The sequence below is a fragment of the Ulvibacter sp. 2305UL32-6 genome (assembly GCF_058148545.1).
The window spans coordinates 346,029-403,699 of sequence record NZ_JBYVKA010000004.1 but is presented as its reverse complement, the minus strand read 5'-3'; the positions used below and the strand labels follow the sequence as shown (position 1 = coordinate 403,699).

General features: G+C 37.5%; 49 protein-coding genes (2 of these 49 cut by a window edge). 24 read left to right on the top strand and 25 right to left on the bottom strand.

What is annotated here, in order from left to right; genetic code table 11:
• The 4 genes in view from uvrA to ACY2RU_RS14515 are tightly spaced (at most 59 nt apart) and all read left to right on the top strand, a layout consistent with a single transcriptional unit that may run on beyond the window.
• Nucleotides 1–2,306: the 3' portion of an excinuclease ABC subunit UvrA gene (gene uvrA, locus ACY2RU_RS14530; RefSeq protein ID WP_490139203.1), read on the top strand. 526 nt of this gene lie to the left of the window's left edge; 2,306 of the gene's 2,832 nt are visible here — the last part of the coding sequence; its start codon lies off the left edge, out of view; the stop codon is at nucleotides 2,304–2,306.
• A 59-nt stretch (nucleotides 2,307–2,365) separates the two neighbouring features.
• Nucleotides 2,366–3,055 (top strand): LOG family protein, encoded by a 690-nt coding sequence (locus ACY2RU_RS14525; protein WP_490139202.1) that lies wholly within the window; start codon nucleotides 2,366–2,368, stop codon nucleotides 3,053–3,055.
• A gap of 20 nt (nucleotides 3,056–3,075) precedes the next feature.
• Complete coding sequence (locus ACY2RU_RS14520) at nucleotides 3,076–4,323, top strand: T9SS type A sorting domain-containing protein (RefSeq protein WP_490139201.1); 1,248 nt, start codon at nucleotides 3,076–3,078, stop codon at nucleotides 4,321–4,323.
• Nucleotides 4,324–4,370: 47 nt separating this feature from the next.
• A complete protein-coding gene (locus ACY2RU_RS14515) occupies nucleotides 4,371–7,136 on the top strand; it encodes a gluzincin family metallopeptidase (protein WP_490139200.1) in 2,766 nt (921 codons plus the stop codon).
• A gap of 9 nt (nucleotides 7,137–7,145) precedes the next feature.
• Here the strand turns inward: ACY2RU_RS14515 and ACY2RU_RS14510 are convergent, their stop codons facing one another.
• Nucleotides 7,146–8,066 (bottom strand): AraC family transcriptional regulator, encoded by a 921-nt coding sequence (locus ACY2RU_RS14510; RefSeq protein WP_490139199.1) that lies wholly within the window; start codon nucleotides 8,064–8,066, stop codon nucleotides 7,146–7,148.
• Nucleotides 8,067–8,279: 213 nt separating this feature from the next.
• Here ACY2RU_RS14510 and ACY2RU_RS14505 point away from each other — a divergent pair, with 213 nt between their 5' ends.
• The 7 genes from ACY2RU_RS14505 (at nucleotide 8,280) to ACY2RU_RS14475 (ending at nucleotide 16,870) form a co-directional block, all read left to right on the top strand.
• Nucleotides 8,280–9,779: an aldehyde dehydrogenase family protein gene (locus ACY2RU_RS14505; RefSeq protein ID WP_490139198.1), complete on the top strand. Its 1,500-nt coding sequence runs from the start codon at nucleotides 8,280–8,282 to the stop codon at nucleotides 9,777–9,779.
• A gap of 65 nt (nucleotides 9,780–9,844) precedes the next feature.
• Nucleotides 9,845–10,198, top strand: coding sequence for a DUF779 domain-containing protein (locus tag ACY2RU_RS14500; RefSeq protein ID WP_490139197.1), 354 nt, complete (start codon nucleotides 9,845–9,847; stop codon nucleotides 10,196–10,198).
• 12 nt (nucleotides 10,199–10,210) lie between these two features.
• Nucleotides 10,211–10,444 carry a hypothetical protein gene (locus ACY2RU_RS14495; RefSeq protein WP_490139196.1) on the top strand — a complete coding sequence of 78 codons (234 nt, stop codon included), beginning with the start codon at nucleotides 10,211–10,213 and terminating at the stop codon, nucleotides 10,442–10,444.
• A gap of 86 nt (nucleotides 10,445–10,530) precedes the next feature.
• Complete coding sequence (locus ACY2RU_RS14490; protein ID WP_490139195.1) at nucleotides 10,531–12,945, top strand: alpha-ketoacid dehydrogenase subunit alpha/beta; 2,415 nt, start codon at nucleotides 10,531–10,533, stop codon at nucleotides 12,943–12,945.
• Between the two features lie 320 nt (nucleotides 12,946–13,265).
• On the top strand, nucleotides 13,266–14,960 hold the full coding sequence (gene asnB, locus ACY2RU_RS14485; RefSeq protein ID WP_490139194.1) for an asparagine synthase B: 1,695 nt from the start codon (nucleotides 13,266–13,268) through the stop codon (nucleotides 14,958–14,960).
• Between the two features lie 232 nt (nucleotides 14,961–15,192).
• Nucleotides 15,193–16,104: a sterol desaturase family protein gene (locus ACY2RU_RS14480; RefSeq protein WP_490139193.1), complete on the top strand. Its 912-nt coding sequence runs from the start codon at nucleotides 15,193–15,195 to the stop codon at nucleotides 16,102–16,104.
• A gap of 133 nt (nucleotides 16,105–16,237) precedes the next feature.
• Entirely contained in the window at nucleotides 16,238–16,870 is a 633-nt protein-coding gene (locus ACY2RU_RS14475) for an SDR family oxidoreductase (RefSeq protein WP_490139192.1), read from the top strand.
• 131 nt (nucleotides 16,871–17,001) lie between these two features.
• Here ACY2RU_RS14475 and ACY2RU_RS14470 read toward each other — a convergent pair whose 3' ends face one another.
• The 8 genes from ACY2RU_RS14470 to ACY2RU_RS14435 all read right to left on the bottom strand — a co-directional run bounded on the left by ACY2RU_RS14470 (nucleotide 17,002) and on the right by ACY2RU_RS14435 (nucleotide 26,111).
• Entirely contained in the window at nucleotides 17,002–18,279 is a 1,278-nt protein-coding gene (locus tag ACY2RU_RS14470) for an ammonium transporter (RefSeq protein WP_490139191.1), read from the bottom strand.
• Nucleotides 18,280–18,427: 148 nt separating this feature from the next.
• Nucleotides 18,428–20,008 carry a T9SS type A sorting domain-containing protein gene (locus ACY2RU_RS14465; protein WP_490139190.1) on the bottom strand — a complete coding sequence of 527 codons (1,581 nt, stop codon included), beginning with the start codon at nucleotides 20,006–20,008 and terminating at the stop codon, nucleotides 18,428–18,430.
• 136 nt (nucleotides 20,009–20,144) lie between these two features.
• Nucleotides 20,145–20,966, bottom strand: coding sequence for an SDR family oxidoreductase (locus ACY2RU_RS14460; protein WP_490139189.1), 822 nt, complete (start codon nucleotides 20,964–20,966; stop codon nucleotides 20,145–20,147).
• A 40-nt stretch (nucleotides 20,967–21,006) separates the two neighbouring features.
• On the bottom strand, nucleotides 21,007–21,978 hold the full coding sequence (locus tag ACY2RU_RS14455; RefSeq protein WP_490139188.1) for a 3-oxoacyl-ACP synthase III family protein: 972 nt from the start codon (nucleotides 21,976–21,978) through the stop codon (nucleotides 21,007–21,009).
• Nucleotides 21,979–22,307: 329 nt separating this feature from the next.
• A complete protein-coding gene (locus ACY2RU_RS14450) occupies nucleotides 22,308–23,054 on the bottom strand; it encodes an acyl-CoA desaturase (protein WP_490139187.1) in 747 nt (248 codons plus the stop codon).
• A gap of 52 nt (nucleotides 23,055–23,106) precedes the next feature.
• On the bottom strand, nucleotides 23,107–23,688 hold the full coding sequence (locus ACY2RU_RS14445) for a Crp/Fnr family transcriptional regulator (protein ID WP_490139186.1): 582 nt from the start codon (nucleotides 23,686–23,688) through the stop codon (nucleotides 23,107–23,109).
• A gap of 195 nt (nucleotides 23,689–23,883) precedes the next feature.
• A complete protein-coding gene (locus tag ACY2RU_RS14440) occupies nucleotides 23,884–25,230 on the bottom strand; it encodes a Kelch repeat-containing protein (RefSeq protein ID WP_490139185.1) in 1,347 nt (448 codons plus the stop codon).
• A 41-nt stretch (nucleotides 25,231–25,271) separates the two neighbouring features.
• On the bottom strand, nucleotides 25,272–26,111 hold the full coding sequence (locus ACY2RU_RS14435; protein WP_490139184.1) for a 1,4-dihydroxy-2-naphthoyl-CoA synthase: 840 nt from the start codon (nucleotides 26,109–26,111) through the stop codon (nucleotides 25,272–25,274).
• A 35-nt stretch (nucleotides 26,112–26,146) separates the two neighbouring features.
• Here ACY2RU_RS14435 and ACY2RU_RS14430 point away from each other — a divergent pair, with 35 nt between their 5' ends.
• Both ACY2RU_RS14430 and ACY2RU_RS14425 read left to right on the top strand, forming a co-directional pair.
• Nucleotides 26,147–27,268, top strand: a complete 1,122-nt coding sequence (locus tag ACY2RU_RS14430) for a C1 family peptidase (RefSeq protein ID WP_490139183.1) — start codon at nucleotides 26,147–26,149, stop codon at nucleotides 27,266–27,268.
• A 28-nt stretch (nucleotides 27,269–27,296) separates the two neighbouring features.
• Nucleotides 27,297–27,767 carry a hypothetical protein gene (locus tag ACY2RU_RS14425; RefSeq protein ID WP_490139182.1) on the top strand — a complete coding sequence of 157 codons (471 nt, stop codon included), beginning with the start codon at nucleotides 27,297–27,299 and terminating at the stop codon, nucleotides 27,765–27,767.
• On the opposite strand, the gene ACY2RU_RS14420 is transcribed toward ACY2RU_RS14425, so the two are convergent.
• Nucleotides 27,764–28,594 (bottom strand): CvfB family protein, encoded by an 831-nt coding sequence (locus ACY2RU_RS14420; RefSeq protein WP_490139181.1) that lies wholly within the window; start codon nucleotides 28,592–28,594, stop codon nucleotides 27,764–27,766. The two genes, ACY2RU_RS14425 and ACY2RU_RS14420, sit on opposite strands and share 4 nt — an antisense overlap.
• A 228-nt stretch (nucleotides 28,595–28,822) precedes the next feature.
• On the opposite strand from ACY2RU_RS14420, the gene ACY2RU_RS14415 reads away from it, so the two are divergent.
• Nucleotides 28,823–29,236: a hypothetical protein gene (locus tag ACY2RU_RS14415; protein ID WP_490139180.1), complete on the top strand. Its 414-nt coding sequence runs from the start codon at nucleotides 28,823–28,825 to the stop codon at nucleotides 29,234–29,236.
• On the opposite strand, the gene menD is transcribed toward ACY2RU_RS14415, so the two are convergent.
• From menD to ACY2RU_RS14400, 3 genes are read right to left on the bottom strand one after another with little or no spacing between them, the layout of a single operon-like run.
• Nucleotides 29,237–30,910, bottom strand: coding sequence for a 2-succinyl-5-enolpyruvyl-6-hydroxy-3-cyclohexene-1-carboxylic-acid synthase (gene menD / locus ACY2RU_RS14410; protein ID WP_490139179.1), 1,674 nt, complete (start codon nucleotides 30,908–30,910; stop codon nucleotides 29,237–29,239). It lies immediately after the preceding gene.
• 32 nt (nucleotides 30,911–30,942) lie between these two features.
• Nucleotides 30,943–32,010 carry an isochorismate synthase gene (locus tag ACY2RU_RS14405; RefSeq protein ID WP_490139178.1) on the bottom strand — a complete coding sequence of 356 codons (1,068 nt, stop codon included), beginning with the start codon at nucleotides 32,008–32,010 and terminating at the stop codon, nucleotides 30,943–30,945.
• 4 nt (nucleotides 32,011–32,014) lie between these two features.
• On the bottom strand, nucleotides 32,015–32,434 hold the full coding sequence (locus ACY2RU_RS14400; protein ID WP_490139177.1) for a PaaI family thioesterase: 420 nt from the start codon (nucleotides 32,432–32,434) through the stop codon (nucleotides 32,015–32,017).
• A gap of 41 nt (nucleotides 32,435–32,475) precedes the next feature.
• On the opposite strand from ACY2RU_RS14400, the gene ACY2RU_RS14395 reads away from it, so the two are divergent.
• Both ACY2RU_RS14395 and ACY2RU_RS14390 read left to right on the top strand, forming a co-directional pair.
• Nucleotides 32,476–33,120, top strand: coding sequence for an alpha/beta hydrolase (locus ACY2RU_RS14395; protein ID WP_490139176.1), 645 nt, complete (start codon nucleotides 32,476–32,478; stop codon nucleotides 33,118–33,120).
• Between the two features lie 94 nt (nucleotides 33,121–33,214).
• Entirely contained in the window at nucleotides 33,215–33,925 is a 711-nt protein-coding gene (locus tag ACY2RU_RS14390) for a Two component regulator three Y domain protein (protein ID WP_490139175.1), read from the top strand.
• Between the two features lie 357 nt (nucleotides 33,926–34,282).
• Here ACY2RU_RS14390 and ACY2RU_RS14385 read toward each other — a convergent pair whose 3' ends face one another.
• On the bottom strand, nucleotides 34,283–35,131 hold the full coding sequence (locus ACY2RU_RS14385) for a bile acid:sodium symporter family protein (RefSeq protein ID WP_490139174.1): 849 nt from the start codon (nucleotides 35,129–35,131) through the stop codon (nucleotides 34,283–34,285).
• A 203-nt stretch (nucleotides 35,132–35,334) separates the two neighbouring features.
• On the opposite strand from ACY2RU_RS14385, the gene ACY2RU_RS14380 reads away from it, so the two are divergent.
• Nucleotides 35,335–35,808 carry a hypothetical protein gene (locus tag ACY2RU_RS14380; protein WP_490139173.1) on the top strand — a complete coding sequence of 158 codons (474 nt, stop codon included), beginning with the start codon at nucleotides 35,335–35,337 and terminating at the stop codon, nucleotides 35,806–35,808.
• A gap of 93 nt (nucleotides 35,809–35,901) precedes the next feature.
• Here ACY2RU_RS14380 and dnaK read toward each other — a convergent pair whose 3' ends face one another.
• From dnaK to ACY2RU_RS14330, 10 genes are all read right to left on the bottom strand, one after another.
• The gene (gene dnaK, locus ACY2RU_RS14375) at nucleotides 35,902–37,809 is read right to left on the bottom strand and encodes a molecular chaperone DnaK (RefSeq protein WP_490139172.1); all 1,908 of its coding nucleotides are present in this window, start codon (nucleotides 37,807–37,809) and stop codon (nucleotides 35,902–35,904) included.
• Between the two features lie 196 nt (nucleotides 37,810–38,005).
• Complete coding sequence (locus ACY2RU_RS14370; protein WP_490139171.1) at nucleotides 38,006–38,638, bottom strand: response regulator; 633 nt, start codon at nucleotides 38,636–38,638, stop codon at nucleotides 38,006–38,008.
• 64 nt (nucleotides 38,639–38,702) lie between these two features.
• On the bottom strand, nucleotides 38,703–40,127 hold the full coding sequence (locus ACY2RU_RS14365; protein ID WP_490139170.1) for an amidohydrolase family protein: 1,425 nt from the start codon (nucleotides 40,125–40,127) through the stop codon (nucleotides 38,703–38,705).
• 82 nt (nucleotides 40,128–40,209) lie between these two features.
• Nucleotides 40,210–43,149, bottom strand: a complete 2,940-nt coding sequence (locus ACY2RU_RS14360; RefSeq protein ID WP_490139169.1) for a ligand-binding sensor domain-containing protein — start codon at nucleotides 43,147–43,149, stop codon at nucleotides 40,210–40,212.
• A gap of 200 nt (nucleotides 43,150–43,349) precedes the next feature.
• Nucleotides 43,350–44,027 (bottom strand): YiiX/YebB-like N1pC/P60 family cysteine hydrolase, encoded by a 678-nt coding sequence (locus ACY2RU_RS14355; protein ID WP_490139168.1) that lies wholly within the window; start codon nucleotides 44,025–44,027, stop codon nucleotides 43,350–43,352.
• Between the two features lie 79 nt (nucleotides 44,028–44,106).
• The gene (locus ACY2RU_RS14350; protein WP_490139167.1) at nucleotides 44,107–44,805 is read right to left on the bottom strand and encodes a hypothetical protein; all 699 of its coding nucleotides are present in this window, start codon (nucleotides 44,803–44,805) and stop codon (nucleotides 44,107–44,109) included.
• 152 nt (nucleotides 44,806–44,957) lie between these two features.
• Nucleotides 44,958–45,647 carry a hypothetical protein gene (locus tag ACY2RU_RS14345; protein WP_490139166.1) on the bottom strand — a complete coding sequence of 230 codons (690 nt, stop codon included), beginning with the start codon at nucleotides 45,645–45,647 and terminating at the stop codon, nucleotides 44,958–44,960.
• A 160-nt stretch (nucleotides 45,648–45,807) separates the two neighbouring features.
• Nucleotides 45,808–46,482, bottom strand: a complete 675-nt coding sequence (locus tag ACY2RU_RS14340; protein WP_490139165.1) for a hypothetical protein — start codon at nucleotides 46,480–46,482, stop codon at nucleotides 45,808–45,810.
• Between the two features lie 401 nt (nucleotides 46,483–46,883).
• Nucleotides 46,884–49,598, bottom strand: a complete 2,715-nt coding sequence (locus ACY2RU_RS14335; protein WP_490139164.1) for a CHAT domain-containing protein — start codon at nucleotides 49,596–49,598, stop codon at nucleotides 46,884–46,886.
• Complete coding sequence (locus ACY2RU_RS14330) at nucleotides 49,580–49,954, bottom strand: hypothetical protein (RefSeq protein WP_490139163.1); 375 nt, start codon at nucleotides 49,952–49,954, stop codon at nucleotides 49,580–49,582. Before ACY2RU_RS14330 ends, ACY2RU_RS14335 begins: the two co-directional genes overlap by 19 nt.
• Before the next feature lie 110 nt (nucleotides 49,955–50,064).
• On the opposite strand from ACY2RU_RS14330, the gene ACY2RU_RS14325 reads away from it, so the two are divergent.
• Nucleotides 50,065–50,628, top strand: coding sequence for an RNA polymerase sigma factor (locus ACY2RU_RS14325; RefSeq protein ID WP_490139162.1), 564 nt, complete (start codon nucleotides 50,065–50,067; stop codon nucleotides 50,626–50,628).
• Nucleotides 50,629–50,630: 2 nt separating this feature from the next.
• Nucleotides 50,631–51,425, top strand: coding sequence for a tetratricopeptide repeat protein (locus ACY2RU_RS14320; RefSeq protein WP_490139161.1), 795 nt, complete (start codon nucleotides 50,631–50,633; stop codon nucleotides 51,423–51,425).
• A gap of 33 nt (nucleotides 51,426–51,458) precedes the next feature.
• Here ACY2RU_RS14320 and ACY2RU_RS14315 read toward each other — a convergent pair whose 3' ends face one another.
• On the bottom strand, nucleotides 51,459–51,608 hold the full coding sequence (locus ACY2RU_RS14315; RefSeq protein WP_490139160.1) for a hypothetical protein: 150 nt from the start codon (nucleotides 51,606–51,608) through the stop codon (nucleotides 51,459–51,461).
• A gap of 5 nt (nucleotides 51,609–51,613) precedes the next feature.
• Between ACY2RU_RS14315 and ACY2RU_RS14310 the strand changes: the two genes are divergently transcribed.
• The 5 genes from ACY2RU_RS14310 to ACY2RU_RS14290 all read left to right on the top strand — a co-directional run.
• Entirely contained in the window at nucleotides 51,614–54,646 is a 3,033-nt protein-coding gene (locus ACY2RU_RS14310; RefSeq protein ID WP_490139159.1) for a DNA polymerase III subunit alpha, read from the top strand.
• A gap of 20 nt (nucleotides 54,647–54,666) precedes the next feature.
• On the top strand, nucleotides 54,667–54,939 hold the full coding sequence (locus ACY2RU_RS14305) for a GIY-YIG nuclease family protein (RefSeq protein WP_490139158.1): 273 nt from the start codon (nucleotides 54,667–54,669) through the stop codon (nucleotides 54,937–54,939).
• 192 nt (nucleotides 54,940–55,131) lie between these two features.
• Nucleotides 55,132–56,349, top strand: a complete 1,218-nt coding sequence (gene dinB, locus ACY2RU_RS14300; RefSeq protein ID WP_490139275.1) for a DNA polymerase IV — start codon at nucleotides 55,132–55,134, stop codon at nucleotides 56,347–56,349.
• 154 nt (nucleotides 56,350–56,503) lie between these two features.
• Nucleotides 56,504–56,956 carry a hypothetical protein gene (locus ACY2RU_RS14295; RefSeq protein ID WP_490139157.1) on the top strand — a complete coding sequence of 151 codons (453 nt, stop codon included), beginning with the start codon at nucleotides 56,504–56,506 and terminating at the stop codon, nucleotides 56,954–56,956.
• A 153-nt stretch (nucleotides 56,957–57,109) separates the two neighbouring features.
• Nucleotides 57,110–57,671, top strand: the 5' end (the start) of a protein-coding gene (locus ACY2RU_RS14290; RefSeq protein ID WP_490139156.1) for a hypothetical protein. The gene runs 749 nt beyond the window's last position; the window shows 562 of its 1,311 coding nt (coding positions 1–562); its start codon is at nucleotides 57,110–57,112; its stop codon lies beyond the right edge, outside the window.

Below are 57,671 nucleotides of genomic sequence, written 5' to 3'. Positions count from 1 at the left end.
AAGGCTTCCTAAAAGTACGTGTCGACGGGGAAGTTAAGGATATTGTTAAAGGGATGCGAATCGACAGATACAAAACTCACGATATTGAGACGGTTATCGATCGATTAAAGATCTCCAAGGAAACCGACAATGAAAAACGTTTATCCGAATCCATTGTAACTGCTATGTATCACGGTGATGATGTGATGATGGTTCTTGATAACGAAACCAACGAAGCAAGATATTTTAGTCGGTCATTAATGTGCCCGTCTAGCGGAATCTCATACCCAAATCCAGAACCTAACAATTTTTCTTTTAACTCTCCTAAAGGTATGTGCCCTAGGTGTAAAGGACTTGGGGAGTTATATGAAGTCAACCTTGACAAGATCATTCCAGATGGTAAACTTTCAATAAAACAAGGTGCTTTGGCGCCACACGGACCGCAAAAAAGCAATTGGGTATTTAAACAACTCGAGTTGATTGCCGAACGCTTTAATTTTAAATTGAGTGATCCGTTTAAAGATATTCCGAAGGAAGCAAAAGAAATGATCTTCCACGGAGGTCACGATAAATTTGATGTGGAGTCAAAAACATTAGGGATCACGAGAAAGTATAAAATTGAGTTTGAAGGTGTTGCGACTTTTATTCAAAACACTTTTGAAGCCAATGAATCTAAGTCGTTACAACGCTGGGCGAAAGACTATATGGACAAGATTGCTTGCCCTGAATGCGGCGGAAGCAGACTTCGGAAAGAATCGCTTTACTTTAAAGTGAATGGGAAAAACATCTCAGAACTCGCAAACATGGATGTGGTCGAGTTAGCACATTGGTTTAAACATCTCGAAAGAGAACTGAGCGAAACACAACAGAAAATTGCTGGAGAGATCATTAAAGAGGTACGATCCCGACTTCAATTCTTGTTAGATGTTGGACTCACCTACTTAGCGCTTGACCGAAGCTCAAAATCATTATCTGGGGGCGAAGCACAAAGAATTAGACTGGCCACTCAAATAGGCTCACAATTGGTTGGTGTGCTTTATATCCTTGATGAACCAAGTATTGGCTTACATCAACGTGATAATGAAAAGTTGATCAAGTCACTCATTGCCTTAAAGGAACTGGGGAATTCTGTGATCGTTGTCGAACACGATAAAGAAATGATCGAGCACGCCGATTATGTGATCGATATTGGCCCTGCGGCTGGAAAATATGGTGGAGAGATTGTTTCTATGGGTACTCCTTCGGAAATCTTAAAACACCATACGCTTACGGCCGACTATCTCAATGGGACCAAATCTATTGAACTTCCGAAGAAAAGACGTGAAGGCAACGGAAAGACACTTACATTAACCGGTGCTACAGGAAATAATTTAAAAAATGTTTCCATAGATATTCCGTTAGGAAAAATGATCGGAGTAACAGGCGTTTCGGGAAGTGGTAAATCAACACTCATCAATGAGACCCTCTACCCTATTTTGAATGCGCACTTCTTTAATGGTGTTAAAAAACCAATGCCTTATAAAAAGATCAAAGGATTGGAACATTTAGACAAGGTGATTGACATCAACCAATCGCCTATTGGGAGAACACCTCGGAGCAATCCAGCTACTTATACGGGTGTTTTTTCTGAAATACGAAGTCTTTTTGCTAAAGTTCCTGAAGCTTTGATCCGTGGATATAAACCTGGGCGTTTTAGTTTTAATGTATCTGGAGGACGTTGTGAAACCTGTAAAGGTGGTGGTTTACGAGTGATCGAAATGAATTTTCTACCCGACGTTTATGTAGAATGCGAAACTTGTCAAGGGAAACGTTTTAATAGAGAAACACTTGAAATACGCTATAAAGGAAAATCGATTTACGATGTTTTGGAAATGACCATAGACGAAGCATGTGATTTCTTTGAAGCGATACCAAAAATATATAGAAAACTTAAGACCATTCAAGATGTTGGTCTTGGTTATATTACGCTCGGTCAACAGTCTACTACGCTCTCAGGAGGTGAAGCCCAACGTATCAAATTGGCAACTGAATTATCAAAACGCGATACAGGAAACACCTTTTATATTCTTGATGAACCAACAACCGGTTTACATTTTGAAGATATACGGGTGCTGATGTTAGTTTTAAATAAATTAGTTCAGAAGGGTAACACAGTCTTAATTATTGAACATAATCTTGATGTGATCAAGACCGTTGATTATATTATAGATATAGGCCCGGAAGGTGGAAAAAAAGGCGGAAAAGTTATAGCCTTGGGAACACCTGAAGAAGTTGCCAACAATAAAAAAAGTCATACCGCCCGCTTCCTTAAAAAAGAACTACTTTAGACGGCATGCGGTCTGATAACAGATGATGATATTAATACTATTAAAAATTACTCAATAATATGAGAAATGAACAAACCCCAAAAAATTGGAATGAAGTAAAAACCAATGATTCTTGGGCCATATTTAAAATTATGGGTGAATTCGTGAATGGCTATGAAAAAATGAGTCGCATTGGTCCATGTGTTTCTATTTTTGGTTCAGCACGAACGAAACCAGACAACAAATACTACCAACTCGCCGAATGCATCGCTAAAAAGATCACCGAACATGGCTATGGCGTCATTACTGGTGGAGGTCCTGGTATTATGGAAGCTGGTAACAAAGGTGCGCATCTTGCAGGAGGAACTTCTGTAGGACTTAATATAACCCTCCCCTTTGAGCAACACGATAATCCTTATATAGATAGTGATAAAAGCATTGATTTTGACTACTTTTTTGTTCGGAAGGTAATGTTTGTCAAATATTCACAAGGTTTTGTTGTAATGCCTGGCGGTTTTGGAACTTTAGATGAATTCTTTGAAGCCTTTACACTTATTCAAACCCATAAAATTGACAAATTCCCGCTTATCTTGGTGGGAACTCACTTTTGGGGCGGATTAATGGACTGGATTAAAGGCACACTTCTTGAAGCCAATAATAATATTAGCGCACATGATCTAGACTTGGTTCATTTGGTCGATACTGAAGATGAAGTTCTAGAAATCTTAGACACCTTCTATCAGAAAGGTAATTTAAGTCCGAATTTTTAATAATACCCGCTCCCAGCGACATGAAGAACTTTCAACTTATAGGTTTATTATTGATGCTCAGTGCCTCCGTTTCGGCACAAGAGACCATTAAAACTATGTTTTATAATGTGCTCATGTTTCCTTCGGCATCTCCTGGTGGACGTACCGAAACCTTAAAAAATATCGTTGACAGCTACGATCCCGATATTTTTATGATTTGCGAATTGGAAAGTGAAGCTGGTGGACTCATCATCTTAAATGAATCACTAAATGCGGAAGGTATTGAATATGTTATGGCGCCCTTTCAAGACAATACCAGTAGCGGAGCAGACCTTCAGCAATTGGTCTACTTCAAAAAAGGGATGTTTGCTTTAGAAATCGTTGACATCATTCAAACCGATGTACGTGACATTAATCGCTACCGACTTTTACTAGAAACCGCAGATCAGGTAATAGATCCTATCTTTATAGATCTTTATGTTACTCATTTAAAATCAAGTCAAGGAAGTTCGAATGTGCAGGAACGTCTCGATATGGTGGCCGAATTTACCAATAGCTTGTCTAATCTGGATCCGAATGCTTTTATTCTCTTTGCTGGTGATCTTAATCTTTATACTAGTAGCGAGCCCGCCTATCAAGAACTACTCGATGTTACTAATCCTATTGTGCTGATCGACCCCATTGACACGCCGGGCAGTTGGAACAACAATTCAAGTTTTCAGGCAGTACATACGCAAAGTACGCGAATTAACTCAGGCCCATTTGGCGCTGGTGCTGGTGGGGGTATGGACGATCGTTTTGATTTTATTCTGATATCAGAGAATATGCAAACCGACCCAAAATTGAGATATATCCCAGACACGTACAAAAGCTACGGAAACAATGGAAACTGTTTCAATAATGATGTAAGTAGTACTGATTGTACAGGAGAGTTCTCACAGGAACTACGCAACTATATTTTTAGTATGAGCGACCATCTTCCCGTGGTTATGGAGCTTGAAACCAACAAGGAGATTGTTTTAAGTGTTTCTGAAACTACTGAGGCGTCTCCCTGGCTGCTCTTAGAACAGACACTTGTTTCCGATATATTATCAATTCATATCTCTGAAGCCTTACTACAACCAACCGAACTAAGTATTTATGATGTATTTGGTCAACGTGTGATGAATTTTAATATCAATCCGGCATCTAATATGCAAATCTCTGTCTCTCATCTTGCAGAAGGCATCTACTATTTAAAAAGTAATTCGCCCAATAGCAATCCGATTAAATTTTTAAAAGTTTCTTGAGGTTTTTTAGCATCATATTTGGGTTGTTTATACTGCTTGCTGCTCCCTTGAGTGCACAGCACGACATTCGTATTGAGGCAAAATTAAAAGAAGCCGACAGGTCCTTGGATATTGTTCAGACCATAGTATTTAAAAATACTACGGAAACGGTTCTTAACGAGCTCTATTTAAACGATTGGGCCAATAGTTTTTCTTCAAAGACGACTCCGCTCGCCAAACGGTTTGCCGAAAATTACAGTCCGGCATTTCATTTTGAAAAAGACGATGAACGCGGACGAACAAAGATTTATAGTATCAGCGACGAAAGATCTCTCCCACTTACTTGGGAGCGAACAGCTGTTGATATTATAAAAATTGAGTTAGATACACCCTTGCAGCCTGGAGAAGCATTTACTATTAGTGCTTTGTACAACGTAAAATTGCCCAAAGCTAAATTTACGCGCTATGGCGCGGCCAAAAACGGGGATTATAAGTTGCGTTATTGGTATTTATCACCTGCTGTTTATGATGGTGCCTGGGAGATCTATAGTAACAAAAATACAGATGATCTCTATGCGAAGCCGTCTCGATATGAAGTCACCATTACTGCACCATCCCGTTTCACAATTATTTCAGACCTTAACGAAGTATCAACTGATATTTCCGAAGAAAACAGCATAACAAAACTAGAAGGCGATAATAGATTGCAGGCAATGGTTCAACTGCGTCAACGTCCTATTTTTGAAACGATCGCCACAGATAAACTGGATGTAATTACCAATTTAGAAGACAAAAAAGTAACCGCCCCTATCAAAGCACTTGCTATTGACCGAATTGTGCATTTTCTTGATGAGCGATTGGGTTCATTTCCAAATGCTAAGCTGCTCTCTACGGAAAGCGCCTATAGAACGAGCCCAGTTTACGGTTTAAACCAGTTACCCGATTTTATCAGTCCGTTTCCAGATGGATTCCAATACGATATGGAGCAATTAAAAACCATTTCGCGGGCGTATATTGAGAATAGTTTAAATCTCCATCCACGAAAAGATTATTGGTTACAGGGTGCACTACAGATCTATTTGATGGCCGAGTATGTTGACACGTACTATCCAAAGATGAAGATCATGGGTAATTTAAGCAACTTTTGGCTTATTAGATGGTCACATGCATCTGACCTAGAATTCAACGATCAATACCCCTTATTGTACCAAAATATGGCCCGCAATAACCTGCACCAATCGCTGGTTACGCCAAAAGATTCTTTACTGAAGTTTAACAAGAATATTGCGAACGATTATTATGCTGGCGACGGATTTCAGTATTTGGCAGATTATTTGGGGAAAGATGTGCTGCTGAAATCGATCAAAGAATTTTTTACTGAAAATAAGCTGCGCAGTGTTACTTCGGAACAATTTCAGGAAGTGTTAGAAAGAAACACCGACAAACCCGTTGCTTGGTTTTTTGAAGAATACGTAAAGAAAAGAGGCCTTATCGACTTTAAAATTGACAAGGTAAAGCGACAAGGTGATTCGGTACAAGTAACGATCAAGAACCGCGAGAATAACACCATGCCGGTAGCTTTGTACGGACTTAAAAAAGATTCGGTCGTATTTAAAAAATGGTTAGCTCCCTTTGACAGTTTGAGTACCATCACTGTTCCTGCAACTGAGATAAAGCATTTGGCGCTCAATTATGAAGGGCATATTCCAGAATTAAATGACAGAAATAATTACAAGAACCTAAAAGGAATTTTAAACAGGCCCTTACAATTTAGGCTATTTCAGGATATACAAGATCCAAAATACAACCAATTGTTCTTTATGCCTATTGTTGAATACAACCTGTATGATGGTGCAACTTTTGGCGTGAAATTGTATAATAAAACGATATTGCCAAAAGATTTTCATTATAAACTTGAACCGCAATTTGGTTTCCGCTCTAAAACTTTAATTGGTAGTGGTTCTTTGGTTTATACCGATCGAATTCAAGGCGATTCCAATTTGTATTCTATGCGTTACGGAATCGCAGGAAGTTATTATTCATATAATACCGATCTATTTTACAAGCGATTTGGTCCCTTTATGACCTTTGCTTTTAGAAATACTGATGATCTACGGGACAATGAAAAACAGTTTATCAACATTAGAAATGTAAACGTTTTTCAAGATGAAAATGTCAACGATCCTAATCAAGATCCAAACTACAGTGTATTTAATGCGCAATATGTGTATTCAAACCCAAATCTGATTAACTATTACCGAGGCGTTGTAGACTATGAGATCTCCTCGCGATTTAGCAAGCTATCAACCACTTTTACCTATAGAAAATTATTTCTGAATAACCGTCAGCTTAATGTTCGTGCATTTGCGGGAGTATTTTTATATAATGATACGGCTCCTGATGATAATTTCTTCAGTTTTGCGTTGGATCGCCCAACAGATTATCTTTTTGACTATAATTACTACGGAAGAAGCGAAGACTCCGGGCTTTTCAGTCAGCAACTAATTATTGCCGAAGGCGGATTTAAATCACAACTCGATCCTGCCTTTGCGAACAGTTGGATGACAACGGTTAACGCCAGTACCAATATTTGGAAATGGATCTTTGCATATGGCGATGCAGGTTTGGTACACAACAAAGGTAGAGGTACTGCTGCGGTATTTGACAGCGGAATTCGTTTAAGTCTAGTAGCAGATTATTTTGAACTGTATTTTCCTCTCTATTCCAATCTGGGTTGGGAGCCAGGGTTACCAAACTACGATCAGAGAATCCGTTTTATTGTTACTTTGAGCCCCAGTACTTTATTAGGTCTCTTTACTCGAGAGTGGTATTAGATTCCTGAATTAATCGGAAGCGATCGATTCCTTAAACTTCAAAGGTGTCATGAGTTCCATCTTTTTAAATTGGCGATTAAAGTAGCTCACATTATTAAAGCCTGATTTATAGGCGATCTCTGAGATCTGAAAGCTATTCTTTTCTTTAATAAGCTTTTTTGCAAATTTGATCTTTTCAGAATTGATATAATCTATTGGCGACACACCTAAAGTATTTTTAAACTTCTTATGAAAATGCGATGTACTCATGCATGCCTTTTCTGCTAAGGTATCTACACTAATATCTCTATTAGTAAGATGTTCCTTGATAAATTTAATGACCATACCAATGCGGGTATCGCTGAAAATATTTTCAGAATCACCCAAAATGATCGCTTTCGCTTTGGTCTGTAATAACCGAACGATCAATTCTTGGATCATAAGATCAAGCAAAATATCTTTAGAATTGTTATTATTTGTAAAGGTATAAACCAACCGCTGAATAAGCTGATTTACATCAGTATTGTTGGTTAGATGTGAAGCCGATGCGTCGAGATTCCAATTGTTATTCTCCTTTTCGATCGCAACCGCGTCATTAAAATTTTGAACCACATCATTGATCTTGTCGGTGTCAATTCCTAGTGCCAAGCACTGGGTAGGATCATCCTTTTTAGCAATCGGAAAATCGATTACCATCTCTTTGTTTGTTGGCATGACCACAGATTCTCCTGGATAAAAATCAAAAGAAGGCATTCCTTCAATATGCATCACCTTTTTTCCTCTCAACATACTTGCGATCACAGGAAAATCGAAGGTGAGAGCTACTTTTTCTGCAACCTCATGGGTTTCAAAAATGTTCAATTCAGCATAGGCAGCACTGTATATCGTTCTGTTCTCGACAAGAGTTGTTAGTTTTCTACGGCTGTTATGGGTATGTAACAAAGAGCTCATAAACAATGATACAAAACTATTTTCACAAATTTAAATATATAAGAGCATTGTGCGATTTAATAATCTATACGTTCAATTCATTCCGTATAATATAAAATACTTTTATAAAAATTGAAAGATCCTTAGTTTTTTGTGTTTCAATTGCGAATTCAACAACTGCTTATATAAGGATACTATCATTCAATTATTTCTAATCAACTTAAATTATTTTATATGAGTTATTCTAAACCAAAATTTAAAGACACCTATCACAACTTTATCGATGGTAAATTTGTTGCACCTTTAGGAGGGGCCTATTTTGAAAACACCTCCCCTATTGATAATAGCCTTATTGCGAAGTACCCGCGTTCACAAAAGGAAGATGTTGAAATGGCCGTAGCGGCTGCCAACAGAGCTAAAGATGCATGGGGAAATACTTCTGCAGCAGAGCGCGCTTCCTTGCTGAATAAAGTTGCCGATATCATTGAAGAAAACTTAGAAGAGTTTGCTATCGTTGAAACCTGTGACAATGGAAAACCAATTCGGGAAACGCTCAATGCAGATATTCCGCTTTCGGTAGATCACTGGCGTTATTTTGCTGCCTGTATTAGAGCTGAAGAAGGTTCGGCTACCGAACTTGATGCCAATACCCTTTCTATGAATATTAAAGAGCCTCTAGGGGTTGTGGGGCAGATCATTCCGTGGAACTTTCCACTACTGATGCTTTCGTGGAAATTACCTCCTGCATTGGCAACAGGAAATTGTGTCATTTTAAAACCTGCCGAGCAAACGCCGTCCACAGCCACCTTACTGATGGAAAAGATCGCAGATGTATTTCCTCCTGGTGTTCTTAACGTTGTTCATGGTTTCGGACCAGAAGCTGGAAAGCCATTAGCATCAAGCAGTAACATTGACAAAGTAGCTTTTACGGGAGAAACAACCACGGGACAACTCATCATGCAATACGCCTCAAAAAATCTAAACCCTGTCACCATGGAGCTTGGAGGTAAATCGCCTAATATTTTCTTTAACTCTGTAATGGACCATGACGATGCTTATTTAGATAAAGCTATAGAAGGGGCTGTACTCTTCGCTTTCAATGCCGGTGAAGTATGTACTTGTCCGTCGCGTATCCTCGTTCAAGAAGATATCTACGATGCCTTTATGGAGCGTGTGGTTGAGAGAACAAAAGCTATCGTTCAAGATAATCCATACGACGTGAATACCATGCTTGGCGCACAAGCTTCTAACGATCAATATGAAAAGATCCAATCGTATTTCAGCATAGGAAAAGAAGAAGGTGCTAAAATACTCACAGGTGGTGCTGCGGCCAAACTGGATGGAAATTTAGCCAATGGATTTTATATTCAACCAACGATCATGGAAGGTCATAACAAAATGCGCGTCTTTCAAGAGGAGATCTTCGGTCCTGTAGTATGTGTTACCAAATTTAAAGACGAGGCGGAAGCACTAGAGATCGCCAATGATACGCTTTACGGACTTGGAGCTGGGGTTTGGACCCGTGATGCGCATCAGTTATATCAAATTCCTCGAGGAATCAAAGCGGGTCGCGTTTGGGTAAATTGTTATCATGCCTATCCCGCACACGCACCGTTTGGCGGCTATAAAAAATCTGGATTCGGAAGAGAAAATCATTTAATGATGATGAATCACTATCGTCAAACTAAAAACATGTTGATCTCATACGACAAGAATAAATTAGGTTTCTTTTAGAATGAATTGTTTAATTTGTGAGGGCTGAACGTAAAAACTTCAGCCTTTTTTTAACTATAAAAAATATGGAACGAGTAGCCATTACTGAAGCAGCGATCAAGATTGTCAATCAATTAAAAGCGCAATACGGAGCGCTAATCTTCCATCAAAGTGGCGGTTGCTGTGATGGCTCCTCCCCTATGATCTTTGAAGAGGGCGAGATGTATCTCGATGAAAGCGACATATTGTTAGGGCAAATTGAAGGTGTCAATTTCTATATGAATCAGGATCAATTTGAATATTGGAAACATACGCATTTAACAGTCGACATCACAAAAGGTAGAGGCTCTAGTTTTTCTTTGGAAATTCCCCTCGGACTTCGCTTTATAATTCATTCACGTTTATTAACTTCGGAAGAACAAAAAATGCTCAACCCATAATTCCGAAGAACCATGCAAATACTCAATGACTGGCGAATCATCATACTCCTCTGTCTAACGCTTGGACTAGCCCCATTCTTTCCCGAACCACATATCTGGGGAAAACTAAAATGGATCGCTGGCGGGGCTGAAGGAATGACTGCTACAGACTGGTTTGATGTTTTATTACATGGCGCACCTTTCCTATTACTTATTCGTATTGTGATTGTTAAAATCTTTGGAAAGATTACGGATAGTGAAAAATAATGACCAATTCTTTATCATTTCTGTAACTTTTTAGCGTTGTTTCGCATACTGTTTTTCGCTACTTTTGTAGCAAATATTCAGATTTTATGCAAACAAACCCAGAAACCAACAGCGACTTGTCTTTCGACGATTTTAAATCGGAAGTTTTAAATGACTATAAAATTGCAGTAACTAGCCGTGAATGTAGTCTTTTAGGGCGTCGTGAGGTTCTCACAGGTAAAGCTAAATTTGGAATTTTCGGTGACGGAAAAGAAGTGCCTCAGTTAGCCTGGGCCAAGTCGTTCAAAAATGGAGACTGGCGAAGTGGCTACTATCGCGATCAAACCTTTATGATGGCGATTGGTAAACTTTCTATTCAACAGTTCTTCGCAGGACTCTATGCACACACCGATATTGATGCAGATCCAATGAGTGCCGGAAGACAAATGGGTGGCCATTTTGCAACACACAGTTTAAATGATGACGGAAGTTGGAAAACGCTAACCGCACAAAAAAATAGTTCGGCCGATATCTCTCCTACCGCCGGACAAATGCCACGATTACTAGGCTTAGCGCAAGCATCAAAGATCTTTAGAAATGTAAAAGGCATTAAAGGAAAAACCCAGTTTTCTATCAACGGAAACGAAGTTGCTTGGGGAACCATCGGAAATGCAAGTACTAGTGAAGGTCTGTTTTGGGAAACGATCAATGCCGCAGGTGTGCTACAAGTACCTATGGTCATGAGTGTTTGGGATGATGAATACGGAATTTCAGTACATGCCAAACATCAAACTACCAAAGAAAATATTAGTGAGATCTTAAAGGGATTTCAACGTACCGAAGATGAAAACGGTTATGAGATCATGCGTGTCAATGGTTGGGACTACCCTGCCCTTATCGATACATATCAAAAAGCTTCCAAGATTGCACGCGAAGAACACGTTCCCGTATTAATTCACGTGCTTCAATTAACGCAGCCGCAAGGACATTCTACAAGTGGATCTCATGAGCGTTATAAAAGTAAAGATCGTCTAGCATGGGAAGCTGAGTACGACTGTAATGCACAAATGCGTACGTGGATGATCGCTAACAATATGGCGACGGAAGATGAACTTGCTGAGATCGAAAAAGATATCAAAAAGCAGGTTCGCGATGGCAAGAAACTAGCCTGGGAAGCTTTTCTTGCCCCACAGAAACAAGAGCAAGAGGAAGCTTTAACATTGCTGTCAAATCTTGCTGAAAGTTCTTCGAATAAGAATTTTATTGAAAAAATTAAAAATGATCTGGCCTCAGAGAAAGAGCCTTTACGTCGCAGTATTGCCCAAGCGACGCGGAAAGCGCTTCGGTATGTTGTAGGTGAAGATTCTTCGGAAAAACGCCAATTGATTGACTGGATCGATAACTACTTTGAGATCATTCAACCCAAATATTCGGCACATCTTTATTCCGAAGCAAAGGTAAACGCCAAGACGATTTCCGAAGTTAAACCAACCTATGATGAAAATGCTGAAGATGTTGACGCAAGGCTTGTTTTAAGAGACAACTTTGACGCCATCTTTGAACGTCATCCGGAAACACTTATTTTTGGTGAAGATTCGGGTACGATTGGGGACGTAAACCAAGGTTTGGAAGGAATGCAGGAAAAATACGGCGAACTTCGAGTAAGTGACACTGGAATTAGAGAGGCTACTATCTTGGGTCAAGGTATCGGAATGGCCATGCGTGGCTTGCGCCCTATTGCTGAAATTCAATATCTCGATTATATTCTCTATTGCTTACAAATTATGAGTGATGATCTTGTTACTGTTCGTTACAGAACAGCGGGCAAGCAAAAAGCACCGTTAATTGTACGAACTCGCGGGCATCGACTTGAAGGTATTTGGCACAGTGGTTCACAAATGGGTGGTTTGATACATTTGCTTCGTGGAATGTATATTCTAGTCCCACGAAATATGACAAAGGCGGCTGGCTTTTATAATACTTTACTTGAAACCGACGAACCAGCTTTAGTCATCGAATGTCTGAATGGATATCGTTTAAAAGAAAAGATGCCAACCAATCTCGGCGAATTTAGAACCCCTATTGGTGTAGTGGAAACTGTTAAAGAAGGAAGTGATATTACCTTGGTTTCCTACGGAAGTACCTTACGCATTGTGGAAGAGGCAGCCAAAGAATTACAACAGGTAGGTATTGACGCAGAAGTAATTGATATACAGTCACTTTTACCGCTTGACTTAAACCATGACTTGGTAAAAAGTGTACAGAAAACGAATCGTCTTTTAGTAATCGATGAAGATGTTTCAGGTGGGGCGTCAGCCTACATTATGCAACACATTGTTGATACACAAAACGGATATCAGTACTTAGATAGTAAGCCCGAAACAATGGCAGCGCAGCCTCATCGTCCAGCTTATGGAACCGACGGTGATTATTTTTCAAAACCTTCAACAGAAGACATCTTTGAAAAAGTATACGCTATGATGAGTGAAGTAGATCCTGAAAGCTTCCCGAAGTTGCGCTAATAAAAATATAGTAGTTTATCGATAAAAAGTCTGTATTAGTCTAAAAACTGTAAGTTTTTCCTACAAAGATTAGGATAAGCGAGTTTTTATTCTAAATATTTGAAAAGAATAAGAAAACAACAAGTTATGTTACTGAGCCTTGCGAATAATAATTTGAATAATAATAACGCCCGGACGTAATAGAAACTTGTACACGATATTTAAACCCGTCAAGTTTCAAACCTGACGGGTTTTTTTATGAAGTAATAAATTTAGAAATAGGCTAGTCTCGTGTAGGAACGAAGTCTCAAAAAATAACTAACCAAGTAAAATATAAAATTATGTGTGGAATTGTATGTGCTTTCGAGCTTAAAGAATCATCTGAAAAACTACGCCCCCAACTTTTGGAGATGGCAAAATGTATTAGACACCGCGGTCCAGACTGGAGTGGCATATTTGACAATGATAAGGCAATCATGGCGCACGAGCGACTTGCCATTGTAGACCCTACTTCAGGAAAGCAACCTTTATTTTCCGAAGATAAAAATCTGATACTTGCAGCAAATGGGGAAATTTATAATCATCAGGAATTGAGAAAACAGTTTGAGGGACGTTATAATTTTCAAACGAAAAGTGACTGCGAGGTCATTTTGGCACTGTACAAAGAAAAAGGAAGCGACTTTTTAGACGAGCTTAATGGAATCTTCGGATTTGCGCTCTACGATGTCGAAAATGATAGTTATTTGATCGCCAGAGATCATATGGGAATCATACCCCTTTACATGGGTTGGGATCAGAATGGAACCTTTTATGTTGCTTCCGAATTAAAGGCACTGGAAGGAGTTTGCACCAAAATAGAACTCTTTCCTCCAGGACACTTTTTAGACAGTCGTGATGGCGAATTGAAGCGTTGGTGGACCCGTGACTGGATGCAATTTGATGAAGTAAAAGATAATGTAACCAGTATTTCCGACCTGAGAGATGCGTTGGATGCAGCGGTACATAGACAATTGATGAGTGATGTACCTTATGGCGTATTACTATCGGGTGGTTTAGATTCTTCGATCACTTCGGCTTTAGCCAAAAAATACGCTGATAAAAGAATTGAAAGTGGTGATCAAGATGGTGCCTGGTATCCACAGCTACACTCCTTTGCCATTGGTCTTGACGGCTCACCAGACCTAGCAGCAGCACAACATGTGGCAGATCATATTGGCACCGTACATCACGAAGTAAAATTTACCATTCAAGAAGGTATTGATGCTATTCGCGATGTGATCTATCATGTAGAAACCTATGACATTACAACCATTAGAGCAAGTACACCTATGTTTTTATTGGCACGTGCAATTAAGGCGATGGGGATTAAAATGGTGCTTAGCGGTGAAGGTGCCGATGAAATTTTTGGAGGTTATCTATATTTTCACAAGGCGCCAAGCGCTAAAGATTTCCACGAAGAGAATGTGCGGAAGCTAGATAAATTGCATATGTATGATTGTCTTCGTGCTAATAAATCATTGGCTTCTTGGGGAATTGAAGGCCGAGTGCCTTTCTTGGACAAAGAATTTATGGATGTCGCCATGCGTCTAAACCCTAAAGACAAAATGATCTTAGCTGGAGCCAAAGCCAACGGAGTTAAAACAAAACAAGCCATGGGAAAGTGGGTCTTACGTGAGGCCTTCGGTGATATGTTACCCGAGAGTGTGGCTTGGCGTCAAAAAGAGCAATTTAGCGACGGGGTTGGATATAGCTGGATCGATACATTAAAAGAAATGGTTCATGAGCAAGTAAGTGACGAGCAAATGGCGAATGCGAAATATCGTTTTCCTATTCAGACACCAACGAGTAAAGAAGAGTTTTACTACCGTTCTATTTTTGAAGAACACTTTCCTAGTGATGCTGCAGCCTTAAGTGTACCTTCAGTACCTAGTGTTGCGTGTAGTTCCCCTGTGGCACTGGCGTGGGACGAAAGTTTTAAAAACATGAACGACCCTAGTGGAAGAGCGGTTGCCAATGTGCACGATGAAGCCTATTAAAAAGCCTATTTCAGAAATACAACAACGGTAACACATTGCCAATAGACCTTCTATACATGAATGAGCTACTCTAGCGGACTTGTGTATGGAGGGTAAATTAAAATTGTCCCGTTCTGTCAATTACAATTTGTACCTTATGCACTTTACGATTAGCTAGGAAGCATAGATATAATCATTATCTCGTCCTAAATAATAACATTTTCATTTAAACGAAATAATTGAGTTGTATCATATGGATTTTACCAACCCTTTAGTGTATGGAGTCCCTTGCTTTTTAGGATTTATTGCCTTAGAACTTACATACAGTAAAGTTTTTCATGACAAGCAGCTTTATAAATGGAAAGATCTAAAGGCGAGTTTATTGCTCGGTATTGGTTCTGCCTTTATTGGTGCATTGATTAAGGTTGTTTCTATAATTTTTGTCTTTAATTTCGTTTACGACATTTTCAATCCATTGGTAGATGGAGTACGTACCAATATTTTTGGATGGAAGTCATTTGGCTATGCCTGGTATTTATGGATTATTTGCATGCTCCTTGACGACCTAACTTATTATTGGTTTCATCGGCAAAATCATATGGTAAGAATATTATGGGCGGCACACATTGTTCATCATTCCTCTTCTAATTTTAATTTAGGTACTGCTATTCGCAATGGCTGGTTCACAATTTTCTACAAACCTTTTTTTTATGTTTGGATCGTAATGATAGGCTTTTCGCCAGAAATGCTGGTAGTATGTTTAGGGATTGAGGCTCTGTGGCAATTCCAATTACACACAAAGTATATTACCAATCTTGGATTCTTCGAACGCTTTATCAATACCCATACAATGCATCAGGTACATCATGCAAGAAACATCGAATATATGGATAAAAATCACGGTGGGTTTTTAAATGTATTTGACAGAATTTTTGGTACCTGGAAAGAACTAGATGATTCTGTAACTATTGAATACGGGGTTTCTAAGCCCCCCAATTCGCATAATTTGTATATTATCTTAACACATGAATACAAAAATATATGGGAAGACACTAAAAAATCAAAGAATTGGTTTCATAAATTCATGTATGTATTCGCTCCCCCTGGATGGAGTCATGACGGTAGCACTCTAACGGTACGACAAATCAGAAAGCAAAACGACTAAGAGATTTGCCATAATTAATATCCCTTAATATAAAAAAGCTCTTTTTTGTTAAAGCATCTTAAATTTGGATCTTTCCGAAGTTAAAATTCGTTAAGCAGCAAGTTCTTTTATTTTATCGTGTCTATATTAGAGTATGGAAAAGATATTAGTAGCTGGTGCGACAGGCACTACCGGACAAAAAGTAATCAATTTATTAAAACAATCTTCAAATTATCAACCAGTGGCTATGGTTCGTAATAAGTCACAGCAAGCTGATTTTGAAAATCAAGGTATTGAGACGGTTTTGGGCGATTTAGCTCAAGATGTTTCGCATACTACAAAAGGAATTGACAGAGTTATCTTTGCTGCTGGATCAGGAGGGAAAGATGTGGTCAATGTAGACCAAGAAGGTGCCAAAAGATTAATTGATGCCTCTAAAAAAGAACATATAAAGAAATTTGTGATGCTGAGTTCAATGGGTGCAGATAACCCACAGGGAGAACTAAAAGATTATTTACAAGCCAAACAAAATGCCGATCAGTATTTAGACATTAGTGGATTGACATTTAGTATCGTTAGACCAGGTACTCTCAACAATCAGGAGGGACTTGGAAAAATTAAATTAGGCCATAAACTGAACGAACAAGGCGAGATTCCACGTTGGGATGTAGCTCGCACTTTAGTAAAAAGTTTGGATACTGAAGTAGCAAAAAATCAAGCCTTTGAGATCCTAACAGGCGAAACTAAAATTGAAAATGCGGTAAGAGATTTTCAAGTACTGTCATAGCCTCCTTTGCAGAAATTTATTCTGTTTCAGAAGTTAAATTCTAGGCAGATACTAATTTCAAAATACAATTTAAACCCAGTTTTTTGACACATTCAAATAGCTTAAACTGATTTTTAAGCTATTTGAATGTGTCATTGTATTTTTTCGCCATGCTGACTAAGGTCTAAGCCTACCTCCTCCTGATCTTCTCTCACGCGCATCGTTAGTATTTTATCTACTAACATATAGAGTACATAACTAACTCCAAAGCAGTATATAAATGTGATCACAAGCGCCAAAAGGTGATAGAGAAATGTTGTGGTTTCACCGTATATGAGTCCTACTCCCGATGCGAACACCGCTGTTAATAGCATACCAACTATGCCTCCTATACCATGACTAGGAAATACGTCTAACGTATCATCGATACTTGATTTATTTTTCAAATGTATAGCCCAGTTACATATTATGGCGGCTATAAAGCCGATGAACATAGACTGCCCAATATTGACAAAGCCAGCTGCAGGAGTAATGGCTACGAGTCCGACCACGGCACCTATACAGGCACCTACGGCAGACATTTTACGTCCTAACATTCTTTCATAGAATACCCAAGTGATCATTGCTGTTGCTGAAGCTATATTTGTGTTTGCAAATGCAATTACCGCATCTGAATTTGCTCCCAGCGCCGACCCGGCATTAAATCCAAACCATCCAAACCAAAGTAGTCCAGTACCTAGTATAACAAATGGCACATTTGCAGGTTGTTTAAAAGCCGAATTTCTTTTGCCAAGAAAAACAGCTCCTGCCAAGGCAGCTATACCAGCAGACATGTGAACCACCGTACCTCCGGCAAAATCTAATACGCCCCAATTTCTAAATAGACCATCTGGATGCCATGTCATATGTGCTAACGGACTGTAAATAAAAATACTGAACAAAACCATAAAGAATATATAACTCCTAAACCGGACACGTCCAGCGAAACTACCAGTGATCAAAGCTGGTGTAATGATGGCAAATTTCAGCTGAAAAAGCGCAAAGAGCAAGAAAGGAATCGTAGAAGAAAAAGCAGGATTTGGTTCAGAACCTACATTATTAAATGCAAAATAGGTAAAAGGATTACCAATAATTCCTCCCAAACTATCTCCAAATGCCAAACTAAATCCAACCATTACCCAAAGCACACTAATGACACCAAGTGCTATAAAGCTTTGAAGCATAGTAGATATAACATTTTTTTTATTGACCATTCCCCCATAGAAGAACGATAATCCAGGAGTCATGAGTAAAACAAATGCACTAGCTACCAACATCCAAGCAGTATCTCCAGAGTCGATCTCAGAGGTCAATTCTTGATATTGGCTTGCTGTAAAAACACAAATGACTACGATTAAAAATAAGATGATAAAATTAACTTTCTTTCCCATGATATTGCATTATTATTCTTTAATTACTTTAACCATTTTATTCTGAAAAGGATAAAAATCTATTGATTCAATTAAGTTGATAGTCCTGATCTTTTATATGAACAATAACAGGATTTATTTTTACTGAAATTATCCTCACAAAACCCAATTATTCCTTTATGATCTTCGATGTGTATGTTTTCGTTTCATCATAACATTCAACAAAATATATTCCCGGATTGTACCTTTTCATGTTGATCTCAAAATAATTAGGCTCATTTAAATTATTTATCGATTTTACTAGTTTTCCCGCAGAATCATATAATTTATATCCTTTTACTTTTGGCAAACTAATGTTTACAATCTCTGTAGTAGGGTTTGGGTAAGCAATCATTCCTACTCTATTTTCTATTGCTATTTCCTGTAAACCTAAAATGGTTCCATCGGTTAGTGATCTTTGATACCAGATATTCAAAACATCAGCACGTGGATCACCCCAGGTAGCGTGTATTATTCCGTTATCTAATTGAATACTCATAAAATCATTACCTGCCGATGCCAGTACATTATTATATGACACCAATTCACTTGTAAGCTGAAAATTTGGTTCAAACGCAGTAGATCCTGCCGGTAAAAATGCCGCCCATATTTCAGATGCCGTTTCATAAGTATTGGCGTTTCCATTTCTTCTATCACGCCAGCTAACGACTAAGTCACCGTTGGCATCAAAATCTGCCCAAACCAGATCTTGCATAATATCATTTCCTACGGAATCGTCATTAACGCGAATTGCATCCGACCATGAAACCCCAGCATCTTCGCTTAAACGAATAAAAATATCTAAATCCGCATTGACATTTGCGGGATAAACAAAAGCTAGCACAGCCGAATTCGCAGGGCTCGAACGGAGTATATAGCCTAATTTTGGTAGCGGATCATTACTTGGAGTGGTCGCTGATGCAAAAACACTATTATAGGTAAAACTACTACCACCATTATTTGACGATGCTATAATATATTGTGGCAATATATTCTGGCTTACTACATAAGATGGATAAATTGCATGCAATACTCCAGATTCACTAACCGTTGGAGCAGGCATAGGTCTTTCAATAGCATTTCCAGAGAGCCAACCTGGAGTATCAAGATCTTTCCATTCAAAGCTATTACCACCATCGGTTGAGATAGACAGATAGGGATGGTAATCTGTCATGGCTCCTGCCGCATTCATTGACGTTATATAAATAAAACCATCTGTGGCAGTCTGGGAACGGTCTATCGATATCCATGGTCTATCCACAGGAATTCGCGGCGGATCGGCATTTATATTTAACACTTCAGTTGGAGCGTCAAATGTGAGTCCACCATCATCCGATTTACAAAGATAAATACCCCCTTCAATCGGACTTGAATCGGTTCCAGTTGAATCTATATAACTTACATATAAGTTTCCATTTGAATCGAAGGCCATTGAGCAATCTGCAGAAGTATAGCTCGGATCAACATGCGGCAATTCAACAACTGCGCTCCATGTACCGCCTCCATCAAAACTTACCCTAGTCTTAATTTTTATCCTATTACCTACGCCAGCCCAGCCCATCCAAGCCACCACAAGATGATCAGCGTTATTCGGATTCATTATGATATAAGGTTCACCATCAAAGATATTCCCGTTTGATATATTTTGATTTTGCCCATATAACCCAAAGGATACAAGGAATACCAAAAAGAGTGTTGTTAGATTTTTCATAAAGCTTCTTTATTTGCTTAATTTAAAAATGTGTCAGATAGTTTATTTAACAAAGAACAGTCTTTAAACTATTTTCAACTATTCTATAAATTTAATAAAATTCTTATGGGCAACTCATTGACCTCTCTCATTGTCATCATCCCGTGATGTGATATCCCCCGTCTACATGTCTAATCTCTCCTGTGATCCTTCCGTTTGGTCTAAAAAGATGAACAACTTCATGTGCTAAATCTTGAGGTGAGGCATTGCCAAGTGGGCTCATTTTATTCGCTGTATCTACATCTAAGGTTGTTAATGTAGCATTCCCCGCTTTGCTTCCCATATAGGTTGAAAAACGAACTACGTTGGCACGGGTTCCATTTAATCTTCCTAGCTCGTCGGCTAGTTCTATAGTGATACGCTCTAATGCTGCTTTTGCGATGCTCATATTTCGGTACGGATGGAAGGTTACTTTCGCAGCGGCAATGTAACTTATCGAACATATAGAACTTCCAGGTTGGAGTACCTGATATTTAAACAAAGAGTGTGTTAGTCTGATCAATGAATATGCAGAAACGTCCATAGTATCACAAAATTCTTCCTTTGTCACCTGAAGTAAAGGCTTTACTTCTTTATTTCGAATTGTTTTATCCATGGCAATAGCATGTAATAATCCATGAAGCTTAATGTTATCATCCTTTAGGCGTTTTGACAGATCGTCCATATTTTCTTCTAAAGTAACATCGAGAATCTCTACGCGGGAATCTCCAAGTTCGGAACGCACTGCGATTTTAAAATCAGCAAAATTTTTATTTAAAAAATTTTCGGCCTTAGCTGATAAGTTGTCATGAAATGGACTCACTCCCAAACCAGTACAAATTACCTGTCCACCTTGTTTTAGTATTTCTTTTGCTACATACATAGCCAGTGAGTGTTTATCTGCAATACCCGTTATTAAAAAGGTTTTTTCTGAAAGCATATATTATTTTTTAAATTAATAAATAGTATCAAAGAAATGGTTACCATTTGTAGAGAGCCGAACCCCAAGTCCAGCCTGCACCAACTGCCGCAAATAATACCATATCGCCTTTTTTGAATCCGCCATTTTTTCTAGTTTCATCCAAAATTATTGGAATAGTGCCTCCTGAAGTATTGGCGTAGCGATCCATATTCGTTTTTACCTTTTCGAAAGGCATTTCAATTTTTTCGGCAATTTTCTTTAAGATTCCAATACTGGGCTGGTGTGGTAGCATGCACGAAATATCACCAATCTTATAGTTATTCTTGTCCAAAAGATTCTTGATGCATTTTGGAACAACATCTATCGCTGTTTTAAATACTTCCTGACCATTCATTTGGAAAAAATGTCGTTTTGATTTTAATGTTTCTTCTGAAGTTGGTTCAGCAGAGCCGCCAGCCAGCACCGTAAAATGATCTTTTCCTGTTCCATCTGAATGCAATAAAAAATCAACAAATCCTTTATCTTCTTTTGTTTCTGAAATGACCATGGCTCCGGCCCCATCGCCAAAAAAGACCGCATCTCTTCTGGTCCAATCGGTTATATTAGAAAAGGTATCTGCTCCTATTACTAAAACATGATTGTACATCCCCGATTTTATAAACTGTACAGCTGTTGAGATAGAAAAAAGTGCGCCTGAACATACTGCAGAAATATCAAAAGCCACTGCATTCTTAGCCTTGATTTTTTCCTGAACAAAACACGCACATGAAGGAGCAGGTCTATCTGGCGTGGCAGTTGCTACGATAATAAGATCGATAGCCTCTGGTACAAGGTTGGCATTACTAATTGCCTCCAAACCAGCCTTTGCTGCTAAGTCACTTGTAGTCTCCCCTGTTGAAATTCTACGTTCCCTAATTCCTAAGTTTTTATAAATCCATTCATCAGATGATCCAACGGTTTCGAAATAATCGTTTTTTACGATATTTTCTGGGGCATATGATCCAGTCCCATTGATAAAAGCATTTCGCATAGTTAAAATTTTAACCAACTAAAGTCTATCATTTACTTATACTATCATAGACAAACTGTATTTAATTGACAATGATTGAGATATCTAAAATTTAGTATCGTGGTTTTTGTCAAATTCATATTATGCCTCTATCGGAAGTGTCTAAAATGCGAATGTGATAATCCTACAGCGGCAAAAAAATGAAAATTCAGAAGAAAAACAACGTGAATTGATCAATTGTAGCTCTTAAAACGTAGATTTTTGGCTAGAGACCTTCAAAAGATCACTAAAAAACTGCTTTAGGCTACAATTTCTTATCAGGAAATAGGCGCTCTATTATTTACGCAATTCTAAGCAGAAATGCGTTGTACTCTCTTAATTTTGATTATTCCTATAAGATTTAGGAATTTCATGATTTGATAAGTAACATCAACTTCATGCCAGCGGATACCTCCAAAATTGGCACGGCTTGCATATTTATGGTGATTATTGTGGTAGCCTTCACCCATCATTAAGAAGTCGAAAGGAAATAAGTTTTTTGACGTGTCTTTAGATTTGAAATTGACGTACCCATAAATATGTGCATACCAATTGATGATAACGCCATGAATTGGGGCCATAAAGAGGGCAACAGGTAAAAATAGCCATTCCCACCATGTGGTTGCAAAAATTAGAAAGAACGCTGCATAACCAACACCCCAGCTTACTCTAGAGATCCAAGAACTTGCAAAAGCATCAAATCGCTCCCATTGAGGGACGTTTTTAGTGAATTTTTCATCTACTTTAATTTTCTTTTGATTGATCTGGGCATAAATATTCTTAGTGCGCCACATCATCGAAAATACGTTCAGATCGTATTTAGGGGAATGTGGATCTTTTTCTGTATCGGCGTATGCGTGATGCATTCGGTGCATGACACCATAACCATAGGCGCTCAAGTAATTTGAGCCTTGAAAAAACCAAGTTAAAATAAAGGTGATCTTTTCTACCACTTTAGACATGGTGAATGTTTGATGAGCTGCATATCTATGAAGAAAGAAGGTTTGAAAAAATAACCCACCATACCACAGTACGATAATAAATATAAGTATTGTCATTGCTTTTTTTACAAAGGTAGAAGCAATAACAACGCCAAACAATGAACCTAAATTAAGTAATTTGTCTTCGAATGCGACTTAATGCTTGCGGGGTAACTCCAATATAGGAACTTACATACTTTAACGGGATAACATGAATCAGCTCAGGGCGCTCACTAAACAAATTTAAATACCGTTGTTTCGGTGTTTCGTTGAGTAACGATTGTTCTCTTTTAGATTTGATATAAAACAACCGTTCGGCAACCAAACGACCAATTAAATTTCCAATTTTTGTTACTTTATAAACTTCTTGTAGATCTTGATAAGACATACGATATAGAACCGTATCTGCTAAAGTTTCAAGCTCATAGTTAGATGGCTGCCTGGTTATAAAGGAATCATATGCACTTACAAATTGATTTTTAAAGCTAAATCCAAATGTGATCTCTTTCTCTTTAAATTCTTTAGGAACATACAACCTTACCACTCCTTGTTCAATAAAAGATATATGATTTTCAACAGTACCGGCCTTCAAAATTATTGTCTTCTTTCGGAACTCTTCTTTAAATAATTTAGTCGAAAAATAGGCCCAGTCTTCATCAGAAACATGAGCAATATCTTCAATGTATGCTCGAATAAAGTCTAAATTAGGCATTGATGAATTTCTAGGGTTTTGTTAAAATGATCTTTTATTTATACCTGGGAGCCATTTCTCATCAATATTTGATGAGAGTTTTTGAAACCAAGTTAAATTATGATGCTTTCTTTGCCGTAAAATGTTCTATAACGCTATTCAGAATTAAATTAATAAACATACTTTGACATTACACACTTCACTATTTAACAATTATTAATCGTATGTAATGAGGTAAACCTCCCGAGCACCATATGGGGTGTGATTTAAGTAGCCTCCACCCAGCATAGTTATAATTTTATCTTCATAATTAAAACTATTTTTAAAACCAAACCGCCCAAATTGTGGAAGGTTCTCATATGCTATATGACTCCATTGATCGTTGTCAATAGAATACACCCACAGACCATTTTCAGGCATAGACATAATATCAAAACGGTCTTGAGCCAAAAAGCCAATTGTGTTCTCATCCAGAAAAAATGCAGTTGGTTCCTGACGACTGTGATCTCCTATTGGTTCGAAAGTAGCGGCTTGAATCCAAGTATCTGTTATAGGATTGTAAATCATCATTTTAAAAAGATCCCCTACTAGCCCAATAAGGTAAGCGTGCGTATCATTTGAAACAATTGCCGAATATCGCGCATTGATATTGCTCGTTGAAACATCGTTCATTTGCGTCCATGAATCTGAATTAACATCGTATTTCCATAGATCCTTTAAAAAAGTGGAATACTTTTTACCCAAACCTACAAAAGCATCGTTACCAATAGTAAATGATATTGGAAATGTTCTTTCGGTTCCTGAGAATTCGTTCATTGTGTTCCATTCATCACTAACTGCATCGTACCGAAAAACTTTTTTCGATGGATAAAAAACACCTGAGTTAGGACCTTGCATCCCACCTGCCACAAAATAGCCCTGATTATTGATAGAAAATGCAGTGTGAAATGTAACTTTTTCTGTAAGATTACTCATTTCCTGCCAACTATCAGAATCAACATGATAGCGCCAAAAATCATAAAACATAGCAGTTGGACCGGGACCGGTAGCATCTACACCAGCTCCAACATAATAATAATCTTCAATTAAAAACCCTTGTTGCCCTACACGTAATTCACCTGGGAAATAACGACCATTAGTAACAGAGATAAGTGGTTGCGGTTGAAGCGTTATAGCATTACTTAAAATATCTTCAGTGTCAACAGTAACAAAAGCCTCAAAAGTATATTCATTAAAATTCTCTAAATAATCAATTGTTTCCGATTCAAAAACAATATCAGTTAAATTCTCACCTATAACAACCTTTGTTTCATCAAATTTAAAACCGTATTCAACTATCGTTTGGTTATGCTCGGTAAGTGTTGCCCTGAGTATATATGTATTCAAGGACAATGTGTCGAGTACCAAAAGTACTTCTGGAAACACCAGAGCCGGTTCATCATCGACATTAATAAAGTCATCATCAACCATAGGACTTTCTTTCTTGGCACAAGCATGAAAACCTAGTGCTACAAAGAAAAGAGCCACAATCGCTAAAGTGAATATTTTTTTAGATGAATTCATTGTCTTCTATTTTTTTTATAATATACAAAAATTAACGTACTTTATGGCAACCACTTCTTATCAAAGTTAGGGGCACGTTTTTCAAGAAAGGCATCTCTCCCCTCTTTCGCTTCTTCGGTCATATAGGCCAATCGGGTCGCTTCTCCTGCAAAAACCTGTTGTCCAACCATTCCGTCATCGGTAAGGTTCATGGCGAATTTGAGCATTTTAATGGAAGTTGGTGATTTCCCTAAGACTTCTTGCGCCCAATCGAATGCCGTTTGTTCTAATTCGTCATGTGGTACAACCGCGTTCACCATCCCCATATCATACGCCTCTTGCGCGCTGTAATTTCTTCCGAGGAAAAAGATCTCACGAGCTCTCTTTTGACCTACCATCTTAGCAAGATAGGCGCTTCCGTAGCCACCATCAAAACTAGTTACATCGGCGTCGGTCTGTTTAAAGATCGCGTGCTCTTTACTCGCCAAAGTCATATCACACACAACGTGCAAACTATGTCCGCCGCCAACTGCCCAACCGGGAACTACACAAATAACTGCTTTTGGCATAAAGCGAATGAGGCGTTGAACGTCTAAAATATTTAAACGATGATAGCCATCTTCCCCCACGTAGCCTTGGTGTCCACGTGCTTTTTGATCGCCACCGCTACAAAAACTATAAACGCCATCTTTGCTTGAAGGCCCTTCCGCAGAAAGTAAAACAACACCAATATTGATGTCTTCTTGAGCGTCATGAAAGGCGTCAAGTAATTCAGATGTTGTCTTTGGACGAAATGCATTACGCACGTCTGGTCTATTAAACGCTATTCGCGCCACATTGTGCGACTTTTTATAGGTGATATCGCTATATTCTTTTGCTGTTTTCCAGTTAGGTTTGAGCATAATTGTTATTTTTACTTCAAAGATAAAATAATACCATGAAAAACCTTCTCTGTTTCTTCGGAATAGCCTTCCTCTCTCTTTCAGGAATGGCACAAGAACCTTATAAATTTAATACCGTTATTGACTTGGAGGCCACTCCAGTTATTAGTCAGGGTCGCACAGGAACGTGTTGGAGTTTTTCGACTTCTTCTTTTTTAGAATCTGAGATCATCCGACTTACAGGAAACGAGATCGATCTTTCAGAGATGTATACGGTACGAAACACCTACCCGAAGAAAGCTGAAAACTATGTTATGCGTCAAGGTAAAGCCCAGTTTAGTGAAGGCGGACTCGCTCATGACGTGATGAATTCAGTACGCGATTATGGTCTCGTTCCAAATGAGGCATTTAGCGGACTACAAACCATGGAAGAGTCACATAACCACGCAGAGTTGGTTGCTGTACTTACCGCAATGGCAAACACCTATGTAGACAACCCTGGAAGAAAGCTGAGTAAGAATTGGCGGCAGGCGATGGAGGCCGTTTTGGATGTGTATTTAGGTGAAAATGTTAATTCATTTACCTATCGTGGAAAACAATATACGCCTGAGAGCTTTCGGAAGATGACAAAAATAGAACCGGCAAATTATGTTACGATTACTTCATTTATGCAAGCGCCATTTTATTCTGAATTTATTCTGAATATTCCAGATAATTGGAGCTACGGAAGTTTTTATAATGTTCCATTAGACGAAATGATAGGCGCTATTGATAACGCATTAGAAAAGGGTTTTACGGTTGAATTAGATTGCGATGTAAGCGAAAAAACGTTTTCTTCAAAAGACGGCGTTGCAGTTATTCCGAAGGATTCAGAAAACAACATTTTAGCACTACAAGGCGTTTACCCAGAGATGCAGGTCACACAGCAATATCGTCAAGACGAGTTTGAGAATTTTACAACAACAGATGATCACCTTATGCATATTACGGGCATGATTCGCGACCAAAACGGGACGAAGTATTATAAGGTTAAGAATAGTTGGGGAACCGACGAAAAGAGAAACGCAAATGGTGGGTATGTATATTTTAGTGAGGCCTATATGCGGTTAAAGGCAATTAGCATTACTGTTCACAAGGACGCTGTGCCCAATGCAACAGCAAAAAAATTAAATTTATAATGGGTATGATTTTTGCTATAATCACTTTATGAAAAACTGGATATTTCTTTTCTTTTTTGCACCACTGTTTTGTTTTGCACAATACGATTTTGATTCACGCTATTTTACCATAGACGAGAATTCATTACCTGCTACAGAGGCATTTTCAGGATTTAAAAAGGATTCGGAAATCACTTCAAGGTTCTCATTAGATGCCGCACCAGCTGTGGTTGACGAAAAATTACCTTCGTTTAAGATCACGACCAATAACTATAGAAAACAGGTAGAAATGGCTGTTGCCGTAAATGAGTTAAACAGTTTTGCCGTGGCTCCAGAAATTACACCTATCAAGGCAAAAACCTATGGTTTTACCGGGTACAGCGGTTATAGCGCCGATAAATCTTCTGGAGTAACAAATATCGTTTATAAAGAACAACGCGGACTCAGCTTTGTAGATGCTTGTCCGCCGTTCGGTATTTGCCCGCGATGCGCCCACTATCGCGTGGGTCGTGGGTATTAAATTAGCTCGATCCCATCTTCTTTGATCACGATCTGCTTTTCTTTATAGAGTGTTCCAATAGCTTTTTTAAAACTTTTTTTACTCATGCCCAATTCATTCTTGATCTTTTCAGGATCACTTTTATCGTGCAAATCTAAGAATCCACCAGCAGCTTTTAATTCGTCTAATATAAAATTAGCATTGGGTTCTATACTCCGATAACCAGGAGCCTGCAGGACCACATCGATCTTATTGTCGTCGCGAATTTTCTTGACATAGGCTTTTAGACGGTCGCCCGTACGAATATCTTCAAAGATATCCTCAATATAAATAAGTCCCAGATGTTTTCCTTCAATGATCACATTAGCACCTTTTTCGGTTAAATGTGTGACTAAAATATTTACCTCTTGATAAATTTCCAGATCAACCTGATCATTACTCAGGTATTTATTTGTTTTACTCGAACCTACAAGTCTGTTTGTTTTATCATCTAGATACACATAGACAATGTACCAATTCCCTAATTTCATTGGGCGAGCCTGCTCTTTAAAAGGAACAAATAATTGTTTTTCCAATCCCCAATCCATAAAAGCCCCATATTTCGTCACATCGCTACAGTGCAAATACGCAAAGTTGTTTAAGGTTACAAAAGGTTCTAGCGTGGTGGCAATAGGGCGTTCTTCATTGTCTAGATAGACAAAAACACGAATCTCATCTCCTATTTCAAACTCTTCAGGTTTATATTTATGTGGAAGTAAAACCACATTTTCTTCAGCATCACCTAAATACAAACCAGGTTCTGTTTCTCTTAATATTGTAAGCGTATTGTATTCCCCTAATTTCATCATGGTACAAAGATACAATTTTACCCGCTCCAAAAAAGCAAGCTATGCGACAAGTGTAATCTAAAATTTATAAATCTTTATAGGGCCATTTGATCAAATAATTCAGCAATTTTCATAATTTTTAGTTAAGAGAAATCTCCACTCATCTGCGTTTTAGTCCGAACAACGAAAATAATTGATTTTATTTTCTTAATTTGTAGGACTTACTTCACCTGTATGTACATTTGAAATATGAGTTTATTATCAGCCCCACAAAAGATCACTGAGTTGGTTCTTCAGGAACAGTTTGAGACCCACTTAGGAAGTATCTATATTTATGATACCGTTATAATGATGGAAGCTCGTGAAGATGTCACTGTATCTTTCGGAACAGGAATGTATATTCTTCTAAAACTCCTTACCAAAATTGGTACAAGATCAGTGGTGTATATTTCGCATCGTGTAAATTCGTATGCTGTAGATCCAAACGATTATAAATACCTTGAAATGATACCTAATCTTAAAGGAATAGCCGTTGTGAGTTATAGTGAATCTGGACGTAGCACGGCCAGATCGTTAGAAAAAAAATTCTATAAAAAACCATTTAGAACATTTGAAAATCTACAGGATGCCAATAGTTGGGCAACTGAGATCCTTGCTCAATAATTACTTTATAAATTTAAAGTAGTCAAGTAGAATTTTATCGTTTACTTCGGAAGGGGTAAATACCTCTAATAATGACGGCTCATCGTTCTTATCAAACAAATCACGAAGGGCCTTTTTTAGCGAGTTTTCGTCAGTAGCCGAACTGTATTCAACGCGATACATTTCACAAAGATGTTTTGCTGTAAGTCCGTGTCGCGTCTCAAAAAAGGTTTCAAAATGATCCATTTCTTTTGCCTTGGGCAGAATTCTAAAAATTCCTCCGCCACCATTATTGATCAAAATAATCTTAAAATTATTTGGCAAAGCGTTATTCCAAAGAGCGTTACTATCGTATAAAAAGCTAAGATCACCCGTTATAAATACTGTAGGTTTTCCAGAAGCAACAGCTGCTCCAATAGCAGTACTCATACTTCCGTCAATACCACTCGTTCCTCTGTTGCAAAAAATTGCATTCGATTCATGAAAATCAAACAACTGGGCATATCTTATAACTGTACTGTTGCTTAATTGTACATCTGTTTGCTTCGGAAGCGCCTCACAAATCATTGAAAATACTTTAAAATCAGAAAACTGGATCTGCTTGATATAGTCTGCGTGTTTCAATATTCTATGATTCCGAACGTTGAGCCAATGCTCTTGGTATAAACTTGGCGTCAAAGACACTTCCGAAGTAAATGTCCGTAAAAATTGATTGATCCCACAGCGAAGGTGCTTGTCTAAAATAAAATATGTGTCATACGCCTTTTTCGCGTCTATATGCCAATGAGTCTTGGGTTTGTAGTTACGAAGAAACGCCTTTATCTTTTTAGAAACGATCATCCCACCAAATGTGAGCAATATTTCAGGGCGAAGCTCCTCAAATTCTACAGAACTTAAAGGCGCTATCAATTGATCAATGGCAGGAAAGAAGTTTTCATGATGTAAATTAGAGGTCGTTTCGGTCATTACAATAACACTTGGGTCTTTTGCCAAAACATCCAGATATCGCTGCTCTACACTATTAGGCGGCAACACACCTACTAAAATAAGCTTTTTTGAAGCCGTATTCCATTGTGTTATCAAGGGTTTGATCTCTTCGGAAATAACTTCTGAAGAAAAAGAGGCCATTCTCGCAGGAACGTGCTGCGGACGAACAGTGGGTTCAGTGACCGTTTCGTATAACGGCTCAGAAAACGGGATGTTAATATGAACAGGCCCTTGAAGCTCTATTGCTGTATTTAATGCAATGTTGATTTCAGTTTCGTTATATAACTGATGGTCTTCCCCTTCTTTTGTATTGGCGCTGTATAGAATATGGTTTGCGTAAACATTCTCCTGTTTTATGGTTTGCCCGTCCCCAATCTCAATATACTCTGATGGCCTATCTGCACTAATAACCACCAAAGGAATATCGCTGTAATATGCTTCAGCAATTGCCGGATAGTAATTGAGTAACGCCGAACCAGAAGTACAAACTAAAGCTACCGGTCTATTTAATTGTTGTGCTATTCCCAAGGCAAAAAAGGCCGCACAGCGTTCATCTACAACACTAAAGTTGAAGAATGACGGATGAGACGTAAAGCCTATAGATAAAGGAGCATTTCTTGAGCCAGGCGAAATAACGATATGATCAATACCTTTTATTAAGCACAATTGCGTTACAGTTTGCGAAAGGATCTTATTGGAAAATTTCATGCTTTACAAAGGTACGAACTAGCGCTGAAATTTTAGCGCATGGATTCTATTACCTGCAACATAGTTTGTAACTTATTTTGTGTTTCCGTCCATTCATCTTCAGGTTTTGATTCAAAAGTAATTCCTCCACCCACATAAAGAGTGGCCGTAGTTTCTTCAATTTTCATACATCGAAGGTTTACAAAAAATGAAGCCTTTGTTTTGCTCTTACTTACAAGCCCTATAAAGCCAGTATAATATTCTCTATCGTAGCCTTCGTGTTTGTTTATATAGGATTTTGCCACTTCCGCAGGCATTCCGCAAACTGCTGGTGTTGGGTGCAATGCATTCGCAAATTCATGAATCTCTGGCTGTACTTTTCGAAGGATCCCTTTAATGTCGGTACATAAATGAACCATATTCCCTGCTCTACGATTGTAGGTTTTTGAAATTTTAAAAATTGAGCTTACCTTTTGTAAACTATCCTGAATGGCTTCGGTTACGATCTTTTGTTCATCCAGCTCCTTTCTAGTCCATTGAGGTTCATAGCATTCATGAAAAACCTTAGTTCCGGCCAATGCCATCGTATGAAATTCCTGATTACCTATTTTTAGTAGTATTTCTGGACTTGCCCCACACCAAAGTGCGGTCGCAGGATGATACCAAACATATCGAAACGCATCAGAATACCTTCCAAAAAGTTCCTCTAAAAGTTTTTCTAAGGAAAAACTTTTTAATTTGACTTCCTTTTTTCTGCTTAGCACTACTTTTTGGAAAAAACCGTTCTCAATTGCTTCAACTGCCTGCTCTACCCGTTTAACATGCGAACGTCTGGCTGTTAGATTCTCTTTTACTTTGGTAGCCGATTCATTTTCTTTTTTATCGGGAAGCGGTATGGTAATAATTTCGCATTGTGATAAAGGAATACCGTAGGTGTCAATTTCGGCATTGAACGGAGCCAAAATAAAGGCAGGTTCATCAAATTGTGAATAGGTATGTATAGTTGTATCTTTTTGTATACAGATCGTTATGGAGTTGCAATTGGGCTCTGAATAACAAACAAAAGGTACTTTATTGGCATATGCTTTTTGTAATTTTTCTTTCCAAAGTGTTGTAGTCATAATACTATATACGTAATGTAAGAGTAGTTAGTTTTACCATAGAAACGAGTTGGTCTTCCTCATTTGCAATTCTTATCTGCCATAATTGAGTAGTTCTCCCTTGATGTAAGATCTTAGCAGTGGCATATACAAATCCATCTTTAACACTTTTTACATGATTGGCTGCGATCTCAATGCCGCGAATTGCAATATTTTCGGCATCCAAGAAAAGAAAGGCGCCAGCGCTACCTACGCTTTCCGCCAAGGCAACAGACGCTCCGCCATGAAGTACGCCATCTGGTTGATGTACTCGAGGTGTGACAGGCATTCGTGCGGTGATAGAATCTTCAGTAACATCAACAAATTCAATTTCTAAGGTTTGCATTAATGTATTTTCACACATCTTGGCGCATTGAGCTAAAATTTCTTCTTTGGAGTTCTTCATTGCTTTACTTTACATTTGTAAAAATACCGAAAATTAGACAAATGATCTCAGAAAAAGATATATCCTACACAAGTATAAATACCTATTCTACCGTTAATGTTCTTTCAGAAAAAACAAAGACCGTCTGGCTGGTTTTTCACGGGATGGGGCATTTAAGCAGGTACTTTGCAAGGCATTTTTCTAAGCTGAATTCAGAAGAAAATTTTATCATTGCTCCGCAGGCACCTTCAAAATATTATCAGGGAACAAACTTTAAACATGTTGGTGCGTCTTGGCTTACCAAAGAAAACACAAAATTAGAAACACAAAACGTACTTAACTATATAGATGAAGTATGGAAAACCGAAAAGCCCAATCAAAAGTTTCGTTTGATTGTATTAGGGTATTCACAAGGTGTTTCTATTGCCACGCGTTGGTTAGCGAGCCGCAAAATAATTTGTGACCACCTCATATTACATTCGGGAGGTATTCCTACAGAACTAACTTCGGAAGATTTTGAGTATCTGCCATTGAACACTCAGGTGACTTATCTCTACGGAGATAAGGATGAATACATTACAGAGGCGCGAAAAAGCGAAGAACAACTAAAGGGAACTGCACTCTTCGGAAACAAGCTTACTATCGAAGTTTTTAAAGGTATACACGAGGTCTATGAACCTTTTATTTTAAATTTGAAAGAAAAGTAGTACAATTTATAGTGCATTTCATCGAAATTAGTTGCATTATAACTAAATGTTTGGTTTATTTATAATATATTGTAAGAAAATACAACTAGCCCCGATGAAAAAGATACTACTAAACTTCGCATTTGCTTTGGTTTCTATTGTAATGATAGGACAAGTAAGCACAAAAGAGAAACAAGCACTTCTAGACCTTTATATTGCCACGAATGGTGAAGCCTGGACGAATACTTGGGATATTAATATTCCTGTTTCGGAATGGCAAGGAGTTACTGTTAAAGACAACAAAGTAACCGGAATAAGTTTGTTATTTAATAATATTAATGGAACCATTCCTTCTTCTATAGGTGATCTTCAACATTTACAGGTTTTAGAACTTGCGTTTAATGGATTGAAAGGTACCATCCCTTCAAGTATTGGAAATTTGAATCAATTAGAGGTATTATCTTTTAATGGAAATTTTTTGATCGGCGAGATTCCGTCCAGTATTGGAAATTTATCTAAACTTCAAGAATTACACGTTAGTAGCAATAAATTAAGTGGTGATCTACCAACGAGTATTGGCGCTTTAAATAATTTGGTAGTTCTTAATGTTTTCGACAATGACCTTACGGGTATTATTCCAGAAGGACTTGTAACTTCAAGAAGTTTAAGAGAACTTGTAGTAGCTGAAAATAATTTTACGGAAATGGAACGTTTCTCTGAAGTTATGCTACGTAATTCTGGAACATACTTAGATCTTGACAAACCTATACTTACTCCATCTGCTAAAACTGTGATCGCTATTGAATCAAGCGACGATGAAAATTAATATACTTTTGAATTTATATTTGTTTAATGACGGCTCCATATGGAGCCGTTTTTTTTTGTATAAAATAAAGCAATTGCCTCTAAAGATTGCGGTTTTCGATGTAACACCTTTTAAACTCGTCAACGTATTTTCAGACATCTAGCAATAGTTATACTATTGCAGTAACATTAGTTTTCATAATAAGTGAGATTATTATTTCACCTTCGGGTGATCCGATTATTGGTTAGTGTGTAATTACTAATTGATTTATTTGGTTTGGGCGGCTTCCTTCACAGGGAGCCGTTCTTTTTTATACAAACATGAGATTTTCCACAAAAAGTGTAATACCTATAAGGTTATTACCCATAATAATAACAACTACTTTCTATGAGAAAGATACACTACTACTCCCCCGGTCAAAAACATAATTAAGCTATAAACTGCAGCAGGAATTGCAAAGGATGTATTTCCTAATAAAACTATTGCTATGGTAATGGCCAATGTGCCATTTTGAATACCTGCTTCAATTGCAATTGATGTAGCCTGTCTTCGAGGTAAAACAAACAATCTTGCGCTGGTATATCCCAAAAACATAGTAATAATATTGAGTAAAAAGGTTGCTATTCCAGCATCAGCAAAATAATCAGCGAAATGAGCTCGCTCTTTAATGACCAATCCTATAATAATAAGTGCAAGTACGATTCCAGAAGCAATACGAACAGGTTTCCCCATGCGTTGAGCAAAGCCTGGTTGAAAACGGCGCACAAGCATTCCAATGGTGATTGGAATTACCACTATAATAAAGATTTGTGCTATGGTCTCTAATATATTGAGCTCGATCACGGTGCCTGCTTCCATAAAATAGGTTAGGGCAAAGTTGATAATAAATGGAATAGTTAATATAGTAATCAAGCTGCTGAAAGCCGTCAAGGTTACTGACAGGGCCAGGTCGGCTTTTGCCATAAAACTAATAAGATTTGATGTTGGCCCTCCCGGACAAGCAGCTAAGATCATAATTCCAACCGCTATCTCCGGCTGCATAGGAAATAATACGGCAATTCCTAAGCCAACCAATGGTAACAGTATTAATTGATTTATCAAACCTATAAAAATAGCTTTGGGGTGCTGAAAGATTCGTTTAAAATCTTGGGTCACTAAAGACAAACCCATTCCGAGCATAATTATAATAAGAGCTCCGGCAAGAATAAGAGTTGAAACTGAATCCATAGTAATTATCTTTTATTATAAAATTCAAGATAGGGCATTTTCTTGAATTCATATAAAACCGAAAAATATTCAGGTTTACCAAAAGGGAACAGACCTTAAAATAACTACAAAATGAATTTTTAATAAAATTAATATACTATGTGGGTAACAAAAGGATGATTCAAGTAACAGTTAGTTATATAAACCATAAACTATAATTGATCATGAAAAAATTTATCAAAACCACCGCACTCTTCGTATTTGTATTATTGTTATCGGCTTGTAGTAAGGATAATATCGAAACGCAAACTCCAACAAATGCCGACTTACAACAAGAAACCACCACAAACAATAGTCGTAAAAAGATCAAAGTAGACGTTACACTAACATCGAACGAAGGCTGTGAAATCCACATCCAAGGAGACTTAGATGTTGATATAAGTATTTTTAGCGGTGTTACTATTAATGGTTTTGAAGGCACGGTAAGCTTTTCAGGTAGCGGCGATTGCCCGAATGGCTCCCTCACTTTTGGCAGACGAGGAAGAGGCTCAGAATCACTCGTTGTTTATCTAGACAAAGACAACTGTAAAGACTTGACAACTGTTACATGGGAAGGTCCAGAAGATGTTGCACGGATCCTTAACGAAGAACGATCTAACATTGCCATCGTAAATGCAATTAAAGCTACTTGCGAATAAAGATTGCTTCATAGAATGAGACAAAAAAAAGCCCAACCTTTCGGTTGGGCTTTTTCATTATTTAAAATCTAATTAAAATTTAGACCGTCAATACTATTTCACTTCTTCAAAATCTACATCTTCAACATCACTGCTTTCAGAACCAGCACCATCAGACTTAGCATCTGCATCCGATCCTTCAGCTCCTTGTTGTCCTTCTGCTTGTGCTTTATACATTTCTTCAGAAGCTACTTTCCAAGCCTCGTTGATTTTGTCTAAAGCAGGTTGAATAGTTGCTACGTCTTTTGATTCATACGCTTTCTTCAATTCTTCCAAAGCAGCTTCAATAGGCGCTTTTTTATCATCACTTAGCTTATCTCCGAATTCTTTCAGTTGTTTTTCAGTCTGAAAGATCATTCCATCTGCTTCGTTGATCTTATCTACCGCTTCTTTTGCAGCTTTATCAGCATCAGCATTTGCCTCAGCTTCTTGCTTCATCTTTTGAATTTCCTCTTCAGTTAAACCAGAAGATGCTTCAATACGAATATCTTGTGTTTTATTTGTTGCCTTATCGGTTGCGCTCACTTTAATGATACCATTTGCATCAATATCGAAAGTTACTTCAATCTGTGGCACTCCACGTTGTGATGGTGGAATTCCGTCAAGGTGGAAACGACCAATTGTCTTGTTGTCATTTGCCATAGGACGCTCTCCCTGCAATACGTGAATCTCTACAGAAGGCTGATTGTCGGCTGCTGTTGAAAACACCTGACTCTTCTTTGTAGGAATAGTTGTGTTTGCATCGATTAGCTTTGTCATTACACTTCCCATAGTTTCAATACCCAATGAAAGTGGCGTAACATCTAATAAAAGAACATCTTTTACATCTCCGCTCAATACACCTCCCTGGATAGCAGCACCAACGGCTACAACCTCATCAGGATTTACACCTTTGCTAGGCGCTTTTCCGAAGAACTTTTCAACCGCTTCTTGCACTGCAGGAATACGTGTTGATCCTCCTACTAAAATGATCTCATCAATATCACTTGTACTTAAACCTGCTGCTTTTAAAGCAGTCTGACATGGCTCAATAGTTCTTTTTACCAAGTCATCGATCAATTGTTCAAACTTTGCTCTGGTCAAGGTCTTAACCAAGTGTTTTGGTCCTGAAGCCGTTGCAGTAACATAAGGTAAGTTGATCTCAGTTTGTGCAGAAGATGACAATTCAATTTTTGCTTTTTCAGCAGCTTCTTTTAAACGCTGTAAAGCCATAGGATCTTTACGAAGATCTAAGTCATTTTCACTTTTAAATTCTTCTGCCAACCAATTGATGATCTTTTGATCTACATCATCACCACCTAAGTGTGTATCGCCATCGGTAGCCAATACCTCAAAAACTCCGTCACCCAATTCTAGAATAGAAACATCATGTGTTCCACCTCCAAAGTCAAATACAACGATCTTCTGATCTTTTCCTTTTTTGTCTAATCCATAAGCCAAAGCAGCTGCTGTTGGTTCGTTGATAATTCTACGAACTTTCAATCCAGCGATCTCTCCTGCTTCTTTGGTAGCTTGTCTTTGGCTATCGTTAAAATATGCAGGAACAGTAATTACTGCTTCTGTTACATCTTGGCCCAAGTAATCTTCGGCTGTTTTTTTCATTTTCTGTAACACCATAGCGCTCAATTCTTGAGGCGTATATAAACGCCCGTCGATATCTACACGCGGTGTGTCATTATCTCCTTTTTTCACTTCATATGCGGCACGTTCAGCTTCAGCTTTTGATTCTGAATACTTGTTCCCCATAAAACGTTTAATAGAAGAAATGGTCTTTGTTGGGTTGGTCACTGCCTGTCTTTTGGCAGGGTCTCCCACTTTAATTTCACCACCATCTACAAATGCGATTACAGAAGGTGTTGTTCTTTTACCTTCTGCATTGGGAATTACGGTTGGTTCGCTACCTTCCATAACAGCCACACAAGAGTTGGTAGTTCCTAGGTCGATTCCAATTATTTTACTCATAGTAGTTGTATATAAATGTTGTTATTTATGTTTTTATTTTACAATCTCTATAAGTCAATCATTGTGCCACGTCAAAGTTGCTGACAGGTTGTCAGAATTCATTGCTTATAAACAGTTATGGCTGGCAGCAGAAATAGCTAGCTTGCTTGAAGATTAATAATGGTCTTCGTTATCTGATAAACTACAAGACGAAAATCTACAAGTTATTATCATACGACTTCCGTATTAATTCTGCTTTGCTATTAATACCTAGTGTTTTATAGATATTTTTAATATGAGTACGAATGGTATTAATAGAAACATGCAAATCATCTGCTATCATTTTATAGCTTTTTCCAGCGACAATACCTCTCACTACATCGTTCTCACGGGATGAAAGCACACTTTTTTTAGTAGACCTAGGGGCATAATGATTAACAATCTTTCTCGCAATGGAAGGTGACATATATGATCCGCCACTGTTTACTACTTCTACGGCCTCTTGTATCTTTTTTAATGGTGTTTTTTTAGACAAATAAGAACATGCCCCAGCACAAAGGGCTTTAAAGATACTGTCATTGTCTTCGAATGTAGTAAGCATGATGATGTCTACTTCTGGCATTCTATTTAATAATAACGGTATTCCCTCAATCCCTGTCATTCCCAATAGATTGATATCTAATAATAGCACATCCGGAAGTACTTTTATCGTTTGAGTTTCTTTCAGGAAACCTTCGACACTTGATGCAATTAGTAGGCAATCTATTTCCGTTACCGAATCAAAAAAGGTCTTTAAACTTTCTTGAATCAATTCTTCGTCTTCAATGATTGCTAAACGGATGGGATTCATGTATGGTAATGTAGTGATATGTTATAAAGTTAGGATATTAAAGAATGGGCTACTTATAATAGAATTAATATAATCCAACCTTCCCTTTTACAGAATCAAATATTTTTTTGGAGTCAAATCCAACTCCATTTTTAAAAACTAATTCCATGTTTCTAATGTTTGAAATATCTTTTGTAAGATCGCCATCTAGTAATATTAGATCTGCTTCTTTACCAACCTCTATGGTTCCTGTTTTAGCTTCAATAGCTAAATATTCAGCACCATTCAATGTTGCCAATTTTATAGCTTCTTCGATACTGAAGCCCGTTTCTACAAGTAGTTCAATTAATCGTTGGTTTGCATAACCAGCAATTGTTTTTCCGTTTCCAGTTGGATCTGTTCCTACGGTGATTTTTCCACCCATGGCATGAAATTTCATCACACGTTTCATTTCTTTTTGAAAGCTTTTTAAGCTCTCAGCGTCTCTTTCAGTATTGATCATTCGGTCATAAGTCGTTTGCATTTGTTCCAGTAAATGCGGGCCGAGCGCATCATTACCACCACCAGGAATAACTTCTCTATTGGTAAAGGGCTCGAAGACAGTTGGTGTATAGGTTAGTGTTACATTTTTACCAATAAGAAATTGCATTAGTGCTATTATCTTCGGGTCGTTCTCATCTAATTCATTTAAAGATGGTTCGCCATAAACACATTCATTTTCTTGTTTGCCAGTAACGAAGTCTGTTGAAGCCATAAAGCTATGTTCTAAATTATCAATTCCCATTTCAGCAGCTTCACGATAGGTTATCGAGCATAGATGCCCAGTAACTTTAATCCCTTTTTTATGAGACACTTTAATTATTTCCTTTAGATCCTCCTTAGTGATATGATTATATACCTTTACTGAGGTAATGCCTTTATCGAACCAATAGTTTAACCAATTATCGATGCTTTCATCACCATACAGCGACTGTAGTTGTGGAATAAAACCCAAGCGTTCTACATGAGGCGTGGAAACATCCATTGAAGGCCCGACCATTTGTCCATTATCAATTAAATTCTTTACGTTCAAATCTGAATTAGCCTCAATACTTCCTGCTGTTCGCATTGTTGTAACACCGCCAGCTAAATAAAGTTGCGGAAAAGTATTGGTCATATGCGTTCCTTTGTATTTTCCACTGAAAGGTTTTGCATAAAATAAATGCTCGTGCAGCATGATCAATCCTGGAATTACCGTTTTGCCGGTGCCATCGATGATCTTTATATTTTTAGGAAGCGAAATATTTCCAGTATTTCCAATAGCCGCAATGGAATTATTTCTCAATAAAATATCTTGATTGTATTTTACCGCGCCGCCAGTACCATCAATTACAGTAACGTTTTTGATGGCGACTATCGGATCTTGTATTTCAACATAATTGGAGACTTGTTTTGATAATTCTTGCCCTACACTTATTTGACAAAACATCAAAACCAATATTGACAGAAAAACGAATTGATTCTTTTTCATTTGGTTGTTTTAATTTACTGTGTTGTTATACTCTAAAATTAATCTTTAAAATAGTCTATTTCAATCACATATTCGTGTGATATTACAGGTTGAATGGCAATTTTAATATAATAGCAAAACCATCTTTTGTTTCAAAAACTACAGTCCCTCCTATCGCTTTGGCGCGCAGCTGAATATTTTCTAACCCAAAACCTGTGGAGATGTAATTTTCTTGTAGGCTTCCGTTGTCTTTGATCACAAATCGGCACCCTTTGTTTTGGTTTGCAATGGTTACCTCTAAGTTTGTTGCGTCACTATGTTTTAGCAGATTGGTAAGGGCTTCCTTATAAATTAAAAAGAGATTTTGCTTTATTTGAGGCGCTAACTTTCTATTTCTTTGATCAAGACCCTCACTGTTAATACTAAAAGAAATATCGCGAGCTAATAATAACTCTTCTGCCAGCTCGTGCATTCGTTCTATTAGATCGTTACTTGTAGATCGCCGATTGTCTATACTCCATACAAGATCACGCATTTGAGAGATAGCATTTCGGCTTATGCTTGCAATTTTCTGCAATTGTGATTTGTCTTCTTGACTAGCGTTCATCTCCATTAATTCTGTCTGCATTGCCAGCCCAGAAAGCAAGGAGCCAACATCATCGTGGAGATCACTGGATATTTTGGTGCGCAAGCGCTCCATGGCTACTAATTGGTTCAATCTATATCTAAACAGCATATATACCAAGCTTAAAAAGAAGATGCTTGCCAATGAAATAAACCACCATTGCTTATAATAAATTTGACGAACATGTATTGGAATAGACAAAATAGAACCTGTCTCGTTTCCCCTTGCATCTGATCCCTTAATTTTTAATACATAGTTGCCCGCTGGCAACTTATTATATCGAACAGAAGGATTATTTCCTTGAAAGAACCATCTATCTTCATATCCTTCTAAAATTGTACTATATGTATTACTATCATTGTGAAAATAACTGGGCATGGTCCAGTTTATTTGAAAATATTGATCATAGGGAGAAATTTCTATGGCACTATTTTCTTGCGTTGCGCTGTCTATCTCGTAGCTATTTTTAAACCTACTGTTGTACCCTGAATACCCTGTAAACTTTAGACACGGCAGTGTTTCATTTCGAACTACTTGTTTCGAGGTGAAACTAGAAACACCATTCATTCCGCCAAAATAATAAGTTCCCTTACTATCCTTAAAAAAGGAACTATAATTAAATTCGTTATGCGATAAACCATCTTCGGTATAGTAATTTTGAAAAGTCTCAATCTTTTTATTAAAATAAGAAAGTCCGTTATACGTACTAATCCATAAATTATCTGGGGTATCAGTTAAGATCCCAACGATATTGTTGTCTGGCAGTCCGTCAGATCTGGAGAAGTTTTTCACCCTATTTCCGTCTGCTGAAATATGATTAAGACCTCCTCCATAAGTTCCCACCCAAACACTACCATCGAGGTCTTCTTCTACAACTAGCACATGATTTTTTCTAATACTTGGTGTTGAATTTATTGTAAACACCTTTTCGATACTACCTTTTAAATTTAGTTTTAGTAGCCCGTTATCCTGAGTTCCTACCCAAACAATATTTTCCTGTTTGCTTTGTTTTAAAAAAGTGAGTGGTTCAATTTCTGTATAGCTATTGGCATCTTTAAATACGGGTTCACTCTCTTCAGTTATAGGATTGAAAAGTGTTAAGCGTGAAAGCGTATATCCAAATAACAACCTGCCATCTGCTAGTTTTAAGAGCGGATTAGATCCATAAACACTTAAATTAGGAGTGAATTCTTTATACTGTTTTACATAGCCGGTCTTCAAATTAATTTTAAGTAATTCTTGCGATGCGGTATAAGCAAATGTTTTATCATTATTTAATACAAAAAAGGTTGGGGCGTGATGAATGTTAGGTTGTTCTCCAAAATCATTTCTCAACTGCAGTGTGTCTATACGGCCTTTTGGAGTCTTAAATATAATCTGACCAGCACTCTCGCAAAGACCGTATATTGTGCCGTTATTGTCCTCAAACATCCCGCGCATGGTATTTCCCCAACCTTGTTTCTTAGATGTAAATAAAGTGTCGAAAAATTGTTCTCCAATCCTTATTTTAAACAACCCGTTATCGGTTGCTACCCAAAGAAGGTTGTTTGCATCAATAAATAGATCATTTATTATAGAATAATCGAAACGGCTTTTAAGTAGATCTGTATAATTAGTAAACTTGCCTTGTTCATCCATGCGATACAGTGATTCTGAACCAGCAAACCAAATGTGGTTTTGATAATCTTCAATACCCAAATTAAACGTTTCAGTTACATCGAAAATTCGTCTTGTTTCTTGAGTTACCTCATCAAGCGTATGGATACCACCTTGGGTAGCAGGGAAAAAGTAGTGCGTATTCTTACTGTCTACATAGGAGCGTACAAAGTGCATCGTTGCACCAAAAAAGTCATAACAGTCTAGATCATACTCACGTATAAAAATACCTTTTTCAGTATATTTTCTTGTTCCGTTCGTGGTACTCCACAAGAGGTTTCCTCTGGCATCTGAAACCAAACGAACAAAACCACGGTTATTTCTTGGGATATTGGCAACCTCTTCGAAACGACCCTCCGTATATTTCAATAAAGACTGTTTGGAGTTGCTCATTTGTGTCTTCCAGTAATCATCGGTCACAATCCATATAGTTCCGTCATGATTTTGATGAATTGACAAGACTTTTCCGTTTATATTATGGTTTTCATTATAGGACGTCACTCTGTCGGTATCCATATCTAACGAAAACAACTTATCATTGGCGAGATACCAAAATAAATTAGCTTCCTTATCAAAAAGGGTATTTCCAGTTAATTTATCTTCTTCAATAAAATAAGGATTGAACGTATTGCTATCATAAATCTTAAAACTATAGCCATCGTACCTATTGATCCCTTGTGGTGTGGCAAACCACATAAAACCGTCGGTATCCTGCTCAATCGCGATCACTTCCCTAAACATAAGCCCCTGCTCTGTAGTCAAAACATCAATCTGGGATGGATTTTGAGCAGAAAGGGAAATGCTCCCTATAATAAGGAGCAATAGTAAATAAGAAAATGAATTTCTTTTACAAAATAGCACAGTTGAATACTTGGTTAGATTCGTACTCTTACGCCCAAATATACAAAAGCTAAGTACTTAAATCACACGACTGTGGCATTCATTCACGTGATCGGTCTTGTTTATTGTACAGCTTCTAATTTCCATTCAGATATAAAGGAAATTCCATCGTAATCTAAAAAAAAGTCTGATGGATAAAACACCAACGAATCCTTTTTTAAATAAAACTGATGTTCTTCTGGTACAGCCATGGTGGTCATAGGAATTTCAAATTTTTGCTGTGTAGCTTTGTTAATGACCTTGTAGATAAACTCAGAGCAATAGAGTTTGTTATCAGATTCAAAATTAAATTTATAATCGAATTTGATTTCTTCGGTTTGCAGCTTTGCGATCTCGGCAAGTACAGCGTCGATTTCTTCGGAAGAAATAGTATCAATCTTCCAATACGCCAAGTAAGTATATTGATCTTTTTCGCGAGTTATAAAATCATTTAAATTTTCAGAAAGAATATGTTGTTGGTTTTGAGCTTCAGTATTTGCATGAAATATTTGAAGGGAATCACGGTAAATACCCAATGCAACATGTGTAGCGAATTCATTTGTTTTGTTGTATTGTCTGGCAAAACCGCCTAATTTGGTATCAGATCCGCGCAAAATAAAATACATGGAGTTCTCTTCAAATTGAGATGCATTGGCAAATGCTTTAAGGTTGTCTTTATTTGCTGAAGTAAAAATTCCGAAGTGAATCGAAGCCCCTAAAAGAAGCAAAAGAATAAAACCTGTTTTTATGATTGTTGACATACCTTGAATATTTTAAAATAAACCAAGTCTGCTGTGCTTGGGCTCTACAGACTTGGTTTGATTGAATATAATTTCAGCATTACTTTCGAAAACCATTAGCTACCCAACCAGCTACGTAGCCGATCGCGCCTCCAATGATTCCTCCAACGATACCGCAAGGAGGGCCACAAAGTCCGTAACCCGCTGCACCTCCATAAATAAGACCTTGAATACCCCACCAATTTGGGTCTACCGTTCTATTTAGTCCGTTTGAAGTTGCATTCATTCCTCGCATGCCTTGCGAATAACTAGCCACCATATCATTTATGATAAGTAACATTTCTTGTTCATTTGCAGGAAGATTATCAAAGCCTTCTACGTTCTCAAGATCGGGTACTGTCCCTTCTTCGCTAAACTTTATCAAGGTATTTTTGGTCAATGCACTAAATGAAGTACTTGAATCCAACCATCTTACCATACCCATATCTTGGGCAGCTATCACCTCATCTGCAATTTTATTGGCATCTGCAGCACTTATAGATCCCTCAAAACCTATGAGATCTCCGTAATAATCAACTGTTCCCTGATTTAATGGTAATGTTGTTTTATTCTCTTGAATGTCCCTTATAATAAGCTGATTGGCTTCGTAATAGTCGAATCCTTTCGCTTTTGTTGAGTTTACTACATTCAGATTTTCTAAAACATTATTTTCTTGTTCTGACGTACCATTTTCTTTTGAACATGATACAAATACTGTGGATGCTATTAGCATGCACAACATGGTATAAAATATTTTCATAATAGTTTGTTTTAATATAGTGCCTACTCATTTGCTTTTCGGCTTCCGCATGAATACATAACATTTGGAGATCTTTGGAACATAGAGCGCTCTTTCCAATTCTTGTAAAGAGCGCCTTATGATCCTTACTAACTAATTATTTATTAAGGTGATTATTTTCCACCACCACCAATAGCCCATCCAATGATTCCGCCAAGAATAGCTCCACCTACTCCACATGGAATACCACAAAGACCATTTCCAGCCATAAAACCAATGGCAGCTCCTACAAAAGAACAGGGTGCTGGCTGCCCGTCAACAGTACAGCTAACAGTTCGGCTATTTGAAGATCTCATTGCTTCAGAATAATCACGCGCTATTTGGTTTACTTCAAGAATTACCTTCTGTTCGTTCTTCGGAAGGTTCTTAAACTCACTACTTTCTTCAACATTTTCAATAGGTCCGTTATTCCCCATAATACGAAGCACCGTTTCTTTAGTGAATTCTTCGTAGTCCATTCGCTCATCCATATACTTACGAACCCCTACTTCTTGTGCGTAGGCTACGTGATCTGCAACCTCATTGGCTTGTGCTGCTTGTAACTGACCTTCGTAGTGTACTAAACCAGCATAATAGTCTACATCTGCTTGGGTCAATGGTAACTTCGGAACATTTTGTCCGAATTCTTCAGTCAAGATTTTGGTTGCCTCGTAGTAATTAATGCTTTGCGCTTTATTACTTGTTGGCATATTTATGTTCGCTCCCGAATTTTCTTGAATTTCGTTTGCTGCATTATCTTTTGAGCATGCTACCATTACAATAGACACTAATAATGCGAAAATTCCTCTATAAAATATTTTCATGATGTTTTGATTTAAATTTTAGGTGCCTACTCGTACGCTTTTCGGCATCGGCGGCTTTATTTTTTGTGCTTAAAGCTTACACATAACATTCCTTAGCCAATAGATAAATAACCTGGCTTCCGCAATGAATAAATAAAATTGAAAATGGAACTAGAAAAGCTTATTTCTGACCATCGACTCCTGTGAACCAGCCAAATACAGCACCAATTACACCTCCTACAATTCCGCACGGAGGTCCGCATAGTCCAAATCCACCAGCAAAACCAGCTATACCAAATGATACAGCACCTAGAAGGCTGTCTCCAGGACCATTGGTTCTGTTCATTCGACCGCTCTTATAGAAACTATCGGCAATATCATTTGCGCCAAGAATCATTTGACGTTCGTTTTTTGGCAATTCTCTAAATTGCGGATCGTTTACTACGTCTGGGTTCGGACCTTTATCTGCAATGGTTAGAATTGTTTCTGTAGTAAACTCTCTAACCTTCAGGTGTTGATCAAGATATTTTTCCAATCCTAGGTCTTGAGCAATCAGTACCTCATCATTAAGATGTGACACCGAGCTGGCATCAATTGAACCATCATATTCGGCAATATCCAAATAGTGATCAATTGCCGCTTGACTTAGCGGTAGACTAGGTAGGCCATTTTGCGCAATATCATCCTGAATTCGCTGATTGGCTGTTGCATAATCAAACCCCTGCGCTCTTTCTACATTATTGTAGACGCTAGACGCTTGTTCATCATTGTTATTTATAGTATCAGTATCTTTTGTACACGACACAAATACGGTTGCTAGCATTAGCATGCTAAACATGGTATAAAAAATTTTCATAAAATTAATTTTAAATAAGTTACCTACTCATTCGCTTTTCGGTTCCCGCGGCTTTTTTAAAGTGCTTAGCACCACACTTTCAAAATAAACGGTCGGAAAAATCTTATTTAAAAAATTTAGTATCTTGCAAAAGATTTAAACGAAAGTTTATTTCAACACACACACTGTGGAAGCTTCTACCTCGTAGAGGCTTTCCGTTTTTTATAAGGTCATCTATTCTGCATAGGTTATAATTGTTTGTTATACTTCCTTTACACCTTACTGTTACCAAAGACTTTTATTTGTTACCCAACTATTTTTACTTTTTTCTTCGGAAGAGAAAAATACTTGAACAATAGGAATGGTTTGATGAGGGAATGAAGGAATGAGGGAATGAGGGAATGGAAGAATGTGGGAATGCGCTAATTTTGGTTGCGTTTCCGACGTAATAAGAAGAAAAAAAGCATACTTCCGAAGACGCCCAATAAAATAACCCCAAGTGTGAAATTAGGCTTGACAGGAGTGGCTGCTGTTTCTCCAATAAGCACGAATGACGCCCAATAATACGGTGAAGCGTCAGATAAACTATGCGTATTCAAATAATTTAATTTGGCGGCCTGTAGCGATTCAGATTTCGAATTTCCGGCTGCCAACTCCTTATAAAAATCTTTCATGATAAAAGATGCAGCCTGATCACTAACATTCCATAGTGTAGATACTACCGAATTTGCGCCAGCATAGAAAAACCCTCGGGCTAAACTCATAACACCTTCGCCACGTGCTACGACGCCAGTACTGGTATTACAGGCACTCAGCACAATTAAATCTGACTGTGTTTTAAAAGTATACAGTTCTTTTGCATCTAGCTTTGCATCACTGAAGGCCACCCATGGTTCACTACCGGAGTTGGCGTGTGTAGCCAAATGAACGATCTCATAATTTCCGCTTTCAGTTAGAAACGCGTCTTTAGTTGCTTTTTCCCCCAAACGAAGTTCTCCATCAATAATATCTTTAATCGATGAAATTTCCGAAGCTGTTTTAGACAGTGGTGTTAACTCTGTATACGGAAATGTATTTGGAGAATAACCAATAAATTTTGAAGTCGCATTTCGTTTATTTTCTTGATTATGCATCAAAAACGACATGGAATAGGTATAGCTTATTTCACTATCCTGAATCAGGTAATGCGCTTCGTTTTCTTTCGTAATTAGCGCTTCAAAAGGAATCATATGAAGATACCCGTCTGGGATGATCACTAAACGCTTATTCTTAAAATTATTTCGGCGTACTTCCGAAGGAAACAATCTAAGGTATAATGTATGTGATAAGTTTATAAAAGAGCTAAACTCTGTTTTAGTCTCCAATGGTCGGGAAATAGCTAAAACAAAAGAATCGAGCATATCATTTACCTCTGTATTTACGATAATTGGAGAGATGGTCATTTCTGTTTTGGTAATACTTATAGCAAAAGATATGTCAAGGAATGGATCATTTGCATCCCAAACATAAGAGACAACAACCATATCTGGCTCTAAGGTCTTTTGAACTTCTTGAAGGCTAACAATTGTCTTTTTTTCAAGATTGGTGTCATATTGGGGGAAATGTGTTTGTAGGGAATCTATAAAACGCTGATAATCTTTTTTAAGTTGTACTACTTCTATTAGCGTTTCTGTCTTTGATTCTAACGATGCATTTTCTTGTTGTTCTTCTAACAATAGAATTTTCTTTCTAAAGCTCAGGTCGCGCTCGCTTAAGACTTCGGGAATATGCTCTATAACCTTGTTTTTTAGAATGCTTTCCGTAAGAAGTAAGGCCTTATTCTTTTCATTAAAATAAAATGCTAATTCGTTATTATCTAAATAATAAGAAGTTAGAATTGCTTTTGCATACAGGTTGGATGCTTGTTCTCGCCAAAATAATTTAGACTGTTGTGCGGCACTTTCTATTTGTAGCAGATCGATCACCTTATCGGCGTACTTCAAATAAATCATGGCCTTGTTTAAATTGCCCTGCTCCTTATTGTCTTGATAGAGCTTTATATAGGCAGTCGCTTTAATATTAAGTGATCGCAACACCGAGTACTTATCGGTTCGCTTCATTATATCGTTAATAGCAGGAAGCATAAATTCTGAATCATTCAACCCAATATTATCGCCGAGTGTTTCCCTGGTGATCTTTAAAGCGTCTTGCCACTGACTTTTCTTTAAATAATGGTATCCTAAATTATTGTAGGTTCGAACGGCATCTTCTCCTTCTCCATAAAACGTAAGTGCTTTTTCAAAAAAGAAGATAGCGCTATCGTTTTTTACTTCGGAATAGAGATTTCCGAGATTAGAATAAGATCTCGCGATATTTAAGGCATCATTTTTTTCAGTGGCCTTCCGAAGAAATTGTAATTGATAATATTTGGAGCGTTCAAAATCGAAGGTCTCGTCATTGTGATAATACGAAGCAAGGCTGTTAAACAGCGCATAATAATCGTTATCGGATAACTTTTCGGTCTTACTTAAAGTTTGAACTTTTTGTAAGATGGCCAATTTATCCCGTAAGCTTTCTGGTGTATTTATTTGTTCATAGCGATTGGAGAGATCTAATGAACGGCGAATCAACAAGCGTTTATTACCGGAAGATTCTATATGCGAGATCGCGATCTTATAATGATCTACTGCGTTAAAGTAATCACCTAAAGCAAAATAGCAATTTCCTATATCAAAGTAGGATCGGCCAACGGTTTCTTCGCTAAAATTAATCCGTACAACCTTTTCGTGGCTATCAATAGCGGCTTCATAATTATTGTTTAAATAATAGAATCTACCCAAATTATAAAGAGCTTGGAGATAGTCTTCAGAGACGGCACCTTGTTCTTCAAGTACTAATATTTCAATAAGCCCATACGTAATTGCATTTTCATAATCCTTCTTCTTATACTTGGCGATAGCGTTTGTATGAGCCATTTCAACCGCTTTTTCATAAGCTCCCTTTTCATGTGCGAGGGTAATTTCTTTTGCTATCTCTGGATCTATATTTTTTGTGTGTTTTGCAAACAAACTTTGGCCATGCATTATCCCCGAAGTGAGAATAATGCACAGCCAAAAGCTAGTTAGATATATATTTGTTTTTATTTTTTCGTCTCGCATGTTTCGTCCTCTTTAACGCGCTTAACTTCATCGTCTGTATCAACTGGTATATCGCTTTCTTTTTTTGCAACAGTCCATGTTTCAAAAATTTCATCTTCACAAACATAGTAATATAAAAGAACATCTTCAGCTTTATAACGATCACGAACGGCTTGTTTTCTAGCGGCATCAACATGTTCATACCATTCGATCAATACAAAGATCTCTTCATATTCATGGCCTCTTACATTTACTATTTCACTTTGAAAATCCATTGAATTATCTTGGAGGTCTGTCAATTCTTCGTGATCACAGCTAAAAAAACTTACACTAATTAGAACGATTAGGATGTTTCGGATAAGGTTTAAATGTTTCATAGTTTTAAAGTTTAGAATGTTATTTGTTTACCCCTCTGTTACATCAAATGAAAATTTGTTACCCAAACAATTTTAGAAAGTTTAAATTTGTTAGTGAAGATATCAAATTAATGAAAAACAACTTACGATTTCTAAATGCATTACTAGTGGATGATTCTGTTGAAATCATGAATATCTACAAAACATGTTTCCCCGCGGTACGTAAATTTATTATCCAAAATAAAGGACAAGACGTAGATGCTGAAGATATTTTTCAGAAAGCATTACTACAGATAGCGGTGCGCTACCGCAAAGAACCCTTTGAAATAAAATCTACTTTTGAAGGCTATTTATTTACCGCTTGTAAAAATTTATGGCGACGTGAATTAAATAAATTAAAAAAGAGGGTAACATATGAACAACAATTGGAACGTAATGATGAAGAGCAGGATCAAGCGCTTGCGCTCTTAGAGCAAAAACGTTGGGAACTGTTCACAGATAATTTGTCTGTTATCTCAGAAAACTGTAAAAAAGTATTAGAGCTTTTCTTTGCAAAGATCTCGTATGCAGAGATCGTGAAAAAACTTGGCTATAGTTCAGAAACAGTAGCAAGACAGCGCGTTTTTAAATGCAAAGCAAAGCTAACAGACATGATAAAAAAAGATAAACGTTATTACGTATTGCAGCAAATATGAAAATGGAAGACAGCCTTCTTATCGAAAAGTTCTTAAACGATCAACTTCTTCCTCTTGAAAAAGAGAATGTATTGAAACGTATAGAACAAGATCCCTCTTTTAGGGCACAAGTCCGATTTGAACAAGAATTAATGGACAGTTTAGACCCTAGGAGTTGGAATTTTTTAGATCCAAATGAAGATCCAACTATAACATCGTTTGAGGAAGCATTTAAAAGTGAAAAAACACAGGATTTAAAACGCACCCTCGAAGAGGTTTCGTATAATTATTCAAATCAAAGTACTTCAAAGCGATCAACACGATGGATTCTCTATTCGAGTGCTGCGATGATCGCAGTGATTGTTGGGCTATTCGCTTGGTTCAATACAAATGAAAGTCCACAAGATCTGTATGCTTCGTATTTTGACCCCACAGACCTTACAAGCGTTGCGGTTCGTGGAGACAGCACGGAAGATTTACTTATTCAAGCTGAAATAGCCTTTGAAGACAAAGACTATAAAAAAACACTTTCTATCATTGATGAGCAACTGAAAGATCTCCAAAATAGCAAATCTGCAGTCTATCTCTACAAAGGTATTTCGCATATGGAACTAAACGAGTTTAATGCCGCAGAAGACACTTTTAATACTCTTATTGACAGCAACCTTATGGACGCCGAAAAAGGCCTTTGGTTTAAAGCGCTGCTCTTTCTTAAAATGAATGATACAGAAGCCGCAAAGAAAGTGCTTCAGGAAATCGTAGATAATAATTACTACAATCACAGTAAAGCTTCCGAAGTACTCAAAAAACTCTCTTAAATATTTTTTAGGCATTTCACTTTATTCCTGTCGCTACTTCGGCGAACAGAAGACACTGCCGTAGACGAATTTCGTCCCTATCATCCATACTCCATCATCCATATTCCATTTTCCATCACCTACTAACTTATCAACAATATTTTGCTGAATTGGAATATTTCCATAAATTTGGAATAAATCCAATATCTTTGTTAAACTGTCATACATATTATAGTCTCCGCTACGGAACCTTATCGCTAAAGAGCCTTATGGAGCTTAGCCATAATTCTGGCTTTCGTACCATAGCATTGACAGATATCAATACAACTTCTGCTTGTTTAGACTTTTTGCGATTGGCTCTCAACTATAATATCAAGCCCGTTATTGGTGTTGATTTTAGAAATGGAATTCAACAACAATACATCATACTCGCTCAAAACAATATTGGGTTTCAGTATATCAATGCGTATCTCTCTCGATTTTTACACGAAAAATGCTCTTTTCCGAAGCAAGCTAAAACAATGCCGTATACGTTCGTTGTTTATCCCTTCGGAAGTTTCGACGGAACAGAACTTTTAGAACATGAATTTTTAGGTGTGCGTATCACAGATCTTAACCGCCTCAAATATTCGCCTTGGAGGCATCAATTAGACAAGCTGGTCATATTACATACGTTTACCTTCCGAAGTAAAAAAGGCTTTAATACCCATCGATTATTACGCGCCATTGACAATAATACGTTGCTGAGCAAATTGCCTGCTTCGGAACAAGCCAGCGAGCAAGACCGTATTATTTCCGAAGAAAAATTAAAAGACGCTTTTGTTGAATTCCCTGAGCTTTTTACAACAACCGAAAACCTTTTAAATAACTGTAATATCACATTCGATTTTTCAAAAGAAACTCCCAATAATCAACATGCGTATACAGAAAATGAATCCTTAGATTATCGGTTGCTGAAAAAACTCGCCTATGACGGTCTCCCCTATCGTTACCAAACACCTAATGAGCCTGTACTAACTAGAATTGAAAAGGAGTTAGACATCATCAAATTAAAAGGTTTTGTGTCTTACTTTCTTATCAACTGGAAAATATTAAAATATGCGCGTAGTAAGGGATATTTCTATGTAGGACGAGGTAGTGGCGCCAATAGTATTGTGGCTTACCTCCTGCGAATCACCGATGTCGACCCTATTGAGCTCGATCTCTATTTTGAACGTTTTATCAATCTTTACAGAAAAAATGCACCCGATTTTGATATAGATTTTTCATGGAGAGATCGGGATGATGTTACACAATTTATTTTTAAAACATTTAAAAATACCGCTTTGCTAGCCGTGTATAATACGTTTAAATATAAGGCAGCAATACGTGAATTAGGAAAAGTCTTCGGACTCCCAAAAGCAGAGATTGATGTACTTTCAAAAGGTGATTTTAATTACGAATCGCTAGACAAGCTATCACAACTTGTTATTGTATATAGCCAGTATATTCAAGGGTTTCCTAACTATTTAGGAATTCATGCTAGCGGTATTATTATTTCTGAAAAACCCATACATTATTATACGGCGACCTTTATGCCCCCTAAAGGCTTTGCAACAACTCAGTTTGATATGGTAGTTGCCGAAGACATCGGACTTTATAAATTTGATATTTTAAGTCAGCGTGGCCTAGGAAAAATTAAAGACGCTGTTAGCATTATACAATACAATCGACCAGAGCTTCCTCCTATTGATATTCACGATATCAAACGTTTTAAAACAGATGAGCGTATTAAAGACCTGTTGCGTAATGCAAAAGCAATTGGCTGTTTTTATGTTGAATCCCCTGCGATGCGTATGCTGCTTAGAAAATTACAAGTTGACAACTACTTAGGACTGGTTGCAGCGAGTTCGGTAATTCGTCCTGGAGTTGCACAATCTGGGATGATGCGCGAATATATTTTGCGCTATCGTTTTCCAGAGCGCCGTAATGACGCACACCCTGTGCTCTTAGACATTATGCCCGAAACCTACGGAGTCATGGTCTACCAAGAAGATGTGATCAAGGTAGCTCATTATTTTGCTGAATTAACGCTTGAGGAAGCTGATATGTTACGAAGAGGAATGTCTGGAAAATTTAGATCGCGTGAAGAATTTCAAAAAGTAAAAGAACGCTTTTTCGAAAATTGTAAGAAGAGCGGAAAACCATTTGAACTCGTTCAGGAAATATGGCGTCAAATAGAAAGTTTTGCAGGCTATGCTTTTGCAAAAGGGCACTCGGCTTCTTATGCAGTAGAAAGTTATCAGAGTCTTTTTTTAAAAGCATATTTTCCGTTAGAATATATGGTCGCTACTATTAACAATGGCGGTGGTTTTTACAGCTCTGAATTATATATTCATGAAGCGCGCATGCATGATGGCGCTATCTTTCCGCCCTGCGTCAACACAAGTATGGAAGAAACCACCATTATTGGAAAACAGATCTATTTAGGTTTTGCCTTTTTACACCAACTTGAAGCAAAAACTATTACTATTTTTCTTGCAAATCGCAGCAAGCAAGGTCCTTTTACAAGTCTAGACGACTTTATAGACAGGGTGCCTATTTCTGTAGAACAACTCGCCATTCTGATCAAGATCAATGCTTTTCAGTTTACAAAAAGAAACAAGCGAGAATTATTGTGGGAAGCACATATGAAAATCAACAAAATGAGCTTTGAAATAGACGTTCAAACGCTATTTAAGGCAGAAAAGATCGCTTATAAAACACCTGACCTTCCCAATACAAAACTAGAAGATGCTTTTGACGAAATTGAATTGTTAGGATACCCACTTTGCAGTCCGTTTCACTTGCTCGCATCTTCTCAAATGCTTTCTATGAGGGCAAAAGATCTATCGCAATTTAAAGGAAAGGTCATTCGTATAGATGGTTATTTGGTGACTATTAAACGTACGTCAACTTCAAATAAAAAAACGATGTACTTCGGAACCTTTTTAGATAAAGACGGTGATTTTATTGATACTGTACACTTTCCTCCCATAGCAACAAAATATCGTTTCCAAGGAAAAGGCATTTACCGAATTACTGGAAAGATCATCGAAGAATTTGATTGTATTAATATAGAAGTACTCAAAATGGAAAGACTTCCCATTATTGAAGATCCAAGATATAGTGATGCTTTATTGAGCGTAAACTCGGTCAAAAATTTTAATCGTAAGACCCGAAATGATTTTAAGAAAAATGAAGCTATTGTTTCAAACACATAAAGATTAACTAAAAAGTAGCCATGATGAAAACATACTATGTATACATACTAAAATGCGCCGACGGAACCTACTACACCGACTTTACGTCAAACCTAGAAGCACAAATGCAAGGGCATCAAGCAGGAAAAAGAGCGCAAACCGCCAATAGAATACCTGTTCAACTGTCTTTTTCAAAAGAGTTCAATCTGCCAGCTTTTGCTATTGCCGCAAAGAGAAAGATCAATCGATGGTCTGAAGCAAAAAAGGAAGCTTTAATTAATGGAGACTTTCAGAAACTATCGCAAACAATGTAAATCACAATATTATTTTAATCTTTTACGCAGAATATGCGTCCAAAAGCTTCGAAATTCAGGAAGGAGGCACGACTGACGCGAAGTTTTGGGCGCGATTTTAGCTTAGCTAAAAAATTCCTCGTAAAAGCTCCCGTTTCTTTGCATCGTTTCTTTTGGGTGAGTAAAAGAAATGAAGATAAAAAGAAAATTCTTTTGAATCCAAACAGAAACATAATCCACATGGATCTCGACACATTCTTCGTGTCTTGCGAGCGTTTACTCGACAGCAGACTAAACGGCAAACCTGTACTTATTGGAGGTACAAGCGATCGTGGTGTTGTAGCATCCTGTAGCTACGAAGCACGTACCTTCGGAATACATTCGGCCATGCCTATGCGTATGGCGAAACAACTTTGTCCAGAAGCGATCATATTACGAGGAAACTCAGGAATTTATAGTAAATTTTCAAACATGGTCACTGAGGTTATTAAGGAAAGTGTCCCGCTATATGAAAAAACATCTGTAGACGAATTTTATATCGATCTCACAGGAATGGACAAATTTTTTGGATGTCACAAGCTCGCTTCAGAATTGCGAGCACGCATTATAAAAGAGACGGGACTACCTATATCCTTTGGACTCTCGATGAATAAAACAGTATCTAAAATTGCAACAGGAGAAGCAAAGCCTAACAATGAAAGATATATTTTAAAAGGTACCGAAAAACCTTTTTTGTCGCCGCTTTCAGTACGAAAGATCCCAATGGTAGGTGAAGTAACCTATAGATCGCTCTGTGATCTGGGTATTAAACAAATAAAGACCATACAAGAAATGCCCATTGAAATGATGAGCAAGGTTTTTGGGAAAAACGGACAAACCATCTGGAAAAAAGCTAATGGTATAGACAACTCCCCTGTAGTACAATATACCGAACGTAAGTCTATTTCAACCGAAAGAACTTTTGATAAAGATACCATTGATATAAAAAAACTGGAAAGTATTATTATTGCTATGTCAGAAAATTTAGTCTATCAACTGCGGCGAGGCAACAAATTAACAGCCTGTATTACATTTAAGATCAGGTATTCAGATTTCCAAACCTATACCCAGCAAAAACGTATTCCGTATAGTTCGGCCGATTTTAAAATTCTTCCTGTCGTTATGGAACTCTATAAAAATTTATATCAACGCAGATTATTGGTTCGGTTGGTTGGTGTTCGCTTTAGTCATTTGGTAGAAGGTGGCCAACAAATCGATTTATTCGAAGATAATGAGAAACTCATAAACCTTTACTTAGCGATGGATAAAATGAGAGAACGTTATGGCGATAGAGCAGTAATAAAAGCCGCAGGTATGGGAGCAAAAAGCATCAGCCGATGGAACCCTTTTAATGGAGAACCTCCTCCACTACTTGCAAATAGAAGACAATAAAACCTTCAAAATAAAATTTTATATATTATAAATTTAACGTTCTGGACAAAAAATAGTGTATTTTGACGATGATATTTGCATTATATAGAATTAAATCGTAAAATTGAACTCTGAATGCATATTGCGCCCTCGTAACTTCTATAAAATATTCATTATGAAACTTAAAGCTAAACTAAACCTAGTAACCATTGTATTATTGTTAGTTACTTCAATAACCTATTCACAAAATCAAGACAATAGCCAATACATAATTAGTGGTAACGTCGGTATCGATAAATATCACGATCGTGACGAATTAGAAGAAATGCAAAAAGGTGAATTACTTAGTCTATATAATAAGCGTATTGAAATAATTATCAAGATCTTACCAAGCATTGCCTTTGCCACCAAACCCGGTGTTACTATGACTTCCTTGGGAATTCCAGATACTAAAGAAAACCGCAGAGCCCTAAAAGAAAACATTGACGCAACCAGAACTTATTTTGACAATACCATTGAATTTCAAAAAATCGTATTGCCTTATTCTGATCGAGCCAACCTGATTTCTGCCATACTCTTCTATGAAGAAACACTAAAGGCATTACACACCTATAACGACTTTAATTAAACGCAAATACTTCCAAAATAGCCCTCGATTTATGCGTACTGAAAGAGTTAAAACTCGATTATTTATATAATATTGTGCATTTTATCGTATTTATTTGTATTTCGTAGATTATTTGATATATTTACATTTATTAATTAACAAATAAGAACTAAGATGTTTAGAAAATCTAACTTCCTCATTATTTTGTTCCTTTTTTCATTCGGAAATCTACTTTCCCAACAAGAAAAAGGGATCTATGGTAATGAAAATTGGTTAAGCATCTGGACAGATTTTAACCCAAATACTAATGAGTATAAAGTCCCAACCCAAATTCTTACAGGTACTATATCTCATGATACCAAGTTACTAAAGAAAGAAACATACCTCTTACTCGGGAATGTATTCGTAACCGATAGTACAAGTCTCACCATAGAACCTGGTACTGTAATACTGGCCGATTACAAGACCAAAGCCTCGTTGATAATTGGTAAAGACTCAAAAATTATTGCAGAAGGCACACAAACAGACCCAATTATCTTCTCTTCAAATCGAAGTGTTAAGAAAAAAGGAGATTGGGGCGGTATTTTTATCTTAGGGGATGCTCCTGTAAACAATGTAAGTGACGAATGGCCACTGGAAAATATTCTAGATGCCTCGTCTCCAGAAATAGTAAGTTATGGCGGCGATGATATGGCGAGTAGTTCTGGTGTTTTAAAATACGTGCGAATAGAATATG

Excerpts from the sequence above, each read along its gene's own strand:
- ACY2RU_RS14525 (WP_490139202.1), top strand. The coding sequence starts at position 2,366 with ATGAGAAATGAACAAACCCCAAAAAATTGGAATGAAGTAAAAACCAAT.
- ACY2RU_RS14520 (WP_490139201.1), top strand. The coding sequence starts at position 3,076 with ATGAAGAACTTTCAACTTATAGGTTTATTATTGATGCTCAGTGCCTCC.
- ACY2RU_RS14510 (WP_490139199.1), bottom strand. The coding sequence starts at position 8,066 with ATGAGCTCTTTGTTACATACCCATAACAGCCGTAGAAAACTAACAACT.
- ACY2RU_RS14505 (WP_490139198.1), top strand. The coding sequence starts at position 8,280 with ATGAGTTATTCTAAACCAAAATTTAAAGACACCTATCACAACTTTATC.
- ACY2RU_RS14500 (WP_490139197.1), top strand. The coding sequence starts at position 9,845 with ATGGAACGAGTAGCCATTACTGAAGCAGCGATCAAGATTGTCAATCAA.
- ACY2RU_RS14495 (WP_490139196.1), top strand. The coding sequence starts at position 10,211 with ATGCAAATACTCAATGACTGGCGAATCATCATACTCCTCTGTCTAACG.
- ACY2RU_RS14490 (WP_490139195.1), top strand. The coding sequence starts at position 10,531 with ATGCAAACAAACCCAGAAACCAACAGCGACTTGTCTTTCGACGATTTT.
- asnB (WP_490139194.1), top strand. The coding sequence starts at position 13,266 with ATGTGTGGAATTGTATGTGCTTTCGAGCTTAAAGAATCATCTGAAAAA.
- ACY2RU_RS14480 (WP_490139193.1), top strand. The coding sequence starts at position 15,193 with ATGGATTTTACCAACCCTTTAGTGTATGGAGTCCCTTGCTTTTTAGGA.
- ACY2RU_RS14475 (WP_490139192.1), top strand. The coding sequence starts at position 16,238 with ATGGAAAAGATATTAGTAGCTGGTGCGACAGGCACTACCGGACAAAAA.
- ACY2RU_RS14470 (WP_490139191.1), bottom strand. The coding sequence starts at position 18,279 with ATGGGAAAGAAAGTTAATTTTATCATCTTATTTTTAATCGTAGTCATT.
- ACY2RU_RS14465 (WP_490139190.1), bottom strand. The coding sequence starts at position 20,008 with ATGAAAAATCTAACAACACTCTTTTTGGTATTCCTTGTATCCTTTGGG.
- ACY2RU_RS14460 (WP_490139189.1), bottom strand. The coding sequence starts at position 20,966 with ATGCTTTCAGAAAAAACCTTTTTAATAACGGGTATTGCAGATAAACAC.
- ACY2RU_RS14455 (WP_490139188.1), bottom strand. The coding sequence starts at position 21,978 with ATGCGAAATGCTTTTATCAATGGGACTGGATCATATGCCCCAGAAAAT.
- ACY2RU_RS14450 (WP_490139187.1), bottom strand. The coding sequence starts at position 23,054 with ATGACAATACTTATATTTATTATCGTACTGTGGTATGGTGGGTTATTT.
- ACY2RU_RS14445 (WP_490139186.1), bottom strand. The coding sequence starts at position 23,688 with ATGCCTAATTTAGACTTTATTCGAGCATACATTGAAGATATTGCTCAT.
- ACY2RU_RS14440 (WP_490139185.1), bottom strand. The coding sequence starts at position 25,230 with ATGAATTCATCTAAAAAAATATTCACTTTAGCGATTGTGGCTCTTTTC.
- ACY2RU_RS14435 (WP_490139184.1), bottom strand. The coding sequence starts at position 26,111 with ATGCTCAAACCTAACTGGAAAACAGCAAAAGAATATAGCGATATCACC.
- ACY2RU_RS14430 (WP_490139183.1), top strand. The coding sequence starts at position 26,147 with ATGAAAAACCTTCTCTGTTTCTTCGGAATAGCCTTCCTCTCTCTTTCA.
- ACY2RU_RS14425 (WP_490139182.1), top strand. The coding sequence starts at position 27,297 with ATGAAAAACTGGATATTTCTTTTCTTTTTTGCACCACTGTTTTGTTTT.
- ACY2RU_RS14420 (WP_490139181.1), bottom strand. The coding sequence starts at position 28,594 with ATGATGAAATTAGGGGAATACAATACGCTTACAATATTAAGAGAAACA.
- ACY2RU_RS14415 (WP_490139180.1), top strand. The coding sequence starts at position 28,823 with ATGAGTTTATTATCAGCCCCACAAAAGATCACTGAGTTGGTTCTTCAG.
- menD (WP_490139179.1), bottom strand. The coding sequence starts at position 30,910 with ATGAAATTTTCCAATAAGATCCTTTCGCAAACTGTAACGCAATTGTGC.
- ACY2RU_RS14405 (WP_490139178.1), bottom strand. The coding sequence starts at position 32,010 with ATGACTACAACACTTTGGAAAGAAAAATTACAAAAAGCATATGCCAAT.
- ACY2RU_RS14400 (WP_490139177.1), bottom strand. The coding sequence starts at position 32,434 with ATGAAGAACTCCAAAGAAGAAATTTTAGCTCAATGCGCCAAGATGTGT.
- ACY2RU_RS14395 (WP_490139176.1), top strand. The coding sequence starts at position 32,476 with ATGATCTCAGAAAAAGATATATCCTACACAAGTATAAATACCTATTCT.
- ACY2RU_RS14390 (WP_490139175.1), top strand. The coding sequence starts at position 33,215 with ATGAAAAAGATACTACTAAACTTCGCATTTGCTTTGGTTTCTATTGTA.
- ACY2RU_RS14385 (WP_490139174.1), bottom strand. The coding sequence starts at position 35,131 with ATGGATTCAGTTTCAACTCTTATTCTTGCCGGAGCTCTTATTATAATT.
- ACY2RU_RS14380 (WP_490139173.1), top strand. The coding sequence starts at position 35,335 with ATGAAAAAATTTATCAAAACCACCGCACTCTTCGTATTTGTATTATTG.
- dnaK (WP_490139172.1), bottom strand. The coding sequence starts at position 37,809 with ATGAGTAAAATAATTGGAATCGACCTAGGAACTACCAACTCTTGTGTG.
- ACY2RU_RS14370 (WP_490139171.1), bottom strand. The coding sequence starts at position 38,638 with ATGAATCCCATCCGTTTAGCAATCATTGAAGACGAAGAATTGATTCAA.
- ACY2RU_RS14365 (WP_490139170.1), bottom strand. The coding sequence starts at position 40,127 with ATGAAAAAGAATCAATTCGTTTTTCTGTCAATATTGGTTTTGATGTTT.
- ACY2RU_RS14355 (WP_490139168.1), bottom strand. The coding sequence starts at position 44,027 with ATGTCAACAATCATAAAAACAGGTTTTATTCTTTTGCTTCTTTTAGGG.
- ACY2RU_RS14350 (WP_490139167.1), bottom strand. The coding sequence starts at position 44,805 with ATGAAAATATTTTATACCATGTTGTGCATGCTAATAGCATCCACAGTA.
- ACY2RU_RS14345 (WP_490139166.1), bottom strand. The coding sequence starts at position 45,647 with ATGAAAATATTTTATAGAGGAATTTTCGCATTATTAGTGTCTATTGTA.
- ACY2RU_RS14340 (WP_490139165.1), bottom strand. The coding sequence starts at position 46,482 with ATGAAAATTTTTTATACCATGTTTAGCATGCTAATGCTAGCAACCGTA.
- ACY2RU_RS14335 (WP_490139164.1), bottom strand. The coding sequence starts at position 49,598 with ATGCGAGACGAAAAAATAAAAACAAATATATATCTAACTAGCTTTTGG.
- ACY2RU_RS14330 (WP_490139163.1), bottom strand. The coding sequence starts at position 49,954 with ATGAAACATTTAAACCTTATCCGAAACATCCTAATCGTTCTAATTAGT.
- ACY2RU_RS14325 (WP_490139162.1), top strand. The coding sequence starts at position 50,065 with ATGAAAAACAACTTACGATTTCTAAATGCATTACTAGTGGATGATTCT.
- ACY2RU_RS14320 (WP_490139161.1), top strand. The coding sequence starts at position 50,631 with ATGGAAGACAGCCTTCTTATCGAAAAGTTCTTAAACGATCAACTTCTT.
- ACY2RU_RS14305 (WP_490139158.1), top strand. The coding sequence starts at position 54,667 with ATGATGAAAACATACTATGTATACATACTAAAATGCGCCGACGGAACC.
- ACY2RU_RS14295 (WP_490139157.1), top strand. The coding sequence starts at position 56,504 with ATGAAACTTAAAGCTAAACTAAACCTAGTAACCATTGTATTATTGTTA.